Annotated in this window: 45 protein-coding genes and 1 pseudogene (1 of these 46 running past the window's edge); 22 read left to right on the top strand and 24 right to left on the bottom strand. The window is 48.8% G+C overall.

The window, feature by feature from the left end:
• Positions 1-85: 85 nt before the first annotated feature.
• From DS739_RS07075 to DS739_RS07045, 7 genes are all read left to right on the top strand, one after another.
• Positions 86-400, top strand: coding sequence for a TonB-dependent receptor domain-containing protein (locus tag DS739_RS07075; protein ID WP_006115526.1), 315 nt, complete (start codon positions 86-88; stop codon positions 398-400).
• 401 nt (positions 401-801) lie between these two features.
• A complete protein-coding gene (locus DS739_RS07070; RefSeq protein WP_035353243.1) occupies positions 802-2,037 on the top strand; it encodes a PepSY domain-containing protein in 1,236 nt (411 codons plus the stop codon).
• The gene (locus tag DS739_RS07065; protein ID WP_035353246.1) at positions 2,037-2,288 is read left to right on the top strand and encodes a hypothetical protein; all 252 of its coding nucleotides are present in this window, start codon (positions 2,037-2,039) and stop codon (positions 2,286-2,288) included. The genes DS739_RS07070 and DS739_RS07065 overlap by 1 nt, the downstream gene beginning before the upstream one ends.
• On the top strand, positions 2,285-3,034 hold the full coding sequence (gene exbB / locus DS739_RS07060; RefSeq protein ID WP_006115524.1) for a tonB-system energizer ExbB: 750 nt from the start codon (positions 2,285-2,287) through the stop codon (positions 3,032-3,034). Before DS739_RS07065 ends, exbB begins: the two co-directional genes overlap by 4 nt.
• Before the next feature lie 5 nt (positions 3,035-3,039).
• A complete protein-coding gene (gene exbD / locus DS739_RS07055) occupies positions 3,040-3,522 on the top strand; it encodes a TonB system transport protein ExbD (RefSeq protein WP_006115523.1) in 483 nt (160 codons plus the stop codon).
• Positions 3,519-4,376 carry an energy transducer TonB gene (locus DS739_RS07050; RefSeq protein ID WP_006115522.1) on the top strand — a complete coding sequence of 286 codons (858 nt, stop codon included), beginning with the start codon at positions 3,519-3,521 and terminating at the stop codon, positions 4,374-4,376. Before exbD ends, DS739_RS07050 begins: the two co-directional genes overlap by 4 nt.
• Positions 4,377-4,420: 44 nt before the next feature.
• Positions 4,421-4,936 (top strand): Fur family transcriptional regulator, encoded by a 516-nt coding sequence (locus DS739_RS07045; protein WP_006115521.1) that lies wholly within the window; start codon positions 4,421-4,423, stop codon positions 4,934-4,936.
• A gap of 148 nt (positions 4,937-5,084) precedes the next feature.
• Here the strand turns inward: DS739_RS07045 and DS739_RS07040 are convergent, their stop codons facing one another.
• Entirely contained in the window at positions 5,085-6,458 is a 1,374-nt protein-coding gene (locus DS739_RS07040) for an Nramp family divalent metal transporter (protein WP_006115520.1), read from the bottom strand.
• A 190-nt stretch (positions 6,459-6,648) separates the two neighbouring features.
• Here DS739_RS07040 and mntR point away from each other — a divergent pair, with 190 nt between their 5' ends.
• From mntR to DS739_RS07010, 5 genes are all read left to right on the top strand, one after another.
• Entirely contained in the window at positions 6,649-7,125 is a 477-nt protein-coding gene (mntR, locus tag DS739_RS07035; protein ID WP_035353249.1) for a manganese-binding transcriptional regulator MntR, read from the top strand.
• A 679-nt stretch (positions 7,126-7,804) separates the two neighbouring features.
• Positions 7,805-8,710 (top strand): hemin ABC transporter substrate-binding protein, encoded by a 906-nt coding sequence (locus DS739_RS07025; protein ID WP_035353276.1) that lies wholly within the window; start codon positions 7,805-7,807, stop codon positions 8,708-8,710.
• Positions 8,707-9,756, top strand: coding sequence for an iron ABC transporter permease (locus DS739_RS07020; protein ID WP_006115517.1), 1,050 nt, complete (start codon positions 8,707-8,709; stop codon positions 9,754-9,756). Before DS739_RS07025 ends, DS739_RS07020 begins: the two co-directional genes overlap by 4 nt.
• Positions 9,753-10,562 (top strand): heme ABC transporter ATP-binding protein, encoded by an 810-nt coding sequence (locus DS739_RS07015; protein WP_006115516.1) that lies wholly within the window; start codon positions 9,753-9,755, stop codon positions 10,560-10,562. Before DS739_RS07020 ends, DS739_RS07015 begins: the two co-directional genes overlap by 4 nt.
• A 23-nt stretch (positions 10,563-10,585) precedes the next feature.
• Complete coding sequence (locus DS739_RS07010) at positions 10,586-10,906, top strand: antibiotic biosynthesis monooxygenase (RefSeq protein ID WP_006115515.1); 321 nt, start codon at positions 10,586-10,588, stop codon at positions 10,904-10,906.
• Between the two features lie 81 nt (positions 10,907-10,987).
• Here DS739_RS07010 and DS739_RS07005 read toward each other — a convergent pair whose 3' ends face one another.
• Positions 10,988-11,575, bottom strand: a complete 588-nt coding sequence (locus DS739_RS07005) for a biliverdin-producing heme oxygenase (protein ID WP_006115514.1) — start codon at positions 11,573-11,575, stop codon at positions 10,988-10,990.
• Positions 11,576-11,733: 158 nt separating this feature from the next.
• On the opposite strand from DS739_RS07005, the gene DS739_RS07000 reads away from it, so the two are divergent.
• Positions 11,734-14,055, top strand: coding sequence for a TonB-dependent hemoglobin/transferrin/lactoferrin family receptor (locus tag DS739_RS07000; protein ID WP_006115513.1), 2,322 nt, complete (start codon positions 11,734-11,736; stop codon positions 14,053-14,055).
• Between the two features lie 132 nt (positions 14,056-14,187).
• Here DS739_RS07000 and DS739_RS06995 read toward each other — a convergent pair whose 3' ends face one another.
• Together DS739_RS06995 and DS739_RS06990 are read right to left on the bottom strand one after the other, a co-directional pair.
• Positions 14,188-14,808, bottom strand: coding sequence for a nitroreductase family protein (locus tag DS739_RS06995; protein WP_035353252.1), 621 nt, complete (start codon positions 14,806-14,808; stop codon positions 14,188-14,190).
• Positions 14,809-14,840: 32 nt separating this feature from the next.
• On the bottom strand, positions 14,841-15,992 hold the full coding sequence (locus DS739_RS06990) for an acyl-CoA dehydrogenase family protein (RefSeq protein ID WP_006115511.1): 1,152 nt from the start codon (positions 15,990-15,992) through the stop codon (positions 14,841-14,843).
• A gap of 430 nt (positions 15,993-16,422) precedes the next feature.
• On the opposite strand from DS739_RS06990, the gene DS739_RS06985 reads away from it, so the two are divergent.
• Together DS739_RS06985 and ssuD are read left to right on the top strand one after the other, a co-directional pair.
• Positions 16,423-16,632 (top strand): hypothetical protein, encoded by a 210-nt coding sequence (locus DS739_RS06985; protein ID WP_035353256.1) that lies wholly within the window; start codon positions 16,423-16,425, stop codon positions 16,630-16,632.
• Between the two features lie 2 nt (positions 16,633-16,634).
• Positions 16,635-17,798, top strand: coding sequence for an FMNH2-dependent alkanesulfonate monooxygenase (gene ssuD / locus DS739_RS06980; protein ID WP_006115510.1), 1,164 nt, complete (start codon positions 16,635-16,637; stop codon positions 17,796-17,798).
• A gap of 31 nt (positions 17,799-17,829) precedes the next feature.
• Here ssuD and DS739_RS06975 read toward each other — a convergent pair whose 3' ends face one another.
• The 13 genes and pseudogenes from DS739_RS06975 to DS739_RS06915 form a co-directional block, all read right to left on the bottom strand.
• Positions 17,830-23,856 (bottom strand): DUF4011 domain-containing protein, encoded by a 6,027-nt coding sequence (locus tag DS739_RS06975; RefSeq protein WP_035353258.1) that lies wholly within the window; start codon positions 23,854-23,856, stop codon positions 17,830-17,832.
• Between the two features lie 167 nt (positions 23,857-24,023).
• Complete coding sequence (locus DS739_RS06970; protein WP_006115508.1) at positions 24,024-24,968, bottom strand: alpha/beta hydrolase; 945 nt, start codon at positions 24,966-24,968, stop codon at positions 24,024-24,026.
• A 177-nt stretch (positions 24,969-25,145) separates the two neighbouring features.
• Positions 25,146-26,948: an allophanate hydrolase gene (gene atzF / locus DS739_RS06965; protein WP_035353260.1), complete on the bottom strand. Its 1,803-nt coding sequence runs from the start codon at positions 26,946-26,948 to the stop codon at positions 25,146-25,148.
• A gap of 40 nt (positions 26,949-26,988) precedes the next feature.
• A complete protein-coding gene (locus DS739_RS06960; protein ID WP_006115506.1) occupies positions 26,989-30,528 on the bottom strand; it encodes a 5-oxoprolinase/urea amidolyase family protein in 3,540 nt (1,179 codons plus the stop codon).
• An 18-nt stretch (positions 30,529-30,546) separates the two neighbouring features.
• Positions 30,547-31,191 (bottom strand): urea amidolyase associated protein UAAP2, encoded by a 645-nt coding sequence (locus tag DS739_RS06955; RefSeq protein WP_003624240.1) that lies wholly within the window; start codon positions 31,189-31,191, stop codon positions 30,547-30,549.
• Between the two features lie 16 nt (positions 31,192-31,207).
• The gene (locus DS739_RS06950; RefSeq protein ID WP_035353262.1) at positions 31,208-32,011 is read right to left on the bottom strand and encodes an urea amidolyase associated protein UAAP1; all 804 of its coding nucleotides are present in this window, start codon (positions 32,009-32,011) and stop codon (positions 31,208-31,210) included.
• 46 nt (positions 32,012-32,057) lie between these two features.
• Complete coding sequence (locus DS739_RS06945) at positions 32,058-32,537, bottom strand: CopG family ribbon-helix-helix protein (protein ID WP_006115504.1); 480 nt, start codon at positions 32,535-32,537, stop codon at positions 32,058-32,060.
• An 11-nt stretch (positions 32,538-32,548) separates the two neighbouring features.
• The gene (locus tag DS739_RS06940; RefSeq protein ID WP_035353265.1) at positions 32,549-33,463 is read right to left on the bottom strand and encodes an ABC transporter ATP-binding protein; all 915 of its coding nucleotides are present in this window, start codon (positions 33,461-33,463) and stop codon (positions 32,549-32,551) included.
• On the bottom strand, positions 33,463-34,425 hold the full coding sequence (locus DS739_RS06935) for an ABC transporter permease (RefSeq protein WP_006115502.1): 963 nt from the start codon (positions 34,423-34,425) through the stop codon (positions 33,463-33,465). The genes DS739_RS06940 and DS739_RS06935 overlap by 1 nt, the downstream gene beginning before the upstream one ends.
• A gap of 20 nt (positions 34,426-34,445) precedes the next feature.
• A complete protein-coding gene (locus tag DS739_RS06930) occupies positions 34,446-35,435 on the bottom strand; it encodes an ABC transporter substrate-binding protein (RefSeq protein ID WP_006115501.1) in 990 nt (329 codons plus the stop codon).
• A 223-nt stretch (positions 35,436-35,658) separates the two neighbouring features.
• Entirely contained in the window at positions 35,659-37,548 is a 1,890-nt protein-coding gene (locus DS739_RS06925) for an amidohydrolase family protein (RefSeq protein ID WP_035353267.1), read from the bottom strand.
• Positions 37,549-37,712: 164 nt separating this feature from the next.
• The gene (locus tag DS739_RS06920) at positions 37,713-38,897 is read right to left on the bottom strand and encodes an MFS transporter (RefSeq protein WP_035353270.1); all 1,185 of its coding nucleotides are present in this window, start codon (positions 38,895-38,897) and stop codon (positions 37,713-37,715) included.
• Positions 38,898-39,141: 244 nt separating this feature from the next.
• Positions 39,142-39,351, bottom strand: a pseudogene (locus DS739_RS06915) (helix-turn-helix domain-containing protein); the annotation flags it as partial.
• On the opposite strand from DS739_RS06915, the gene DS739_RS06910 reads away from it, so the two are divergent.
• Positions 39,305-39,610: a nuclear transport factor 2 family protein gene (locus DS739_RS06910; RefSeq protein WP_081461407.1), complete on the top strand. Its 306-nt coding sequence runs from the start codon at positions 39,305-39,307 to the stop codon at positions 39,608-39,610. The pseudogene DS739_RS06915 and the gene DS739_RS06910 sit on opposite strands and share 47 nt — an antisense overlap.
• A gap of 271 nt (positions 39,611-39,881) precedes the next feature.
• On the opposite strand, the gene DS739_RS06905 is transcribed toward DS739_RS06910, so the two are convergent.
• The gene (locus tag DS739_RS06905) at positions 39,882-42,029 is read right to left on the bottom strand and encodes an AsmA family protein (protein ID WP_035353273.1); all 2,148 of its coding nucleotides are present in this window, start codon (positions 42,027-42,029) and stop codon (positions 39,882-39,884) included.
• A gap of 303 nt (positions 42,030-42,332) precedes the next feature.
• Here DS739_RS06905 and DS739_RS06900 point away from each other — a divergent pair, with 303 nt between their 5' ends.
• From DS739_RS06900 to DS739_RS06875, 6 genes are all read left to right on the top strand, one after another.
• The gene (locus DS739_RS06900; RefSeq protein WP_006115496.1) at positions 42,333-43,775 is read left to right on the top strand and encodes a DUF2252 domain-containing protein; all 1,443 of its coding nucleotides are present in this window, start codon (positions 42,333-42,335) and stop codon (positions 43,773-43,775) included.
• A gap of 175 nt (positions 43,776-43,950) precedes the next feature.
• Positions 43,951-44,532, top strand: a complete 582-nt coding sequence (locus tag DS739_RS06895) for a TetR/AcrR family transcriptional regulator (protein ID WP_035353741.1) — start codon at positions 43,951-43,953, stop codon at positions 44,530-44,532.
• A complete protein-coding gene (locus tag DS739_RS06890; RefSeq protein WP_006115494.1) occupies positions 44,529-44,858 on the top strand; it encodes a multidrug efflux SMR transporter in 330 nt (109 codons plus the stop codon). The genes DS739_RS06895 and DS739_RS06890 overlap by 4 nt, the downstream gene beginning before the upstream one ends.
• Before the next feature lie 47 nt (positions 44,859-44,905).
• The gene (locus DS739_RS06885; RefSeq protein ID WP_006115493.1) at positions 44,906-46,000 is read left to right on the top strand and encodes an efflux RND transporter periplasmic adaptor subunit; all 1,095 of its coding nucleotides are present in this window, start codon (positions 44,906-44,908) and stop codon (positions 45,998-46,000) included.
• The gene (locus DS739_RS06880; protein ID WP_006115492.1) at positions 45,997-49,041 is read left to right on the top strand and encodes an efflux RND transporter permease subunit; all 3,045 of its coding nucleotides are present in this window, start codon (positions 45,997-45,999) and stop codon (positions 49,039-49,041) included. The genes DS739_RS06885 and DS739_RS06880 overlap by 4 nt, the downstream gene beginning before the upstream one ends.
• The gene (locus tag DS739_RS06875) at positions 49,038-50,489 is read left to right on the top strand and encodes an efflux transporter outer membrane subunit (RefSeq protein ID WP_006115491.1); all 1,452 of its coding nucleotides are present in this window, start codon (positions 49,038-49,040) and stop codon (positions 50,487-50,489) included. The genes DS739_RS06880 and DS739_RS06875 overlap by 4 nt, the downstream gene beginning before the upstream one ends.
• A 19-nt stretch (positions 50,490-50,508) precedes the next feature.
• On the opposite strand, the gene DS739_RS06870 is transcribed toward DS739_RS06875, so the two are convergent.
• The 6 genes in view from DS739_RS06870 to DS739_RS06845 are tightly spaced (at most 57 nt apart) and all read right to left on the bottom strand, a layout consistent with a single transcriptional unit that may run on beyond the window.
• Entirely contained in the window at positions 50,509-51,825 is a 1,317-nt protein-coding gene (locus DS739_RS06870) for an Hsp70 family protein (RefSeq protein WP_035353744.1), read from the bottom strand.
• A 56-nt stretch (positions 51,826-51,881) separates the two neighbouring features.
• Positions 51,882-52,529, bottom strand: coding sequence for an SOS response-associated peptidase (locus DS739_RS06865; protein ID WP_035353765.1), 648 nt, complete (start codon positions 52,527-52,529; stop codon positions 51,882-51,884).
• A gap of 20 nt (positions 52,530-52,549) precedes the next feature.
• A complete protein-coding gene (locus tag DS739_RS06860; protein ID WP_006115489.1) occupies positions 52,550-53,296 on the bottom strand; it encodes a DUF72 domain-containing protein in 747 nt (248 codons plus the stop codon).
• A 26-nt stretch (positions 53,297-53,322) separates the two neighbouring features.
• Complete coding sequence (locus tag DS739_RS06855; protein WP_006115488.1) at positions 53,323-55,083, bottom strand: ABC transporter ATP-binding protein/permease; 1,761 nt, start codon at positions 55,081-55,083, stop codon at positions 53,323-53,325.
• Positions 55,013-57,340, bottom strand: coding sequence for a TonB-dependent siderophore receptor (locus DS739_RS06850; protein WP_006115487.1), 2,328 nt, complete (start codon positions 57,338-57,340; stop codon positions 55,013-55,015). The genes DS739_RS06855 and DS739_RS06850 overlap by 71 nt, the downstream gene beginning before the upstream one ends.
• A 57-nt stretch (positions 57,341-57,397) precedes the next feature.
• Positions 57,398-57,671: the 3' portion of a DUF2946 domain-containing protein gene (locus DS739_RS06845; protein ID WP_035353767.1), read on the bottom strand. Its footprint extends 164 nt past the window's final position; the window shows 274 of its 438 coding nt (coding positions 165-438); its start codon lies off the right edge, out of view; the stop codon is at positions 57,398-57,400.

The following is a 57,671-nucleotide window of genomic DNA, read 5'->3' as shown; positions in this document are numbered from 1 at the left end:
GCACGTCGAGCCTAAGACGGTATTTTTTGGGTTCCAAATTATCTGGCTGGCAGTTCCAAATTATGCGGCCCGCTACACCCGTAACATGTTCTCATTTTTTCTAAATTACAGCCTGCCCCAAAATATTGCTCCGGGCTTGGCTGTAAATGGTGGCATGCGCTATGTGGGGTTCACTTATGATGATGCGGTAAATACCTTTAAGGTTCCTGCGTATTATTTGTTCGATATTGGCATGCATTACGATTTTGGACAAAAAATTCCGATGCTTAAGGGGCTACAGGCACAGCTTGCTGTTTCTAACCTGACAAACAAATATTATGTAACGTCCTGCGGCGGCAATTATGCCTGTTACATTGGCCAAGGCCGCCGAGTATATGGCAACCTGTCGTATAGTTGGTAATTGTTGAACAAACCCACCGTGGTTCTCTTGCAAAATATCAGGTAAAGCATATGCGCCCTAGGCAGAAACCCGGATGGACGGCGCAATGACTGTTCTGTTTGGGGGCGTAATCTTGCTGAAGCGAACATATAAAAGGTGGTTGCGAGCATAAAAACAGCCCTAACGGCAAAAATTTTAACGCCTGATATAAAAAATTTTCAGCAATGCCCGAAAAAAACGGGCTTTCGATCGTCTTTGTAGATGAGGGGATTGTTCTGTGCCGCTGATTATCAGGCAGCAAAAGGCAGTTTCCTCTTTTTTCCGACGCATCCGAGGGCGCGTAACACGATGGACACGGTAGAATTTTACGCAGAATACAGTTGCGAATCACTCTTACACGCATTTGTGAGTGCGCTGTTTTCATGACCAACCGTGCCCTTCGCCGCTGGTTTGTGGTTCATAAATGGACCAGTCTGGTTTGTACGCTGTTTCTACTCATTATCTGCGTAACGGGCCTGCCGCTGCTTTTTTCCGAACAAATCTGGGATACGTTCGTAGGGGACGATGATCCACCTTACGAGGTGCTGCCGCCGAATACGCCAAACGCCAGTCTGGATGTTATTGTAGAAAAGGCGAGGGCGCTTTACCCAGAACAAATCATTACGAATGTTAATCCAGATGATGATGAGCCAGCCGTACTCGTCTCCATGGCTCCAAGCTGGCAAGCGTTGGAAGAAGATAAAAACTACCCAGATCGGAATTCCAGTCACTGGATCAAGTTTGATGCGCGCACAGCAAAGGTGCTGAAGCAATCACGCCCTGCTGATGCGCCCCAAAAGCCACGCACCTGGACCGGCATTATTATGGGTATTTGCAACCAGCTCCATACCAGCCTGTTTGCCGGGTTGACTGGCCGCCTGTTTCTCGGGGCAATGGGGGGTATCTTTGTTGCCTCTTTAGTTTCCGGCACAGTGCTGTATGGGCGTTTTATGAAGCGCCTGCCATTCGGTTCTGTGCGGAAGGATCGTGCCGCGCGCCTAACATGGCTAGACCTGCATAACCTATTGGGCGTGGCCACGCTGATGTGGGCAATGGTGGTTGGTTTTACAGGCTTGGTCAACGAGCTCCAAACCCCGCTATTTGGCCTGTGGCGCGTAACAGATGTAAGGCAGACTCTCAAACCCTATGCCAATCTCCCGGTGCCCTCGCAGGATCATCTATCCTCTGTGCAAGCTGCGTTTAATACGGCAGCCAAAGCGGCACCCGGCAATGAGGTTACGGGCCTGTCCTATCCCGGATCTTCCTTTGGTAGCCCAGTGCATTACGTGCTGTGGACGCGTGGGAGCACACCACTACGTGCACGTTTGTTTACGCCAGTTTTGGTAGATGCGCGCACGGGTGCATTAACCGGGGCGTATCCAATGCCGTGGTATCTCCGCTTTCTGGAAATCTCTCGTCCTCTGCATTTTGGTGATTACGGTGGCATGCCGTTGCGTATCCTATGGGCGCTACTGGATGTGGTGGTGATTGGCGTGTTGGTCAGTGGTCTGGTGCTGTGGGCCAATAAGCGGAAGATAGCTACCGATGCCCGCCTGCGTAAGCTTGGTTACGAACTGGACGAAACCGACGGAATGCCTGCCCTTGTGGGAGATGTGTGATGAACGCCTTTTCTCATCAGGCACCCATCATTTCTTCTCACGGCACAGCACCACGCCCATCTGTGTTTGTTTGGCCGTGGCCAATTGCGCTGGGGCTGCTTACCACATTTGGGTTGCTGTCAGCGCTTTTGGGCCAGCACGGTATCTGGCTTGGCCTGTCTTGGGCAGCTCTTTCCATTCCCCTTATTGTTACGGTCGTTTGCCTGATCCGGGCTTGGAATAGACCGTCTTCCAAAGGAGGTCTTTCATGACCGATCTTGCACCAATTTCCTTCTCTCCGTGGGAGATGTTCCTTAATGCTGGCCTCGTAGTGCGCTGCGTGATGGTTTTGCTGGCTGTAGCAGCTCTACTGACATGGACCATCTTTATTGCCAAGTCAGTTGAACTGCTACGTGTGCGGGTCAAACTAGCCAAAGCCGAACACACTTTGGAACAAGCAGGTACGCTGGATTTGGGCGAGGAAGGCACGCGTAAAAACGGTATTGCCCATACGCTTGTCATGGCAGCCGAGACCGAACGCACACGTTCGCAGGATATTCCCGATGATAGCGAGGGCCTGAAAGAACGGATTGTGTTGCACCTTGAGCGGTTGGAAGCCGCCGAGGGGCGTAGGCTCATGCGCGGCACTGGCTTACTGGCCACCATTGGCGCAACATCTCCCTTTATTGGCCTGTTTGGCACGGTGTGGGGGATCATGACCTCGTTCACCGGCATTGCTGCCAGCAAGGCTACCAGCCTCGCTGTCGTAGCACCCGGCATTGCAGAGGCGTTACTGGCAACAGCCCTTGGTCTGGTGGCGGCTATTCCTGCAGTGGTGATTTACAATCACCTTGCCCGCCAGACAGCATCCTGCCGCGCACAGGTGGCTGACCTGACATCTCTTGTTATGCGTCTGGTCTCGCGTGATCTGGGGCGCAGCCAGATGCAGATGGAACGGGGCAATATAGTGCGTTTAGGGCAACAAAACCGCGATGCCCGTACGGTGGCCGGGGAGTAAGCGGCATGATCCGTATCCGCCACACCGATGAAAGCCCGCATGAGGCCAGCGAGATCAATGTTACGCCCTTTATTGACGTGATGCTGGTACTACTGGTGATTTTTATGGTTACAGCACCGCTTACCACAGTGAATGTGCCAGTAGATCTACCATCCTCAACAGAAAAACCAACGCCACGCCCAGATGACCCGGTGTTTCTAACCGTAAAGGCCGATCATGGTCTGGCATTGGGTGAAGACGACATTGCTGCCGATGCCTTGCCAGGAGCGCTGGAAACAGCAACCAAGGGTAACAAAGACCAGCGCATTTTTCTGCGTGCAGATAAAACTGTTGATTACGGTACGCTCATGGGCGTGATGGATAAGCTGCGTTCGGCTGGTTATCTCAAAGTAGCGCTCGTCAACCTTCAGGGGCAGGAAGAAGGGAGCGAAGCAGGAAGCGCGGCTGTTTCTACTGGCAGTGTAAACGCAGCGGGAGCCGCGCCATGAGTGGGACTGCGGATATAACGCAGGCACCAGAAGGAGCTATTTCCTTTGCTGACTGGCAGCGCAGCCAGTTGCGCCAGACACAGCGAGATGATGCGCTGCGTTGGGGTTTTTCGTTGCTTGCCGTGCTTGCCGTAAGTGGCGGTGCTGTCTGGTGGATCATGCGCCTGCCACCACCGGCTGTAGCGGTGCCTGAGCCTCCTCCAGCGGCCATTGCGATAGATATGGCGCCTGAACCGGTTTCAACACCCACACCGCCAACAGATGCCCCCATCGGCCCGCAGCAGACCCAGTCCATTCCTGATCCGGCTCCGGTAGAGCCACCAAAGGTTACGGCTCCGCCATCGCCCGCGCCTAATCCACCGGTGCCAGTACCCAAACCGGAAAAGCCGCGTAAAATCGTTAAAAAACACAAGCCGGTGCCGCATCTCAAAAAACCGATCCCGGATAAAACACCACCAGCCGAGACAACAACTGCGCCGCCATCATCAGAAGCGCCTCCAGCGCCGGCACAGGCTGCGCCAGCACCCGGTGCGTCTTCTTCCAAGGCATCACATGATCCGGTGACATGGCAGGGCGCATTATTGGCGCAATTGGAGAAGTTTAAGCGCTATCCGTCAGATGCCATGGCCGATCATCAGGAGGGTGTCCCCACCGTAACGTTCTCCATGGATCGTAAGGGGCATGTGCTTTCAGTTACGCTGGCCAGTAGTTCTGGCCATGCGCTGCTTGATCAGGAGGCCGTGGCGTTGCCCAAGCGGGCTCAGCCATTGCCTATCCCACCAGATAGCGTGGCGGGAGACCCCATTACACTTACCGTACCCGTCGAATTTTATATCCATAGTGGCGAAAACTAAGGTTTTCCATCATTCCTTTTTCAGATCGTGACAGGATCAAAACCATGCTTGCATTTTCCGCATATCGCCGTTCTCCACCCGCCTTGAAGCAGATCCGCCCCGGTATGGGGGCCAGCCGCAGCGCGGTGCGGCGTTTGGAAGAACGTTGCGAAGATGTTGGCATTAGGATGACTGATCTGCGCCGAGTGCTTCTACATGGTGTGCTAGAGGTTGAGCCACATGCTACAGTGGTAGAAATATGGAAAGCGCTTAGCGTAATGACAAACGGTCACGCGCCTTCTCAGGGTTCTATCCAGCGTAATCTGAATTTGTTGGTAGCGCGTGATATCCTGCGTCGGGATGTTACGCCCGATCGACTGTGGCGCTACAGCGTGGCCCCGGAACCGAAGGTTCTGCCATCTGTTCTTTTTATTGAAGTCGGAACAGGGCGGAAAATTCCGTGTAATGCGCCAGAAGTTGTTATTTTACTGCGTCGGGTAGCGGCTGAACACGGGTTGGCAGTGCAGGGGGCTTCTATCACCGTAACACCTTCTGTCGGGCATGACATAGAAGCCCGATAGTAATGTATTTAAGAGATTTTATCATATCTACAATAGTCAATACTGGCCGCGCGAGGTAAAGGCGTTGGCCAGTTTTTTCATTGGTTGATTCCATTTGCAGGCTTATAGTATATATTTAGCGTTGTAATATTTAAAGTCTGTAGCGTTATTACAAAACAGTATCATACAAAAGTTTAAAGTTGAGAACCAGAATAATAGCAGCCACAACCCAAGCCAAGATGGTTGTTTTGCGAGAGATGACAAGCTCTCCCATTTTCTGGCGGTCAGATACGAATAGAATTAAAGGAATAACGGCAAAAGGAAGCTGCATGGACAGGATAACCTGGCTTAGCATCAGCAGTTCCCCCACACCCTTATTCCCGTAAAGGGCTGTCACTACTATGACAGGCATAATGGCAAGGCCGCGAGTGAGGAGCCGTTGCATCCAATGCGGTATTTTTAACCGTAAAAAGCCTTCCATAATAATTTGTCCAGCTAATGTGCCGGTTACAGTTGAATTGGTGCCGGCAGCTAAAAGAGCAACCGCAAACAGGGTTGATGCAATACCCAAGCCAAGAACGGGAGAGAGCAGGCGGTAGGCATCCTCTATTTCCGCAACATTCTGGTGCCCAGTTGTGTGGAAGGCCGCTGCGGCAACGATGAGAATGGCAGCGTTAATAAACAGGGCCAACACAAGGGCAATTGTACTATCCCACGTGGCCCACCGAATAGCTTCTCTGCGGCCAGATAATGTGTGCTCGAATGCGCGTGTCTGCACGATAGATGAATGCAGATACAAGTTATGCGGCATAACCGTAGCGCCAATAATGCCGATTGCAATGTAAAGCATCTGGCTATTGGTTATAATTTTGGGAGAGGGAATAAAGCCTTTAAGCACGTCAGCAACAGGCGGAGCTGCGGCCATAATCTGCACACCAAAACAGATGGCAATAATGCTGAGCAATGCAATAACAAACGCTTCTAGATACCGGAATCCTCGGTTCATTAAAAAGAGTACGAGAAAGGCATCAAGAACCGAAATAATTGCCCCGCCTAAAAGCGGAATACCAAATAAAAGCTGAAGCGCTACGGCTGTGCCAATTACCTCAGCCAGATCACATGCAATAATGGCAAGTTCGCAAGCCAGCCAAAGAGCAATATTGATGGCAGGCGGAAAATGATCTCGACACGCCTGAGCCAGATCGCGGCCAGTTGCAATGCCTAGTCTGGCAGACAGAGCTTGAAGAAGAATAGCCATCAGGTTTGAAAGCATGATGACGGCCAGAAGCCTATAACCAAACTGGGCGCCACCTTGTAAATCAGTCGCCCAGTTTCCGGGGTCCATATACCCTACGGAAACCATGTAACCCGGCCCCACAAAAGCCAGAAAACGCTTGAACCACGATTTACCAGCCGCAGGTAATTTAATGCTGGCAAAAGATTCCGGCAAACTTTTGCTGCCTGCTTCTGTCGTTTTAGCAAAACGCCATGCAGATTTTTGGGCAGACAACGGTGGAGCAGGGGCTTGCGAGTCTTGGGACATAAATCCAGACTAAACTGTACCTGATTAAATATGCAATATGCTATATTACAAAGCATGAGGAAACTTTTGGTTGCTGTGCATTTGCATGATATCTAATGTAAGATATTCCTGTTGGAATACTTTATACTTAACAGAATAATCTTAGCGGTATGGAGCCAACACAGCCCTACGGATTGGTTGGAAAGTGGGAATGCAGCAAACTTTTGATACAGCAGATACTCTCCCTGATGCACAAACACATTCAGAAGGGTTCCGTATCAGCCGTGTAGCGCGGCAGCATGCGCTTATTGAAGATTATGTAGAACTTATTGCAGATCTTCTGGATGAAGGGCAGGAGGCCCGGCAGGTTGATCTGGCAACTCGGCTGGGGGTTTCTCAGCCAACAGTCGCCAAAATGTTGATACGCCTTGGTGATGAAGGGCTGGTTGCTCGCAAACCTTATCGCGGTATTTTTCTAACACCCGAGGGGCGCGAAATGGCAGAAAAAGTCCGCGCACGACATCGTATTGTTGAAGCGTTTCTTCTGGCTCTTGGTGTAAGCCCGTGCAATGCACGCATTGATGCAGAAGGGTTGGAACATTATGTGGGAGCTGAAACACTAAAAGCGTTTCAGCTCGCCATGGATGCTGGTTTGGGTGATTTTATGCAAAATGCCAGAAAAGAATAAGGCAATAAAAATCTGGTGAAATGTTTTTCCTATATAAGTTCCGAAAAGTAGATATCATACCGGAGCCCGATCAATTATTGCAGCACATGCCATCTAGGAGCACGCCAAGCGTAGCCTGAACGGGATCTGCCCCAACCTTTGCTTCAAGAAGTTGGCTACTCATCGCCGGAACTGAACATCAGATGGTAAAGAGCGGGGTTGCAGAGTGTAAACTCTATACAAGCCCGCGCTCCGGCCACGAATTGTTTGCGTGCAGAAGATTGGTTTCAGGATATGGCACCCACTATGGTTTCTCCAAGCCGGATGAAACCGATCCGGGCCAGTTCCCGTAGGAGCATATCACGGGAAGGACGGCTTTATCACTATGCAGCCTCATGGTTTTGTCTGGAAAATGATATTGATTCTCATTCTCTATTGTGAAAGGGTGGGTACGATTTGATGCGCACGACCGCGCCGCGTTTGTGAAAAATGTTGGATTTGAAGACATTTTGTAGTGTGGAGGGGCAATGTTTATCATCATGAACCGTTTTAAAGCCCGCAGGCTTGAGCGGAAGGCTGTGTTGAGCGCCGTGCATCAAAATATGGAGCAGGCAGCCTGATGAAAAACCATTGGTTAGCAAATAAGCATCGTGATCAGATTGCAGCCACATCATTGCTGTCTCGCCGTTCTTTGGGCGCCATGCTGGCTTTTGGAATGGCCTCAACCTGCATGCCGCAGGCCGGGTTGGCACAAGATGTAACGCATGAGGTTACACCTCGTATTGTTACAGATTGCCGAGGTCGACGCATTACACTCCATGGTGTAACAAGAATAGCCAGCATTGGTGGCACTATAACCGAAACACTGTACGCATTAGGCCGCTCAAATGCGATTTTGGCGGTGGATCAAACTTCCACATGGCCAGAAGTAGCGCGAAAAGAGAAAAAAGATCTGGGTTACATGCGTGCCATCTCGTCTGAAGGGGTTTTGTCCCTACGGCCGGATCTTGTGCTGACCATGAACGATGCAGGGCCGCCCGCAGCTATGGATCAGCTTGTGGCATCAGGTGTTCCTGTCGTGTTTGTAGATGCCACCCCATCTTCTGAAGCAATTGAACAGCGCACCCGTTTTTTAGCTGATATTGTTGGGGCTCAACCGGCAGGTGAGCAGTTGTGCAGCACTATTGCCGAGCAGTTCCGGCAGTTGAATGCATGGCGCACCGTGCATACAGAAAAGCCGCGTGTATTATTTGTCATGCGCATGACAAATAACCGCCCTATGGCAGCAGGTAAAGGAACGGCAGCAGATGCCATGATCCGCCTTGCCGGAGGTGTTAACGCCGGTGCTGATATGCAAGGTTACAAGATTGTGGATCAGGAAAATCTTGTAGCCCTTCGGCCAGACATTATTCTGCTTATGGATCAAACAGCAACCACTCTCCGTTCAGCTTTGCAGGCAGATCCCGGCTTCAAGCTTACTCCAGCAGGGCGTAACAATGCTTTTGTGAGCATGGAAGGAGAGCGCCTGCTAGGCTTTGGCCCCCGTACGCCTCAGGCTGCTTTAGACCTTGCCAGAATGATGGCGGCGGTGAGTCACCCTGCATGATGATGCGGCGACATGTTGTTCTGTTGCTGTGTGCCTTGTTGCCATTATTAATGCTGGTTATGGCAGTTTCCCTCAACGTTGGGGCAACAGGCGTACACCTTACGGCATTGTGGCATGGTGGTACACAGGCAGATAGTTTTGCAGACCGGGTTGTTCTGACCCAGATCCGCGGCCCTCGTGTTGTTATGGCCGGGCTTACAGGGGCGGCTTTGGCCGTGGCCGGTGCTGTTATGCAAGGGCTTTTTAGAAATCCGTTGGCGGACCCCGGGTTGATTGGCGTGTCCTCAGGGGCGGCTTTGGCTACGGCCTGCATGATTGTATTGGGCGGAGCATGGCTGGATTTAGGGGGTGGGGGCGTGCATGCGGTAATCATGAGCACGGCATGGGCCGTTCCCGCCGCGGGTATGTTGGGTAGTTTTGTTGCCGCATGTTTGCTTTATATGTTTGCAACGCGTGGCGGTGCTACATCTGTGAGCATGATCCTGCTAGCAGGAGTGGCGTTCAGCGCGTTTTCTGGTGCGTTAACCGGCATACTTATCTTCCGCGCGAATGACACGGCATTACGTGATCTAACTTTTTGGACGATGGGCAGTTTTGCGGGGGCAACATGGCCACGCATAGGCTTGTTATGTCCTTTCCTGTTGGTGGCTGCGTGGGTAACAGCGCGTCTGGCTATGCCTCTGAACGCCCTATTACTGGGAGAGAGTGATGCAAGGCTGATGGGGTATCCTGTGGAGCGTATCAAACGGTGCGCTATGTTCTCGGTTGCCTGCGCTGTTGGCCCTACGGTTTCTTTTGTTGGGGCCATTGGGTTTGTAGGCGTTGTGGTTCCCCATTTGGTGCGGTTGATGACAGGGCCAGATCATCGGCTGGTACTGCCGGGAAGCGCCTTGTTAGGGGCAATTCTGTTGATAGCGGCAGATACGTTGGCGCGCGTTATTGCCATGCCCGCAGATGTGCCTGTGGGAATTGTAACCGCGGTTTTAGGTACACCAGTTTTTGTCTGGCTGCTAACACGCACTCATGACAGGGAAGAACTGGCATGAAGCTTTCCTTGCATAATGCGGGCTGGCGTGTTCGTGGCAAAGATATTGTGCATGGAGCCTCTCTAGACTTCGCGCCTGGTCAGCTAACGGCCATTATCGGGCCAAATGGCGCTGGTAAAAGCACATTGCTGCGCCTTGTTAGCGGTTTATTGCCCGCAACCAGTGGTGATGTGCAGCTTGATGATGTTCCTATAACCACATTTTCGTCTGCTCGGCTGGCGGCCAGCCGGGCTATGTTAATGCAGGACTCTCCGTTGCGGGCTCAGTTCACGCTGCGTGAGTTGGTGGCAATGGGCGGGCAAATTTCTGCTCCATTCATGAGCGCTCCAGTCCGTTTTGAGCTTGCCGGAAAGTTGCTTGAACGGGTTGGATTGGCTGCTTTTGCTGAGCGCGATGTTATGGATCTGTCCGGAGGGGAGCAGCAGCGTGTTCATCTGGCGCGGGTTCTGATGCAACTGGAGGCTGCCGTGCATGGCACGGACTGCCCCCCAGGTTTTTTGCTGCTGGATGAGCCAATCTCGGCTCAGGATTTGTCTCGGCAGCATCTGGTTCTTAATCTTGCGCGCGCCCATGCCACAAGTGGCGGTGGTGTGGTGTTGGTTATTCATGATCTGAATTGGGCCGCTGCCTGCGCAGACCGCATTGTGGTGATGCACGAGGGAAGCATTTTTGCGCAGGGGACACCGGAGCAGGTTTTAACCAACGCGTTGGCCAGCCATGTGTTTGGGCTGGAAGAAGGGCGGGTGCGCATGCACGTAGGTAGCGGCAAGCCCTACGTTTTGCCACATGATATGATTTACCAATAATAGTTACAGGAAAGGATCAGGATATGTCTCAATATATCGCCATGAACCGTTTTTTGGTGGCACCGGAAAATGAAGATGCCTTCCAGAAGCGTTGGCTGGAACGTGAGGTTTTATTAAAGACTGTTCCAGGATTTGTTAGTTTCCAGTTTTTAAAAGGTCCAGAAAAGGATGGAGGTAGGCTTTACGCTTCTCACACGGTATGGGATTCATACGATGCATTTGTGGACTGGACACAGTCTGAGCAGTTTCGGCAGGCACATGCAGGTGCGGGGCAGGGCCGTGCGCTAACTGCCGGGCCTCCTGTGTTTGAAGGATTCAGCGTATTGCAGGATGTGACAGTCTGATATCCTTTATCTGCCATCTTATAGTAACTTTATGACCTGAAATTCCTTTGGATTTCAGGTCATTTTTATTTCTTCAGAAAATCAGTTTGATGTGCTGATAAGCGTGTCAGACGTTATCATATAGTTTTTCACGCGCATAAAACCAGACTTAGCCCCGGCTGTAGCTAGAACTGGGTCAAACCCTGCAAGGTCAATAGCGCTTTTAAATGCATTCCAGGATGGGCCTCGGCCGCCAGGGTCTGCGGCAAGGTGGCGTCCACCAAAGTTTTCGGTAAAGCCCAGTTTTTCAACCAGTTTTGTTAAAAAATTTGCACCAAGTTTCGAACCTTCTGCCACGTATAGCCAGCCTACGGCGGTTGAAACATCTTGGATACATATAGAAGAGCCTGCTTCAGGAAAGGGTAGGTTAAGATCTCGCATATCCTGACAAACTTGTGCAAAGCGGTTTCTGGTGGCCAGATCAGGAATGATCTCTAGCAGTTGGTCATGCTTGTACAGATCATTGATATCCCGATGGAATAAATACTGAAGTTGCACAAAACTTTTGTATTTCTCGGTGCTGGAGAACAGACCATGCGCCATGATGCTTTTGTCCAGATCTTCATGGAGCGTGTGGGTTGCGTCTTTAAGGCGGAGAGAAAGTGAAAGGGGATCGGACATGTTGGTCATGTTATTGGCCTTTACGACATAAACGCATGCAGAGAGATGCGCATGTGTGACTTATTTAACGCAAATGATAATCATATGCAATAAGAGCTTGATGGGAGACCGCTCCCTGTGCATCATAAAATAATAATGATTCTCATTATTAACAATGTGGATGTACAATGATAACGCAACCTTTTTTCTACCGGGTTATGCGTTACCAGATGCTGGCAACAACAGCTCTGGCATATGCTTGTGTAACACCGGCTTTTGCCGCCACAACAGAATCTGCTTCCCCCAAGGCAGAAACTGCCGCGCAGGAGCATGCTAGTAAAAATACCAACAAACCTGGTGCAGTTTCTCCCCAGACAGTTATTCTGGGTCCGGTAAAGGTAAGTGGAACAACAGACATTCTGGATTCCATGAAGTTTAATCCAGATAAAGATCACAGCGCAGTAGGTAAAGCCGGTGTGCTAACAACCACAACAACCCTCAAAACATTGCGTGACCGTCAGATAGATAGCTTGGAAGACTATGCACGCCGAATAGATGCCTCGGTTAACTATAGTAATGGTAATTCCAGTATCAACATTCGTGGTCTGGACCAAAACCGAATTCTCACCACCATAGATGGCGTGCGTATGCCATGGGCAAACGATGGGGCCTATGCTGGTTCTTTCAATTCTGCGCAAGGGGGTGTTAACAATTTCGATTTCAATTCCCTCGGTGCAATAGACGTTGTTAAAAGCGCAGATTCCAGCTTTTTTGGTACGGGCGCGCTGGGTGGTGTTATTGCATTGCGCACGCTGGACCCAGAGGATTTGCTTAAACCCGGCAAAACCTTTGGGGGGCTCACCAAACTTACCTATAATGGAGCAAGTGAAGCCGCATTGCTTAATCAGGCGTTTGCTGCACGCTATAAAAACACAGTATTTTTGCTTCAGGGTGGCTATCAGGACGGAAGCGAAACTGGAAACCGAGGCGATACTTACGGGTATGGGCGAACGCGTACTGCAAAAGACCCAGCATCGTATGAGCAAGGTAGTTTTCTTGGTAAAGTCAGGCACTATTTTGCTGGTGGCCATAGAATAGGCCTAACTGGCGAATGGTTTGACCGAAATTATAATGAACGCACCAGAACATCAGAAACAACGGCAACAAATGTCTATCGCACACGCAGCGAGAACCAACGCTCGCGCGTATCTGCCAATTATGATTATCAGGCGAGCAGCCCAACAGACCTGTTTAGCGAAGCGCATTTTCTGGCGTATTGGCAAAGTATTCAGACTGATACGGATATTACAAACAATGATCCAACCCGACCGACAGCCTATGTGCACCAGCATCTCACATTGCCTGTGGAATCCTACGGCGTAACGGGTTCAGCCACAAACAACATCTTCACCGGTCCGTTGCATCATGCCCTTACTTACGGAGGAGAGGTCTTTCTAACAGATACCTACCAGACCCAAACTGGCCAGCGTGCTCTGTCAAATGCTTATACTCATGATAATTTTTCGGATATGCCTAAAGTACACGGCACGGATATGGGGGCGATTGTACAAGACCGCATTGGCATTGGCCGTGGTGAGTGGCTGCATATTACGCCGGGTTTCCGGTTTGATTATTTCCAGCGAGACACACACAATACGGATTCCTATATGGCCAATGCTGGTTATGCGGGGCTACCGCACGGTGCGCATGGGTCTCATTTTTCGCCAAAAATTCTAGTAGAAGCGCGCATTGCCAAAGATGTTATTCTATATGGACAGTATGCCGAGGCATACCGCGCACCCTCTGCAACCGAGGAATATTTAAACTACAGCACTCCACCAGTGTATCAGGTTGTTGGCAACCCAGATCTTAAGCCTGAAAGTAGCCGAGGGTGGGAAGTTGGCATGAAATATGGAAATTCAGAACGAGGTGCCAAGCTTTCTTTCTACGATAACCACTACCATAACTTTATAGATATGATGGGTATAAGCGGCTGTACTGGCTATATGCTCTGCTATGGCTATACCAATTTGGCACATGTACGTATTTATGGGGTGGAAGCCAGCGGAAACTGGGCATTTGATGATCACTGGCACGTATGGGGGTCACTGGCTTATGCAGATGGCCGTGACCAGAATATGAACTTCCACCTAAGCTCGGTTTCGCCTTTCCGTGGAATTATCGGTTTTGGGTATAAAACACAACGCTGGGGCGCAGATCTGTCGGGCACGTTTGCTTCGGGGCGTGACAATGCCAAGTATCTGACTTCAACCGGCGCATTAACCAACCAGTGGAAAACACCCGGATATGTTATTTTTGATCTGAATGGTTGGTATAGCCCATCATTTTACAAACCTTTGCGTATTCAGGCTGGAATGTACAATATTTTTGATAAAGCATATTATAATGCGGCGTCACTTCCTTATGGTCAGTCATCCAGCTCCCTTTCCGAGCGCTACTACACTCAGCCTGGGCGATCCTTCAAAGTAACGGCCCGAATTGAATTCTAAAATTTTGTTATTATAAAAATCAAAACCATTCTACTTAGGAAGATGAGGTTAAAAATTGGCGAGCATACTTCATCCATAACATGGAAGGTTCTCAAAACCTCTTGGTTTTTCTAACCTTCCAGCTCATGGCATTTACTCATCCATATTGGTTTCTTTTGAAGGGTTCCATCTTCCTTCAAAAGAAACTGTGCTGAGAGAATTCCGGCCAGAGGGAACCTCACGTTTTTGCAGGTCTTGCGGTAGAGTTTCTAATTTCCCCTGTCGACCAAGAATAATGGCTGCATGCAGTTCATATTCTTCTGGTAATTCCAAACCAGCATGGGCCAAAGCGTGGTCAAAGCCACTTATGGGGTGCGTTGCCCAGCCGTTATGCGCTGCTTGAACTTGTATCAGAACAGCGGCGGCACCTGTATCAAATGCATGGGTTGGCAGCGGAGAGGGCTCTCCTGTGCGGTTTGAGAGTGTTATGGTTTGAGATGCCACATAAATGATGGCCGATGCATTTTCTGCCCATGACTGATTAAATGGTATGAGCCATGATAAAAAGCGCTCCCATTCTGCCGTGCCACGTCGTGCGTAAATAAAGCGCCAAGGCTGTATGTTATAGGCAGAAGGGGCCCATCGTCCAGCATCTATAAGCGAAAGCAACTCTTCTTGACTAATAGCTTCTGGTTGGAATGCTCGTGGAGACCAACGGTTAAGAATGGCGGGGAGCACAGAAGAATTAGGAGCACGATCGGGCGCTGTTGTCATGATTTTTCCAGTAGCAAGAAATGTTTCTGAATTTATGAAAGAGCCTTCTGGCCCGCAATTCGCCTGAGTAATTCTGCATGTGGTGCATGAATACGCCCACATAGCGCATCGCGATGAGCACGCTCTAACGGGTTATGGGCCGATAACCCAGCATTACCTGCCAAGCCAAGTAAAGCGGATGTAAAGTCAGCCGCAGCATCAACAACACGCGTCTTTATAACCGCGGCATGGGCCTTCAGTTCGTGGGGTGGGCGCATAGTTTCTACATCTGTGGCGTAAAGCCGTAACAGCATGGCATTCATGTGCAATGTAATGATAAATCCACCTACTGCATCGCGCATTGAAGGTAATGTTGCCAGCGGCGCTCCTAGATTGGATGGAACACGGTTTTTCAGGAACTCACAAAACCATGCCAGAGCAGATGTTGCGATGCCATTATACAAAGCACCCAAGAGGCCAGTATTCCATATAACGAGGGTATTGCGCTCTGCGGGGGGTGTATCAGGCGCATAAAGTTCCAGAGCAGCATCAGGAGGCAGGGTAACATCTGTAAACGTGATTTCATGGCTATTGCTGGCACGCATACCGATGTGATCCCAGTTTTCAAGAACATGGATACCGTCTGCCTTGGCGGGCACAATAAATGTGCCAACCTGCGCAGGATCATCACTCGTGCGGGCGCGTACCAAAAGCCAAGATAAACCGGGAATGCCTGTTACATATGCCTTGCGCCCGGTTAAAATCCACCCGGTTGCTGTACGAGTGGCAACTGTGCTGGGCAGTCCACCCTGAGATGTAGACCCAAGATCTGGTTCCGCTAGCAGGATGTTCAGTAATTGATCATGTTGTTCATCTTCTATCCAGCAGGCCGTGTTGCCAGATCCAAATTCATGATGAGCAATGGCGGCACGCACCATGTAATGATTGACCATAACCAACGCCGTAGAAGCATCACCCTGAGCAATCTGTCCAACAATATCCTGCACAACGCCTAGAGTGAATGGAGTAGGGCGCTGTGGTGTAGATATACGTAAAGACAGCAGCCCTGCCTGACGTAGATCATTAATATTTTCCTGAGCAAAAACTCCAGTGCGATCATGATGAGCTGCCCGTGCGGCAAACTGCTGTTTGAGATGCGTGGCTGCATCAATGGCATCGTGCTCGGTCTGTAGATCAATCGGCATGGAATATATATTTCACCATTTTTATAAGGTGGTAATAAGATACAACATTTATGACGTGAATATATATGTCAATGAGAGAATTTTGGCTCGGAAATGTTATAAACCGATCAGATCAACTTCGATTCACAGAAAGAGGGCATGTTAAAACCTATATAGGCGCTTATTTGCGTATGTTATCAAAAAGTGTTCCTTCCATAATACACTATAAAAATTTGTTGTTTATATAAGAATATATTTTTTAAAAACAACATAATAACAAAAATTAGAAAGCAATTTCTGGTAGAAAATTCATTGTTTCAAACCTAAAAATGCATATAAAACTATATATAATAGTGATAATTTTATTGACTCATTTTTTGTGGTCGTTAGCGTGTTGGCGTGCGGAATACGCATTTGGAGTAGTTATTATATAATAAGCAACGAGGTCGTAATGACATATCAAGTACGTTCCTCTCAGGGTTTTTCTCTACGGATTGATGACATCAACCTGCGCCACTACCACACGTTTGAAACAGCGCGTGACGTTATTGGCCTGATAACGACGACTGTGCAGCAGCGTAGCCGTTATCGCGCACCTTACGCACTCAAGGTTCCGGCTGAACCGCTTTTCCCCCAAGAAACATTTTTCAAGGTATCCTAATCATGTCCTACGCAGTTCCTGATAAGATCAATGTGCTCTGGTTCCTGCCTACTCATGGGGACAGTCGCTATTTGGGTACACAAAAAGGCGGCAGACCAGTTGATTTGCCCTACTTACAGCAAATTGCAAAAGCGGCTGATACACTAGGGTATTATGGTGTTTTAATCCCAACCGGGCAGAGTTGCGAAGATAGTTGGGTTGTGGCCTCAGCTTTGGCGCCCATTACAGAACAACTGCGTTACCTGATAGCCGTAAGACCCGGCTTGTTATCTCCCACTTTGGCTGCACGCATGACCGCAACGCTGGACCGTTTTTCTAACGGACGGTTGCTGATCAATATTGTAACAGGTGGTAATCCGGCTGAAAATGCGGGGGATGGGCTATTTGCCGATCATGCCACACGATATGAAATCACAGATGAATTTCTTGATATTTTCCGTGCCCTGTTACGTGGTGAGAGTGTTAATTTTGGAGGAAAACACTTTACAATAAAAGATGGTCGTCTGCTGTTTCCTGCATATCAGCATAATGGTCCATCTTTGTATTTTGGCGGGTCATCAGAAGCAGCCACGCATGTTGCTGCCAAATCAATCGACAAATATTTGACATGGGGTGAGCCTCCAGCACAGGTGGCCGAAAAAATCAGCCATGTGCGCAAATTAGCGCATGCACAGGGGCGAGAGGTCTCCTTTGGTATTCGCTTGCATGTTATCGTGCGCGAAACGGCAGAAGAAGCATGGCACGAGGCTGACCGCCTGATCAGTCATTTGGATGATGCAACAATTGCAAAAGCTCAGAAAGTTTTTGCTCGGATGGATTCCGTAGGTCAGGCGCGTATGAGCGCACTGCACGGGGGGCGTCGTGACAAACTGGAAATCAGCCCCAACTTATGGGCGGGTGTGGGGCTTGTGCGTGGTGGGGCAGGAACTGCCTTGGTAGGAGACCCGGATACTGTAGCCGAGCGTATTGATGAATACCGTAGGCTCGGTATCGATACATTCATTTTCTCTGGCTACCCGCATCTGGAGGAAGTTTATCGGTTTGGTGAACTCGTGTTGCCCAATCTGCCAACCGCACACTCTGTGCATGGCAAGGCGAGCCTGAACAACATGGGGCCTTTTGGTGAAACCGTTGCGGGTGATCACCGCCCAACCCGTGCAGCCTGATTGCCGGGCGGCTATCATGAGTAATGCTGTTTCAGAATGATGGCTCGTCTTGATTGATATTTATCTGGCGTGCTGCTTGCAAAGCTTCAGCAAAGCGCGTGCGTGTTGCTTGCCCCATTCGGCTCATGCCGCAGGCATCGCGCATACGCGTAATGGCTTCATCATCCGGGCAATCAATCGCAATGGCGCGACAGGCAAGATCCACAAGAGCGGGCAGGGGTACCTTGGCAGGATCTACATTTTTTTCTGAAGCGCATGAAGCCAAAGGCAGGCGTGCAGAAACAGGCAGGCGCTCTGACCACAGGAATACGCCAACATTTTCTTCTGTGCGGCCAAGTGATGAAGGAACAGCGCGCTGAATACGCTCTCGGATATCTCTGTTCACCCGTGCAAAGCCATGATCGCGCGAGAGTGTCTGGATCAGCACATCTTCACGTATAACGCCTGCTTCATCCACACTCTGATGAATCAGTTGTGTTAAGGTTGGAAGATAATCTTCCTGATTAAAGCGTGAGGGATCAATAACTGGTTTCTCAGTTGTTGGTGCAACACTCTCAGTCGGAGCCTTGGCGTAAAGGGGTTCCGTTGGTGGTGCAGATATTGCCAACACTTCGGGGGCTGAGGTTTGTGGGGGTGGCTCTATTTGTTGTGTACCCAACGGAGGAGCCGAAATTTCCTCTATTTCGGGGACAATTTCATTCAGGCTTGCAGCAGCCATTGCGGCATCGTGTTCTGCCTGTTCAGCGCGTTTTTTACGGGTTTCTTCCAAAAAGCCGTTCAAGGCACGATCAATCCGTTCTACTTCACGCGGCGCATTGGTCCACCAGTCTGTAGACCAAATGCGCAGGATATTCCAACCAAGGTTTTCCAGCACGGCCTGCCGCAATCTATCCCGATCACGCGCAGTGGCGCTTCGGTGGTAGGTGGCACCATCACATTCAATACCAGCCAGAAATGCGGTGGGAAGATCAGGATCAATCACACCCAGATCAATACGGAAGCCGGATACACCCACTTGCGTTGTAACATTCCAGCCTTTGGTGCGCAGCATGGTTGCAACTTCAACTTCAAATACGCTGTCATAACCGCCTACGGAACCTTCATGTGCACCTGCCAATGCTGTTGCACCGCGTTCAGCAAATAGCAGAAAACGGCGCAGATCACGCACACCTGCGGCACGCGTCCGCTCAATTGCAATCTGATCGCCACGGAGTGACCCGAACACAATCAACTGCTCTCTGGCGCGGGTGATGGCAACATTCAGGCGCCGTTCACCACCATCTCGGTTAAGCGGCCCAAAATTCATGGAGATCTTGCCTGTAACATCCGGCCCATACGTTAGAGAGAACAGCATAACATCGCGCTCTTCACCTTGAATATTTTCCAGATTTTTTACAAGCAGAGGCTCTGGTGCCGCATCACCTGTAAATCTTTCAAGGCTGGGATCTTTGCGAACTTCTGCTTCCAGAAGATCCACAATAAGTTTTTGCTGTTCACCATTAAAGGTTACAATACCAACCGAACGTTCACGCCCATCACGCATGATCTTTACTGCTTCCGCAACGACCATACGTGCTTCTACGGGGTTGGTGTGGGACCCATTGCGCCCGGGTTCGTAAACACCTTTGGGCACAAAACGGAACGACACAGCCTGATCGGATGTAACAGGTGAGGGAAAGGTAACAAGGTTGCCGCTATAATATGTCTGGTTGGAAAAAGCGATCAGGCTTTCATGGCGGCTCCGATAATGCCATTCCAGACTAATGGCAGGAATACCAGCCCCAAGACATTCGTCCAGGATGGAATCAAGGTCTGTCATTTCATCGGATGTCGCAACATCGTCAGCAGCTCTGCCTGCCACAAAAAAGTCTGTTGGTGGAAGCTGCTTGGGGTCTCCCACAACAATAACCTGTTTCCCCCGGCCAATAGCGCCAATGGCATCCCATGTTGCAATCTGGGATGCTTCATCAAAAATCACCAGATCGAAAGGCTCTGCATCTGCTGGTAGATATTGGGCAACTGAAAGCGGGCTCATCATCAGACATGGGGTTAATGTTCGCAGGGCGCTGGGCATTTTCTCTGCCAATTGGCGCACTGGAAGATGACGTGTCTTTTTTGCAATTTCGCGGGTTAATACTTTGTATTCGGGATCGTGCTGCCGCGCAGCTTCCCCCGGAATTTTTCCTGCCAAGCGTGCGCGTATCAACCGTATGGCAAGGTTTTTCAGTTTTTCATCAAGTTCACGAAAACGCAGGATACGGCCTTCATGAGTTGCCGCCACAAAACCGCTTAACAATGCGGAATTACTTACGGCATGCATGGTCCACCAGCGGGCGTAATTGGCCTCAAAAACAGAAAGAACATCTTCTGGCGTCACCAGACCGTGCTCAATTGCTGTCACCAGCGGTGTTAAGCCCAGTTGTGCTGCATGGTGGCAGGCACGTTGCCATGCGCACCAATCTCGTAATTCACGCGCAGAGTTTTTCCAGTTTTGTAGTTTTTCTTGGATTTCGCTGAGCCAGTCAGCAGCTTTAGGGTTTACCAAGGTGCTGATATTACTGGCACTGCACTCGGCGAGTGTTTTTAGGGTTGCTTCTAGTGATGAAAAGGCAGCCCGATACTGCGTTATTACAGTATGAACACTGCCGCCCAGTGCCAGCAGGTCTTGCCCTTCTGTCAATAAGGTTTTGAGATGAGCACGCGCTGAAAGAAGGGCGGCAGTATCTGTCATACACCCGGCAAGCTGGCTTCTGGCGCGTTGGCCCCATTCAAAAACAAGATTTATCTGATCGAAATCTGTATCAAGACCGCGCCATAGAGCACCAATATGTGCCTTGTGCGGTGCTTCCTCCAGCTTGGTGGCTATAGTCTTGCGTTCCACCAGCTTTTCCAGATCGCTTTCGCAATCTTCCGGCATCGCTATGGCATGATCATTCAACCGTTTGCGGATGGATTTTTGCCCCATGGAACGGGCCAATATCCATTTATCCTTTGTTGTCTGCCATTCAGCAAGAATGTCAGACACAGGCAGTGTGCCAACGCTTTCTTTCCAACGTGTATTCAGGTCTTCAGTCAAGGCGCGGTGTTGGGCAACATGTTCTTTTTCAGCAAGCACCTGATCGCAAATGTCCTGAGCGGTATCTCCAAACGCCCAACCTGCTGCATGTGGCTGTAATAAATGTGCACATAGCGCATCAATCTGGCCAAGGCGCACAAACGATAAATTATCTGCCCCTAACGCAAGCGCCTTGACTACATCATGTGCCGCGTTGCGGAGCTTTCCCAAGGCTACCAGTGTTCCATTGATGGCATCCAGCAACCGAGCCTCCCATAGCGGAGACCATTCTGTTTGCTCAAGCCCGGCTAATTGGGGCGATACAACAATATCACCAATACGGGCATACAGTGTGGCAAGGTCTTCAGCGGCCTGCACGAGGTTGTCGTAATCTGTTTTTGAATGCGTATCAGCATTAAGCCACTCAAGAGGAACGCGTACGATTTTTTCTTCCTGCGCACGCAATGTCATGCCAATACCGCGGTAAGGCGTCCAGCCATTTCGGTATGGGGTGTGGAGCGCATGAACATAAGCATTCAGTTCAAGGCGCAATGCATCAAGCGCTTGTTTGGTGTGTGCGTATTCTTCTTGCTGAAAATCCTCCAACGCGGCTTGAGCAGATTGAAATTGCTGGAGCACACCCATTTTATTGGCTTTGGGCGAAAACAGATCTAGACAGAATTCAGCAATGCCCAGCTTTTCCAGCCGATTACGCACAACTTCCAGTGCAGTGCGTTTTTCGGCCACAAACAGCACGGTGCGGCCTTGTGCAAGGGTGTTGGCAATAATGTTGCCAATGGTCTGGCTTTTACCTGTTCCGGGCGGCCCAATCAGCACAAAATTTTCGCCCGCAGCCGCACGCGCAACAGCCTTGAGTTGTGATGAATCCGCTTCCATCGGGCAAACCAGGTCGGCTTCAGCCAATGCTGTATCAAGATCCTGAGAAGCATCAAATCCGACGGGTGGTGTTGCACCCTCCTGTTCTGTTTCTTTGACACCATTTAACAGGCGGCTTGCAACATCATTGGTAGCGAGCTTGTCGCGCCGTTCAAGAAGGTCTTTCCACATTAAGAACTTTGAAAAACTTAATGTTGTCAGGCTAACGTGTTCACGAATTTCCCAGCCCGGAATATGGCGTAGATGAAGCCGGAACGCTTCGATAATTTTTGGCACATCCAGCCCCGAAGCATCTTCGGGAAGATTTTCATGCTCCAGTAGGGGGATGCGGATATCATAATCCGCTCGCAGCATTTCCAGCAGTGTTGTGTTTATGCGGGTTTCATCGCTATGGGCACGCAGCGTAAAGGGAGATTTGATGCTTGCCCGTTCCAGAATAACCGGAACAAGAATGAGCGGCGCCAGATAAGGTTTGCTCTTGTCCTGTGGTGTCCAAGCCAAGGCTCCTATGGTTAGAAAGAGCACGTTTGTGCCACCTTCCTGTTCGGCGGCTCTGGCTTGACGATAAATCTCGATAAGGGCGTTCTGGAGGTTCTCTTTCTTGCGCGGAACAACAATCTCACGCCGCGTAAGGGCCTCTATAGCATAGGCGCGTGCGGTATCCTCATGATGGCGCCCTTGATGAAGCGCCTTGTTGCGGGGGTCTGCTTCATCCATCAGGTCTAGTGCGGAAATAAAGCGCAAAGGTTTGGCGTTACCGCCAGCACGCATGTCTGCCAGCATGTCTTCCAGCGCTGCTGGCTCTGGGCAATCAATTTCAATCTGCTGACGGTCAGACTTTGGTAGATTAAGCAGGCGGTTGCGTGCCGACATATCAAGAAGGCGATTGCACCAGCGCTGAACACGATCAGCCGGGCGATCTGGTAGCTGTTCTTCCTCCCGTTCTTCCCGCAGGGTAGGAGCAGCTTCAAAAAGCGGCTGTTCGGAAGCATCTTCCGAGGCTTCATCAAGATTTGTATCTGTATGAGAACCCGGCGTAGAAAGTGGGCGAATGCGGCGAAGACGTGCGCGGTGCACATCGATAATTTCGCGGAATGCGTCCTCATCATCATCGCCGATATCACGCAGGTTGGCTTCTCCGCGCTCACAAGCCGTTGCAAAGCCGGGTTTGCGGGCCGCCGTTACCAGCGTTGTTTCGAAAACGCGCAGGTCATCAAGTTTCAGCCGGTTACGTATGCCCGGAAGATCTTGAACAATAGATGCCCCCGCATCCTGCTGAGAAAGCCAGAACCCCGCAAAGGCATGCCCTTTGGTAAGGACAATCAAGGGGCGCAGGCCTATGGCCTCAAGGCAGGCGGCAAATAGAACAGTGGTATCCAGACAGGTGGCAAGCCGTTCTTCATACACCTGAGAGGGGAGGCGAATGCGTTGCCCATGTTCTACAAACGATGCAGGAGGGTTGATATAGGTGATGTTTAACCCACAAATGGCACACCAAAGCGCCTGTGCCTGCGCCCATACTCTGGTTTTATCGCCCTGATACCCTTCCAGAGAAGGAGATTGCCCTGCCTGCCGTAAAATATCGGAAGCAGTGCGCAAAATACGGGCTATCGCAGGGTCATTCGGTAAAACAAATGCGGCAAGAATATCGGGAATACCACATAGGCCGCCCCACTCATTCCGTGCCAATACACGAACATCACGGGTGATTCTGGTTAATTCCTGCTCTCCGGCATGTGCGGTAACAGTTACTACGGCTTTGGATGCTTCAGTTTGGGCAGAGAGCAATGCCCCATCAAGCGTGATATCACGGTCATTCAGCACACGCAGTTCTTGGGGCCGAACCTGCTGCAACATCCATGAACGCGGCGTAAGAAACGGGGGTTCACTGCTGATGCTAACTTCAACAGTAGGATATTCGATATCGGTTTTGTTGTCGAAGGCAAGCTCTTCAAGAATGGGAACACTGTTTTCCCAAAGGCTTGCATTTACGGCTTCTTGCAGTGCGATTTGCAGTACAGGTGTTTCGATGGGCTGGGGTTGATCGGTGTCTTCAGAAATCTGTTTATGCTCTGTATCCACCGAAAATTCCCCTTTATCTGCCATGTTCATGCGCTCAATAACACAACTCTCTATCGTATTATGACAAAGTTATGCGTGTTTCATGAGAAAGAGGAGTGTCCGTAATTGGTAACAGATTTGCAAGTGATGGAAGAATGTTCCTTCTACTAATTATCCCTAATTCTAAAACCAAAATAACAGATATGTGCGCATTAGAGCAGGCGACGCACAGCCTCTAACACATCATGGCGCACACGTTCGCCAAGGGAAGAAGGTAGCAGATCAAAGGCATGCACTGCGTTTGCATAAACGATAAGTTCTGTTGGCACGCCCGCTTTCCATAGGCGATGCGCAAAAGTTATATCTTCATCACGAAACAGATCCAGTGCGCCCGTAATAATGAATGTTGCTGGCAATCCAGAAAGATCGTGCATGAAGGCGGGTGATAAATAGCCAAACCGCGGATCATCAGCCGCCAGCTTTCCACGCACGGCAGACCATGCGTGTTGGTTTTGGGCGCGTGTCCAGACAAATTCTCCAGTTGTAGGATCATCAGAAGGTGCATTTGCACCACCTGTGCGCAAATCGAGCATTGGGTAAATTAAAACTTGGGCGTGTAATTTCACCGTGCCACGATCACGCGCCAGAAGGGCTGTGGCGGCAGCTAGGCAACCTCCACCACTATCGCCCATAACCATGATACGGTCGGGATCAATCCCCATTTCTTCCGCACAGTCATGCAGCCATATAAGGGCAGCATAAACGTCTTCCAGGCCACCAGGGAAAGGCGCTTCGGGTGCAAGCCGATAATCAACCGAGACAATCATGGTGCCTGTTTCAGATGCCAGTCGGCCCAGCGTGCCAGCCTGCATGTCGGGCGTACCTGCAATCATCCCGCCACCATGAACATAGAGAATAGCAGACGTTGTTCTTTTGGATTTAGGTGGGTGAAACAAGATGATACGAACATCAGGAGCGTCGTCAGGGCCGGGAACCAACCGCTCCTCATATTGAACCGATCTGGAATTTAAAAGAACTGTTGTTCCTTCCACCAAGTCGCGGCGGAATGCCATCAAATCATCCTGTTCAGAATCGAAGTCCGGAAATGAAGCCACCATGTTGCGCTGTTCGGCATCGACTAAACCGAGGGTAGTCATTGGGTGAACTCTCCATTTCTCTCAAGAACAACAATCATCATAAAGGGCAGTTACTCAAGATCACAATGGCCCTACAATAATGTGAATTATCGAGACTTTTGGATAACGGAAGCCCTCCACTAAAGCAGGCAGCACCTCATAATGTACTTGCCTTGAAGATGAGACTTTAGGTGTTGTTTACTGCGTCTGCATGTAATACCGCCAGCCACCTGTTTCCGTAATATCGACACCACTACGGGCTACAGCTTCACTACAGAGAAAGCCGCAAACCTCTTTCCCATTCTCTAACGTAATCCGACCGATGGACATGGGTTGTGGAACAGAAGCTACAAAGCGCCCAAAGCCTGCGGCATCAAGCTCGTAAACCTCCACTTCCAGCCCATTACCCTTAAAGCCCCGTTCGCGCACAAGGCCGGGCTTGGGGGGCGTGGCATCGGGTAAGGCAAACAGGCGATAATCTGGGGCCGTGCGTGTGGTACTCCGTAAAACAGCATGTTCCTGCGCAAGCTGCCAGTGCAGGGGAAAGCCTTCGAGATGCGCTCCAACCACAGCCAGAAGCACACGATCATGGGCTAGAGTATCATCGGCTTCTTTTGATACGGGTTTATCTGTGCATGTTGCCCCAATAGCTTTATTTAAAGCATCATGAAAACGCCCGGCCAATTTGGCCAAATCCTGATCGGTGAAGGCCGGGGCAATAAATGTTACCCCAAAAGGAAGGCCATCTGGCGCAAAACCGGCCGGTACAGCACAGGCTGCCATATCAAGCAGATTTACAAAATTGGTATAGGTTCCCAGAAAACTATTGGCTGCAATGGGTTGCTCAATAACCTCCTGCTTTGTAACAATACGCGGCGCCGTTGGCAGCAGCATGATGTCAAAGTCAGCCCACATGCGTTGTGCTATTTGCTGGAGGCTGTGTTGGCGATAAATGCCCTCAAACACATCTGTGGCTGTATATTTTTGGGCACCATCAATGATAGCGCCAACTGTTGGGTCCATATCCTGACGATGCGTGCTGTAAAAATCCTTTATCGCGGCTAATCTTTCCACCACAAAGGGGCCGCTATAAAGTAGGGCTGCGGTTTCCTTTAGGGGGGCAAAATCCAATTCAACGGGCGTACCGCCCATCTGTTCGAGCAGATCAATGGCATGGGCATAGAGCGCAGCATTTGCCGCGTTACCATCAAAAAACCGATCTTCTTGTTTCAGCACCCCGAACCGAAAGGTTGTAAGGGGCAATGGTCGGGTATCTTGTACACGCGAGTAGGGTGCGCGTGCATCTGGTGCAGCGGCAATCTGCTCAACATCCCACGCATCAGCCGTTGAACCTGCAAAAACTGAGATACAATCTAGAGATTCACAGGCAGAAACAAGGCCATATGTGCTGAGTACACCTCGTGATGGTTTAAGCCCAACAATATTGTTAAATGCAGCCGGCACGCGGCCCGAACCCGCTGTATCTGTGCCAAGTGCGAACGATACCAACCCAGCGGAAACAGCAACAGCAGACCCAGAACTTGAACCGCCAGAAACATAGTCAGGGTTAAACACACAATGTGGTTGGCCATAAGGTGAGCGCATTCCAACAAGGCCAGTTGCAAACTGGTCAAGGTTAGTTTTGCCGATAACAAGAGCGCCCGCAGCTTCCAAACGTTGTACAACCTCAGCGCTTTCTTGGGGCGTGTAGGCAAAGGCCGGGCATGCAGCGGTTGTGGGCAAACCTGCAACGTCAATATTATCTTTTACAGCAAACGGAATACCGTAAAGCGGAAGATCAGCGGCAGTTTGTCTTTCCAATTCAGCAGCGCGGGCCAAGAGCTTTTCTGTTGGAACCCGGCTGATCCACACAGCCGGATCTTGGGTGGTATAGGCATCAATACGTGCAATAACTTCATGCACCATGTTGGTAGGCGTAAGCGTTCCGGCGCGATAGGCGGAAAGCAGCGGGGTGATCTGCAACATATTGGGCAGGGTCATGTTTTTTCCTGTTCTATCAGCGTTGGAGGAGCATAAAAAATTAGCTTGTGCGGACAACCATAATGCGTTCACCACCTCGCACTTCGCGCCCTTTGCGACAGAGAATTTCAGTCACAACACCAGTGGCTGGGGAGGAAATCTTCATTTCCGTTTTCATGGATTCAATAATGGCGACTGTATCGCCTACCTTAACGTGGTCCCCCACGTTTACAGGCAGTTGCCATACGTTGCCGGGTACGGGGCTATCCACCCCCATATGGCCTTCGGGTAGGATAGATTCATCAGCCTGATTATCATTCGTTTCTTCCTCGAATGTATCAAGGCCCTTCGCAATCCAGTCTTGCCGTTCAGCTTCAAAGGCGGCTTGTTGCCGAGCTTGGGCAGCGGCAATTTCTTTCTTATTGCTTTCAAGAAAAGCGCGATATTCCTTCAGGCTGAACTGTGTTTCCTCAATCTTGACGGAAAAACGGCCATACGGAAAACCAGCACGCGCTTCCATTAGCTCATCATGCGAGACAGGATAGAAACGGATCTGATCAAAAAATCTTAAAAGCCACGGCGTACCTTCATGAAACACATCTGTTGTGCGCCATGTATTCCAAACCTGCGTGGTACGGCCAAATAGCTGATAACCACCAGGGCCTTCCATGCCATAGATACACATATAGCTTCCGCCAATACCCACCACGTTATCTGGTGTCCATGTACGGGCGGGGTTGTATTTGGTGGTTACAAGCCGATGGCGCGGATCAATAGGGGTGGCGACAGGGGCACCCAGATAAACATCGCCTAACCCCATAACAAGGTAAGAGGCGCTGAAGATGATGTTCTTTACAGACTCAATGGAAGGAAGGCCGTTAATACGCCGTATGAACTCAATGTTAGAAGGGCACCATGGCGCATTTGGCCGTACAAGCTCCTGATAACGCTGCATGGCCAAGCGTGCCTGCTCATCATCCCATGATACGGGCAGATGCACGATACGGCTTGGCACCACAATGTCATCATCGCCTGAAGGCAGAGCTTGCTCAATGCCATGCAGGGTTTCCAGCAGAGTGGAAAGAGGAATGACATCAGGATTGTAATGCACCTGTAGGGAGCGAATACCGGGCGTAAGGTCTATAATACCCTTTATGGCCTCGGCTTTCAGACGTTCCAGCACGAGTTGTGCACGCAGCCGCAATGTAACGTCCAGTTCTGGCGGGCCGAATTCGAGCAGCAGATAGTTTTCACCCGCACGGCGGTACACAACTGGGATTTCGCCTTCCGAACGAAAGAGAATAGGGCTGTCACCCATAATGGGAGCTGGCAGAAAATCCACGTTCAGCGGTTGAGGCTGCACGCGGCGGAAACGCACTTTGTCCCCGGGATGCAACTGCCCCATTTTCCACAATTCATCACGCACAAGCACGGCAGGGCACACAAAGCCGCCCAAACTAGGGCCATCCGGCCCCAGCAGGATGGGCATGTCCCCTGTAAAATCGATTGCGCCAATGGCATAGGCATTGTCATGAATGTTGGAGGGGTGCAGCCCAGCTTCACCGCCATCTGTGCGTGCCCAGCGTGGTTTAGGCCCAATCAGCCGAACACCAGTGCGTGCGCTGTTGAAGTGCACTTCATATTCGCTGGAAAATAGCTCTGCAATATCTTCATCTCGGAAGAAATCTGGCGCGCCATGTGGGCCGTATAGCACGCCCAGTTCCCACATGCGGGTTAGCTCGGGGCGATCTTCCTGCGCAATGGTGGTTGTGGGGCGCGCATCTGCCTGTGGGGCCGCAAGGCGTAAAACATCACCCGTACGCAATTGGCCTGTAGCATGGCCGCCAAACTGCCCAAGCATGAATGTGGCGCAAGACCCCAGATAAAGCGGTGCATCAATACCCCCCCGAATGGCAAGGTAAGTGCGATGGCCAGCCCCCTTAATCTGCCCCAAAGCTAAAATCTGACCGGCCTTGATCGCAACAGGTTCCCAGTAAGGCACCTCTTTGCCATCCAGTGTGGCAGGCATAAATGCCCCAGAAAGACCAATGGTGGCAGGAGCGTTAAAGCGAAGAACCGGGCCAGAAACGGTGAACTCCAAAGCCGCTACACCATCCGCATTGCCAACAATGCGATTAGCCAGCCGAAAGTTGCGATCATCCATAGGGCCGCTGGGGGGCACACCTACATCCCAGTATCCAACGCGCCCGGGCCAGTCCTGCACGGTAGATTGCAAACCCGGAGAGATAACTTCAATAGTCGTTGGCATATAGGCAAAGTTATTGAGAAGACCTGTAAATACACGTCCCTCAAGTACGGCAGGAGCCGATGTAATGGCACGTAGGTAATCTAGGTTGCTTTCCAGCCCCCCTATGCGGGAGCGAGAAAGAGCCTCATGAAGTTTATGGAAGGCATCCTCTCGCGTAGCCCCGTGCGCAATAACTTTTGCCAGCATTGGATCGTAGTAAGGGGTTACTTCGGTGCCGGTTTCTATCCATCCATCTACCCGCACGTTTGGTGCAAAACTTACCTCGGTAAGGCGACCAGTTGAGGGACGGAAATTTTCGGCAGGATTTTCAGCATAAACACGCGCTTCTACTGCCACGCCTTGCGGAATAAGGCTGTCCTGCGGTGGTAAGATCAGACTGCCATCTGCTTGGCGTACCATCCATTCCACAAGGTCTATGCCAAATACCTCTTCGGTAACGCAGTGCTCAACCTGTAGCCGGGTGTTTACTTCAAGAAAATAGAACTCGCTACTTTCGGTGTCGTAGATAAACTCCACCGTGCCAGCGGATTCATATGCAACGGCAGAACCTAATGCACGGGCTGCTTCACGCAGGCCTTGGCGGGTTGTATCTGAAAGGCCGGGGGCCGGGGTTTCTTCAATAACCTTCTGGTTGCGGCGCTGCAGGGAACAATCGCGCTCACCTAGCGTGAGAATATTGCCTTTTCCATCCCCAAAAATTTGCACTTCAACGTGGCGGGCGCAGGCAATAAATTTTTCAAGAAAAACGCGTGCATCGCCAAAATTATTGCCGCCCATACGAGAGACCGCAGCAAAGCAATCTCGCAATTCTGTTTCGTTATGGCACACTTGCATGCCAATGCCGCCACCACCTGCCGTACTTTTAAGCATGACGGGGTAACCAATACGCGCGGCTTCAATTGCGGCTTCATCGGCTGAATTCAGGATATCAGAACCGGGCAGGAGCGGCACGTTGTTCTGTTTGGCTAGCTCACGCGCTGTATGCTTAAGGCCGAACATACGCATATGTTCAGGGCGTGGCCCCATGAAGCGAATACCGCGTTCGGCCAGTTTTTCAGCAAATTCCGCACGTTCGCTAAGGAACCCATAACCGGGATGAACAGCCTGTGCGCCCGTATTGGAACAAGCATCCAGAATAGCATCCATGTTCAGATAACTATCTGTTACTGCAGCCGGACCAAGCAGCACGGCTTCATCTGCTTCCAGAACAGGGGGCGTAAAGCGATCTGCTTCCGAGCATACGGCTACAGAAGCGATGTTCATGCGCTGGAGTGTGCGACTGACACGCCGGACAATTTCTCCACGATTGGCAATGAGAACCTTAGTGAACATAGCTAATCTTTCGGTGTGTCAAATAGAAGCGGGGTCACCAATAACCACGCGGATAGGCGTGGGTGTGAAACCGTTGCAGGGATTGTTGACCTGTGGGCAGTTTGACAGCACAACAAGCGTATCCATTTCGGCACGCAAATCAACAAAACCACCGGGGACGGAAAGACCATCGTCAATAACCAGTTCACCATTTTGCATAATGGGAACATTCATGAAGAAATTAACATTATTGACGATATCACGCTTGCCCATGCCGTATTTTTCTACTTCCAGAAGGAAGTTTTCACGGCATGCATGCATATATTTTGTTTCGTGCCCAAAGCGTACAGTATTGGATTCACAGCTACAGGCACCGGCCAGCGTATCATGGCGCCCGCAAGTATCTTCCACAACTGTCATGAGCACATTGCCTTCGTTAGAAAACAGGCGTCCACCTTTACCAATATAGGCAGATCCCTGATTCAGAAGAGTATCTTGCGCGCTGTAACGTTCGTAATAAGCGTGTGCATTATAGAACAGGGCATCCACCGCCTGCTGGCTTTCAAGGTCAATAATGCGCAAAACCTGCCCCTTGCGCACAACGCCAGACCACGGCACGCGGGCAGGCACAACCTGATCTAGAGTGATGGCAGAGAAAACTTTGCTGATATCATATTCTGGCATGGGTCTGGTTCCTGGATCAGGCAAAGAGGGGATCTGTGTTTTCGAAGCCACGGCGGGCTTCTTCACAAAATGTCCGGCAAAGATCATCTGGCTTAAAAGCAGGGGCTTGCCAGCGCACGGCATCAATTGGGGCAGGGGCAAAGGTTTTATCTGGTGCCAACGGGTGCGGACAGTTGGAGACAGCAACAAGCAGATTCATTTCTGCACGCAGATCTACATAGTCCCCCGGCTGCACATCGCCTTCAATCCAGCGGAAGCTGCCATCTGCTTGCGTGCTGATATGAGAGAAAAAACTGATGCAGGATGTAACATCATGCTGGGCCATATCATGCTTGCCAGCAATCAGGCGCAGATTTTTCCGGGTATTACGCAAGCCTGCATTACCAAAATTGCGCGCATTGCTTTGCGGCGTGCTGCCACCCATGAGTGTATCACTAAAGCCGCAGGAATCATTGATAATGGAAGCAAGTACACGCCCCATATCAGAGAACAGAACACGCCCTGTTGTCAGGCATGTGGTCCATTGCAGTTTGATGGTGTCACCCGCGTTGTAACGTTCACTATGATCATCTGCGTTCCAAATGCCTACGGAAACACCATTATTGCCATGGGTATTGATCAGCCGCAGCGCCTGCCCACGTGGTAAAAGTGTGCTCCAGTACCAACCTCCCGGTATGGTTTCACGGTGCAGAACGCTGCCTTCTGCCATTTCAATAGGCGCAGCAGCCGGGCGTGCACTATTTTCCTTGAGCAATGCTTGATCGCGAAGCTGGTTGTAGCGGGCGCGATACCATTCGGGGGTCTGTTGATCTATCTGCATGGAACGCTCCTGTATTGTGGAGTGGAGTGAATTGAAAAAATGATATTCAGCACGGCACAGTGTCGAGCTGTGGGGGACGGCCTTTTTCATGAACAGGCGGAATAAGAGACGCAATAAGATGGAGTTTTCCCGAAATAACCCCAGATTGCGTCATAAACTGATCTGCAATTTCCTGAAGCTTTTTGACCTGCCCTTGCACCAGAAGCACCTCAAGTGTCTGACGGCGTACGAGGTTGACATGCAAGGAGCTGATAACTTCAGCCAGATTTTCGTATTGCAGTTCAGCCAGTTTTTGGGAAAGACCCGTTGCGGCGTTGTTGTAAAAGAGAATGATGACACCAGCCATCAACTCTTCAGCACAGTCTTTCCGTGATGCCATAAGCTCCTGATGCAGGATGTTTTGTATGGCTTGTGAACGACTGGCATAGCCTTTTTCGGCCACCATGGCATCCAGTTCGTGCAAGATCCCCGGTGGCAGAGAAACGCTGATACGGCTGACCTGTTCTTTTGTTTCCCGGCTGCTCATGAGTGTTCGTCCTATTCCGCCTTATCTGTTACGAGGGTGAGGAGGGGGATGTTGAAATCTTCCGCTCCTTCATCCGTTTCCTCGGTGTTATCACCAAAGGAGCGAATGAGTGCCTCCAGATGGGCTTTTGTCGCGAGGAATTCGTCTGAGGTCATCTGTGTAGCCCGGCGGGGGCGGGAAAGCGGTACTTCGATAACTTCCTCTACCCGGCCCGGACGTGGCTTAAGCACAAGTATCCGGTCTGCCAGATAAATGGCTTCATCCAGATCATGGGTGATAAAAACAATGGTAATGTCTATTTTGCGCCAGATCTCCATCAGATAATTCTGCATTTTCAGGCGTGTCTGGGCATCCAGCGCGCTGAAGGATTCATCCATCAGCAGCACGCGTGGGCGTGCAGCTAATGCGCGCACAATGGCAACGCGTTGTTGCATGCCGCCTGAAAGCTGATGCGGGAAAGAAGATGCAAATTGTTCCAGCCCCACAATCTGGAGCCATTGCATGGCTTCTCGGCGCGCTTCCACCTTGGAAGTTCCGCCCATTTCAATGCCAAACATTACATTGCGGCACACATCCATCCATGGAAAGAGCGTGTATTTCTGAAACACCATGCCGCGATCAGGGCCGGGGCCATTTACTGGTTTTCCATCCACAAGGATACGCCCTGTGGTCGTGTCTTCCAGCCCGGCAAGAATGCGGATAAGTGTAGATTTACCGCAACCGGATGGGCCAACAACACATACAAATTCACGCCGATGGATGTCTAAATTGATGTCTTCCAGCGCTATGGTCTGGTTACGCTTTTGGGTGAATACTTTTCCAACATGGTCAATTTTCAATACACATTCACGCTGTTTGATGTGCGCCATGCGTTCAGCCACATCTGGCGGTAAAATGCGATAGTCAGGGAGAGAATTTTGGGTCATCAGGCGTTCTCCCTTTTCCATGTAAAGAACTTACGTGCCAGCAGGCCCAGAACCATATCCGTACCCAGCCCGACAATTCCGATAAGAGCCATAGCCGCGTACACATTATCAAAATGCTGGTAGCGGGCTTGTTGTGTAATAAACCACGTAATACCCGATGATGTGCCAATCAGCTCCGCTACGATCAAATACGTCCAAGCCCAACCCAGCAGGATGCGTTGATCACGGTACAGATCAGGCAGAATCCCCGGTATCACCACACGAAAAAGCAGTCTTAATCCGCGTGCACCAAGTGTGCGTGCCGCCTCAATAAGGGCAAAATCCAGTTTGCGGGTTGTGTTGGCAATAACAAGTATTTGCTGGAACAGCGTGCCAATAACAATAATAGCAATCTTGGGCGCATCATAAATACCAAGAATAGCAACAGCGAGTGCGCCAAAGGCAGGGGCAGGCAGGTAGCGAAAAAAATCTACCGATGGCTCAATAAGGCGCGCCATGGCTGGCAAAGCGCCACACAACACACCCAACGGCACCCCGATGAGTGACGAGATAACAAAACCCCAGAAAATAATCCGAATACTGTGCCCGAAAGCCTGCGTGATGGAATGCTCTGCACCAGTTGGCGCCGCAGAGGTAAACGCATGCACGAAGGCTGACAGCACCTCTCCAGGGGATGGGAAATAAACAGGGTTTGTTGCAATTCCTTGTGGAGCGGGCAGTTGTTTTGCTCGCATCTCATCCACAGCGCGGTTGAAGTCTGCGCGCTTCATCCTCATGCCGGATTCAAGATAATCTTCTCCACCGGGATCAGTGATGAGCACCTGCGGATGCCATATAAAAGGCAGGTAGCTTACAGCACTCCATGTTAGTAAAGGTAGGAGAACCGCCAGAATACCGAACACTCCACGTGCCGTTCGGTCTGTCCGGCCATACAATCTCCATGAGGCGGCAAGGCCTTGCATCGCGGTCTCCTACCTCAGCCTTATTTCACGGCGTTTACAAAGGATGGATCAATGTAGCTGCCCACATTTTGCGGCGTTTTATACACGCCGTAACGTACATTGAAGGCATCAGAGATGGCAGAAGAACCGTAGATAGAGTCCAAACCATCCTTTTTTGTAAAAATAGTTCTATCATCTGAAAGTGTCAGAAGATGCGTGCCTTTTAGGAAGCGTTTGTAAGTGTTTGGAGAAACCCCTGTGCGGGTTGCCATAATGCGTAGGGCATCAGGCTGCGTTTTGGGATCCTGAATGTAAGTAACAACACGATCCCACACACCAATCAACCGCTGCCATTGATCGCGGTTATCATGCAAGGACTGTGGATCAACAACGATAGTATCATAAATCAATCCGGGCACTTCATGCGATGTAAACACCGGGCGCGCTCCGGGCACCATATGTAAGGCTTGGCCTGCATTAGGCTGCCAAGCAGCCACGGCTGCAACTTCGCCAGAAGCCAGAACCTGAGGGGTTTCATTGGTTTTGGTATTAACTAGCTTGACATCTTTCTCGCTCATACCGGCTTTTTCCAAACCTTTGAGCAAAAGGAGATGATCTACCAATCCTTCTTCAACCGCAACAGATTTGCCCTTAAGGCCCTGCATATCGGTAATTCCCGGCTGGGCCACCACCATATCATTGCCATCGGAATAGTCTGTTACAAGGATCATCTCTCCCTTGTGGCCATTTGCGCCTGTTACCAGTGCATCACCATTTGTTGCCATAACAGCATCAAGCTTGTGTGCAGAAAAGGCATCCAGAGAGGCACTGTAATCAAACCACTGGAAGTCGGCATCTACGCCAGCTTCCTTCAGCCAGCCTTTATCAATGGCAACTTGCCATGCAACCCAACCGGGCCAGTCGCTATAACCAACTTTTAGTGTTGCAGCAGATGCGGAGGCCGAGACAAAAGTTGCCGCAGCACAAACACCAGCCAAGAGAGCTTTCCGGAGAGGCGAGAGCAGATGCATGTTAGAACTCCAGTAATACGAATATGTAAAATCGTATTACTCATTCTCTAGCGTATCTGCTTTGGTTGCAACATAAAAATGTTCCTAATCCGGAACTATTTTTTTATATGCACTAACGTATTGATTTTATTTTATTTATTTTTTCTTAGCCACACGCTCAGAACTGCTGTCAGTATCAGATCTGGAAAGAAAATTCCTGAATAAATACTACATAATCAAATAGTTACCTAGATCCTCCTTCCTGCGCATGGTCTTTTGCCCTGATTACCCGTCCGTATGCAGTTTTCCCGAATTCTTCTGAATACGTGCCGTTATCCCATGCTACTTTCCCGCCGATAATAACGCTCCGTACAACGGCATCTGGACGATTAACAATTTGCCTGCATCCGAATTCAGGGCGGTACATGAAGTGGTAGGTTTTTTCTGGGTTCCATTGTGCAAGAGCGACAGGGTCAATAATACAAAGATCAGCTTGTGCACCGAGGCACACCAATCCTGCATTGATTCCGAAAAATTTTGCAGGAAGTTCTGTCAGGCGATGAACCATGCAAGAAACCTGCTGCAATCCTTCTTGCTGTGCAATTTTTAATGCACGCAGGTTTCCGTCATAAAAACCAATATTGGCAAGGTGTGCGCCACTGTCATTAAAACCCGGTAGGGTTTGATTGTGAAACAGGAGCTTTCTGAGTGTTTTGGCATTACGGTTTGCAAAAGTTGTTTCCCAACGCAAATCTGTATCCCATGCCCGCAGCAAATGGAGGAAAAATGCTGCATCATCTTTGATTGGGTTTGGAAAGCTTGCGAAAAATTCCGTTTCTTCATCATGCTGAAAAACATCATGACCATTTGAAGCTTGATACTTGAGAAGCCTGCGATAAGGGGCTTCCAGCGCTTCTCCAACCCAATCGGTCAGTGGGCATTCTGCTACAATCATGTCATTGAGTTGCCGAGTTAGCACAACATCTTCCAAACAGAGCCTCCGCAACATTCTGGCAAGAGACCAACCGTTTTTTCCCTTAAGCCACATTTTTCGGAATGCTTTGACCCATGCGGGGGCATTGAGAATGTGGCCACGTCCTTGACGGTCATCAAGTTCCAGTTCGTTGAGAACCCGAAACTCTGGCACTTCATCCGCTATCGGATTGATGGCACCATCACTCCAGATACGAAATGATGATGATAAAACCTGAAAACGTAAATTTCCTTTCAGCATTGGGGAATTCAGAATGAAAGATAGTAGAAGGCAAAGGTACATGGCGGAACGATTGGTCTGTAGGTCAATCGCTGCCAATACTGTTGTTTTAAGCGGTTGTTTGTAAAGGCGTCCGCTGGTCAGCATAAAACTGCGTACTGCGGCAAAAATATCGTCTTTGGGAGGAGTGGTCTGCCAAACGCGATTATAACGTCTTACAATATTTGTAAGCCGGGATAATTCTGGAAAGCGCGCATACTGGGTCGGGATTTTTTTCTTTTTGTTTGGTATGTTGGCAAGGAAATGAAAAGGCAGCGCATCGGTTGAGAAACCAGCATAACCTTGAAACATACCGGCTTCCAGAAGTTGCGCCATTTGGGCAAGCTCCTGCTTTGTTGGTTCTCTGCTGATAGATGCGGTTAACCCCATAACTTCAATCCTGAGCATGGAATGAGGTATGAGCGGCACCACATTAGGCCCCAGTGGCAGGCTTTCCAGATGGTGAAGATAACCTTGTGAATCTGACCATGAGCAGGCATCCGCAACCCGGCTTAGAACAGACTTTGGCATATTCTCAACCCTTGCGAAGCAATCAACAATAGGGGCTTCACCATTGCGGCGCTGATGACCATACGTCACGCCAATGGAGCAATTGCTTATAACAACAGTTGTGGTTCCGTGGCGTACTACTTCTGGCAATTCAGGGGCAAGTTCGATTTCCAGATCAAGATGTGTATGAATATCCAGTAATCCTGGCATTAACCACAAACCCTGACATTCTATCTCGATAGCACCGTGTATGGCTTCAAGATAGGTACCGATTGCAGTAATTTTGCCATCGGTTATGGCAACGTCTGCAATGACGGGAGATTTTCCACGGCCATCGAACAAAATGCTGTTTCGGCAAATAATATCAACCATATATATCTCCGAAAGCGGCGCAGGGCGACATGAAGAACAGAGCTCTGCGTATAATGGTCGTTTTGCCAGCCACCATTTATCTAATAACAACAGGTTTGAAGAAAATTAGTTTCTGAATAAATAAATTTATATATGAGTAAATAATCGTGAATTTTACATATTAATCAATTAACCATTTCTTGCCATGCTGCGCGTGCGAGTGCAGCACTGGCAAGGGCAACCAGACAAATCAGGGCTGCGCAACCAAGCCATCCATAACGCGCGTAAAAAGGAGCGGGAACAACAGCCCCAACACTGCCACCTAGATAATAGCAGGTAAGATAGAGGCCAGTTGCCGCAGACCGGCCCGTTTTGGCATGACGCGCCGTGTAACCAGTAGCACAGGATTGTCCGGCAAAAACGGCCATGCAGGAAAGAGCCAGCCCAATCACGATAGAAGGGAGATAGAGGGGAAGTGTGAGAACAATTCCTACAATTCCGGCTATTTGTGAGAGCAGAAAAGCCTGTGTGCGTCCAATCCTGCCAATAAGGCGCCCAAAGAAAGGTGTAACTAAGACTGGCAATAGAAAGACCACAAATAGGGCGCCAACCTCTAGAGAGGTCAGGCTGAACGGTGGCGCTCCCAAACGTAGGCTCAGATAGGTAAAGGAGGTGACCTGCTGAAACAGCAAGCTGGCACCGATAAAACAGGTGGCTAGTAGCCGCCAGTCCTGCGCGCCTTTTATGACACTTTTTAAACTTTCAGAAAGGGAAGGGCTGGGTTTGAAATGGCGCTCCGTAGGTAAACAAAACACGGCAAGAGCAAGCACGAAAGAAAGCAAAACAGCAAAGACAAGAAATGTAGAAAGCCATCCCGTTAATGCAGCGGCTGCACCTGCAAGAAATCGGCCACAGAACCCACCGAACGCCGTACCCGCAACATACACACCGTTTATGGTGGTTGCGGCACGCCCCGACCATTCCTCGGCAATATAAGCAAGGGCGGCGGTAAAGATAAACGGAACCAGTAACCCTTGTGCAAACCGTAGGGAAAAAAGAGCTGCAAAACTCCATGCCAGAGCGCAGCTAGCGGTTGTGACAATCAGCCCGATAAGCGCCATTACCATAATGTGTTTGCGCCCGAAGCGATCCGAGATAGCACCCGCCAGCGGGGCAGCAACTGCAACGCCTAGCGTGGAGGCACTGATTGTCCAGGTGCTGGCCCCCAGGCTCACGCCAAATTGCCGTGCAATATCGGGCAGGATAGGCTGAGTGGCATAAATATTCAGAAGCGCACAACTACCTAAAGCAAAAAGAGCTATTATTTTACGAAGAGGAATCTGTGTGGTTGCGCCCGTTTCATTCCTCATTACATGCCCCCGGAACAGTTCATGATCGACCTCGTAAAAATATCCATACAGACAGGGCCTTGGGCGCACGTTCTAAGACGTGTCATTGCTATTATTCAGTACAACAGATTTATGAATTAAAGAGTAAACGCAAGAGCCGGTTTCCCTTGCGCGATATTGTGATGAACGCACGCAAACTGTTTTGTAAACATGATGATGGGGCTATAATGAGATCCAGACGTGCTTCATCTCATGCAGCTTCTATTCACATTGGGGGAGTAGCTTTAGCACGGCAGCGTTGTGCATAGGCACTGGGGCTATATCCTGTGTTCTTTTTAAAGGCTGCGGCAAATGCCCCCAGGCTTTCGTAACCCACAGCAGCGGCAACATGGGTAACATGATCACCTCGTGCCAGTTTTTCCTGAGCATTGAGAATACGTAAGCGCTGGCGCCATGCTGAAAACTGCATTCCCGTAAGCGCCTTTCAAACTCACACACGCGCTTTGCGTGCCAACCTTAGTCGGCTGGAAATCGATATCCAGCACATAGTGTGTGAGGGTAATAAAGCGGCCACAGTGCACGTAGCACGTATTACACACCCCTCTGGTGAGGAAAGTCTGATCAAAGTTGTTGCCTTTTATCAGTTCAGAGCAGGCCGCATCTGTCTTGTTGATGAACTAACCCATCTTTTGAAAGGCAACGAGAAAGACCAAAACCTTGGAGCATTACAATGAAAAACAAGCTCTATTCGTACAGCCTTCATCGCCGACAGAGCTTAAGGCATTACGGGCAAACGGGCAGGGGTTTACTTATGGTTCGGCATTACTGATTGTATTTTGCTTACCAGAAACAAAAGGTAAAATTTTGCAAAATTTTTGAACGCAAGACAGATTGTGCTGCCGATGGCTACGGGCAAGCTGCTTGCTTGGATCCGTAGCCACTAATAAAAATCAATAAGGCTTGCTCTTACAGGAAGAAGAGCCCTGCATAAACAGCGGTTTCCTATTACTTGTTCTTAAGTTTTGCCTCCCATGCGGCCCGCACTTCGGCAGGTGTCATTTGCTTTTGTTGTCCCTTTTTTGGCCTTTCAGCAGGCGCAGGTTTCTTGCCGTTTGTTGTGCGGGCTTGCGTGGAGGAAGGCTTTTGTTTTCCTACTAAACCGCGTGCATGAGAGAGTGCTCCAGGTGCAATCCCGGCGGCAGGATTGCTATTCACTTCCTGAACAGCGCGGCTGCACAGAGATTTGTCACCTACACCGAACTGAATGGTTGGAAGCAAGGCAAGCGGCGGAAAAACAAATCCAAGCCCGGTAGCTGCGGCTGCGCGGCCAATAATTTCGGCACCGGGAAGAACCATGGGCGATTTGATAGGCCCGGTAATATGGAATGCACCTGGTAGCGAAGCAATTGTGGGATGTTGTGAACGCGTGGTGAGTTCATAATCCAGCTTGTTTGTGCGAAAATTGATAGTGCCTTTACCCAAGGTGCGGGCTTCGCCCGTTTCAAGCAGCAAGGTATTGGTTGAGACAATACCATTCTTGAGCGGCATATCCGCAATAAAGCAGCGAATATCTGTATGGGATGGGAGACCAATCGCACTGAGAACAGCATTAGCCAGTTGCAGACCCAATACACTCGGCAAGATGGCTGTAATATCCCCCCCTTGATCCAGAACCAGCGTAAGCCCCCCATTACCTGCGGCCATCAGAGAGGCAATGGAATTACCTTTCGCCTTGAGTGTCATATGCCCGCCAATAATACCTTGGGCTTTTGAATTTGCGGTAGCCTGCATAATGCGTGAAAGGTCAATGCGGGCAAAATCGATACGCGCGGTCGTATCAAACAACTTTCCATCTGGCTTGAGGGTAGCGGAGCTGGCCAGAGTGCCATTCCCCACTGCAAAATTCAGGCGTTTCAGATCAATGGCGCCATCGGTCACAAAAAATTCGGCGTCAATATTATCAAGCGGTACTTTCTGATTTTCGATGTGCGCACCATGATACGTAACATGTGCATTTACAGCATTCAGTTTGGGAATGTTGATAGGGGTATCTGGCAGCACCGTGTTGCTTTTGGCTTCCGCTTTTTCTTCTGCTTTTGTCTTGTCAGGTTTTGCGCCAATAAAACCTCCCAGATCAACAAGGTTTACTTGTTTGGAATGGAGGTCTGCCTGTACGAATATGGGCTTTTCATGTGGGTTGATTTCAATGGTGCCACCAATATCACTAGTGCCCATCTTGCCTTCAAAATCTTTAAAAACAACATGTTCGCGCGTATAGTTTAGGGCTCCCGTAATGCTGTACGCAGGTGTGCGTGGAATGGGTACACCGGTAAGCGGATACAGCAAAGACATATCAGGCCCGGCAAAGTGCAGTTTGAGATGCGCCCCACTGAGTGTGAGCGGATGCACAACATCCCCTTTCAGCGTGGCTGTGGTAGGGCCATTTTGCACGAACAAATCAACCGGATAAGGCTCCTTATCATCAACAAAGGAGAGAACAGTGCCCCCTACAAAGCGGGCTGTAATAGGTTGCTGCGCATAACGTCCTTTAGCTGTAAGACGCAAAGATCCGCGATTGTTGCCTTGCGGAGGCGTGGTTTCCACTCCCATCTGCATATCAGCCTGTAGCGGATCATGCCGGACATGCAGTGCACCATTGGTAATACGCAGTTCTCCAATATCAGGAAGGCTGCTGGCCTGCTCCGTCTTGTTCTTATTTGCTGGGGCGGGTTTTCCGTCTTCCGTAAAGGTGTAATTATTTTCACCATTCTTGCGGGCAAGAATGTCTGCTTTGGGCTCAGTAAGCGCTATCAGCGGGATATGAAGCGCGCGATGCCATAGGTAGGACCAGACATCAACTGAAACGGTTAGCTCCTTAGATTGAGCAAACAGATCTTTTTCCTGATCAAAGGTCTTGGGCTGTTCTATCCTAAGGTTTTCCACCCGAATAGTTGTCACACGCCCAAGCGCAACGTGCAGATGCTCAATAGTGGTCTTGCGGTGGAGTATTGCCGTGGCACGGGAATTGACCAAAGGTACAAACCAATCCCATGACCAGAATACAATCAGCAGGATAATGGCCAGCAGAAAACAACCTAACCCTATCAGCACCGGGTGCGATTTTGCGGGTGTCTGAGGGGGTGTTTCAGTCATAAAGCGTGCTCCTTGAAGGCATAAGGCCACAAACAGATAAAAACTTAAAATATATCAGGGATAGAAAGGGTTATCCCGGTATTGCATTTATATAACAAGGCAAACGTTATGTTTGGTTGCGAAGTTCCTGCCCGTTACCAGTCTGGCACAATGTGCCTGTCAGAGAACGGCAGAAAGAGAAGGTATGTTCCTAAAAAAGACACTGGCTCTAAATATGGCCAGAGATACGAGAATACTGCATACCTGCAACGCTTTTCGTTTGAGTTGTTGGTTTACTCTAAGAGCTATGCCTAAAAATGTTCTATGACCTCAGCTCTTCCAGCACAGACCGCCAGCCTTATTCCTCGCGCCCTTCGCCATGCCAATGGCATAAAACTGCGCAAGATTGCGCCACGTACCCAACAGGCAGAATGGCATCCCCCAAAAACAAGGATAGATCCGGTGTCTATCCTTGTTACGCAAGGGGAGCATCGAATCAGCGCATTATTACCAGTGCGTTATGCACGCATGGCCGTTTCTCCCTTTGCCTTTTTACGCGGCGCGGCTGCTGTTATGGCAGCAGATTTGGCCGGAACACTTTCCGCTGGTCTAAAAGTGCAAAGCTGTGGAGATTGCCACCTGGCCAACTTTGGCAGTTATGCCTCTGCGGAAGGAACCGCAGTTTTTGATATCAATGATTTTGATGAAACGCTTTCCGCTCCATTTGAATGGGACATCAAACGTTTAGGCACCTCTTTGGTGCTGGCGGGGCGAGAATCTGGGCTTTCCGAGGCATCTGCACGTAATCTGGCACGTAGCATGGCGCAATGCTATGCGCAGGAAATGGTGCGCCTAGCCCCTATGAGCCCTTTGGAAATCTGGGCAGAACGCATTGATCTTTCGGCCGCCATTGCGGGTTTTCAGGACAAACAAGCCCGCAAAAAAGTCCAGAACCTGCTAGATGCACGCCTGGAAAGTGCGCGTACACATTTTGGCCTTGTGGCAGAAGATTGCGGTACACCACGCCTAACAGAAAAACCGCCCTTGGTGGTGCGTCTGCCAGAACAGGACGAGGCAATACGCGCAGCCTTTACCCGATATATTGCAACACAACCGCCTGAACGTGCCATTCTGCTTTCTCGCTACACGTTGCAGGATGTTATTTTTAAGGTTGTAGGCGTAGGCAGTGTGGGCACGTTTTGCGCCATAGGCCTATTTTCGACACCAGATAATGAAGTTTTACTGCTTCAAATCAAGGAAGCGCAGGTTTCTGTTCTAGCTCCATATCTTCCACCCTCGACATTCCACAATCAGGGTGAACGCGTTGTGGTAGGGCAACGTATTATGCAAACAGCATCTGACGCGTTTTTAGGCTGGACGCATAGTAGCGGCACAGATGAAGTAGATGGCGAAACGGGAAGCCTTCCTGTTGGGCAGCGCCAGTTTTATGTGCGCCGGCTGAAAGATCAGCGTTTGGCTGCGATTGGGGCAGAATTTGCACAGATTGGTCTGCCAGATTATGCGCTTTTATGTGGTCGCACGCTTGCACGCGCTCATGCGCGTTCTGGTGATGTTGCCACTTTGGCAGGCTATCTGGGTGGAGGGCGTGCTTTTGCAGACGCCATTGCGGGTTTTTCTGTTGCTTATGCAGATCAGACAAAAGCTGATTGGAAAACCTTCTGTGCAGCCATTAAAGCAGGGCGCATTTCTACTCTCCCTTCTGCCTTATCATCCAAAGAAAACGTATCTCCAAAAAAGAAATCTTAATTTCACAATGTTTTCTGGTGAGAGGTGTAGGGCTTATGTGCGTCTCTTACCAAGAAGAGCACATTAAATTAGGAGTGCCTGTTACCCAAAACATCATAAGTCTGGCTTTTTAGCCATTTTTTAGGGCTATAGGTTTGGGCTTTACAAGAAACCGTCCAGACGGTATGTTTTGCTCATGACAAGCCATAAGACACGTACAAACAATCCGGAATCTGTAAAAAGCAATCTTTTAGATGCTGCTGCTGAAATACTGATTCATGAAAGCGCACAAAAACTGACACTAAATTTGGTTGCGCAAAAGGCGGGTGTTAGCAAAGGCGGCTTGCTCCATCATTTTCCCTCTAAGGAGAAACTTCTTGATGGGTTGTTCCATCGAGAACTCAATCTTTTTCGGGATGAAATACAGGCTGCTATGGAAAAAGATCCTGTTGAAACAGGGCGGGCAGCGCGTGCCTATATTGGCTTGGGTAATGCATCTAACCCGCAGGATAAAAGCTATATTATTCTGCGCCAGTTGCTATCTATCATGCTGTCAGACAATACATTGTCTCAAGAATGGACGCGCATTTATTGGCAAACAATAAAATCTACCGGGCTTTTTGAAGAAAGTTCGCCGTTAATGATTTTATGCTGCTTAGCGGCAGATGGATTGTCATTATGGGAAATATTAGGTGCTGACAAACTGAATAGCATTAATTGCGAAGATATTCAGAGAATTATTGAAAAAATTACATATTCTAAACGGATAGACCAATGAAGGGATTTTTGTACATTTTCTTTACGGTGGTTTCCGAAGTAATCGGCACGGCAGCACTTAAAGAAGCACAGAATTTCACAAAACCTCTCCCAATTTGCGTAATGAGTGTTGGGTATGTGCTATCGTTTCTCTTTCTATCCCTTGCCTTAAAAGTTACGCCTATGAGTGTTGTTTATAGTGTATCCTCTGGGTTGGGTATTATTTTTTCGTGCCTTATTAGCCGGTTTTATTTCAATCAAAGTTTGGATTACTCACAAATATTAGGTATTATTCTTATATTTTTTGGTGTCTTGTTGTCAAACGGCACCAATGTTCACAATACGTAAAATCTCTGAAACTCTCAAAATAGTGCAAGTGCATAGTTGTAAGTATTATGTGGTATCAGATCAAAAAAACAAAAGTTCTCTATAAGACTTTCTTAATTACCACTCTTATATCTATGAGTGCTTGTAAAGAGAAATACAGTAACCCTGTGGCGCCACAACCAAAACCAGTTGAGGCCGTTCAGGTTGTCCCTGCTGATAATAATTTATCACAATATGTAGGTTTTTATACTGCTCAGCATATAATATCTGTCTCTACGCTACGAGAAGGAAAAATTAAAAGTATTTCTGTCAGCGAAGGAGAATTTGTACATAAAAATGATATTTTAGCTATTATGCACAATACAGATTCAAAACTTCTTCTGGCACAAGCGCAGAGTGAGTTTGAAGCAGCGCATGCCAATACGCTTCAGCTTTCTGATCTTGTAAAACGTAGTAACGGTTTGGATACTATTGGCGCTTTATCTACAAGCACAATAAAAGACCGACAATCAGCTCTTTCTATGGCCCGTGCAAAGGAAAAAATTGCAAAAGAAGCCGAAAAACTGGCTGAAAGCCAAGAACAACAAAGCATGGTGCGGGCTCCAGAGGATGGAATTATCATAAAAGTTTCTGCCCAGCCCGGTGCATTAGCCGGGGTTGGGAGCGAGATTATTGCAATGGCAGCAGGTAACCCCGAAATTGACGTAGAGTTATATGATTCAAAGTTCGTAAACATTGGTGAGCAAGCCAAAATTACGATTATAGGAGATACACACCCCATTGTTGTGAAAGGGGAGGTTGTGCGTATCAGCCCATATTTTGATCCTGATACAAAAGTAAGACATGCACGGCTAGCATTAAAAAATCCGTTACCAATACCATTGAATACTTCTGTTTTTGTTACACTCTTATCAGAACAAGTAAAAAATTTTGTTCGTGTGCCTCTTACTGCAATTTTTTACACAAAAAATACGCCCCTTGTTTGGGTGGTGAGTAAAAATAAACAGCATATTGAGGAGCAAAACATCACAATTGTAAGCTTGAAAGGGCAAGATGCTATTGTAACAGGCCTTTTACCCGAACAACTTGTGGTTTCAAGTGGCCCAGACCTTCTTCAGCATGAAGACCTCGTAAAAATTGTGCAGATGGATGAGCATTCATGATGTCTCAAAAATTCAATCCATCTCGTTGGGCTGTGGAACATCCTCAACTTATTGGTTTTCTGATGATTATCTCCGTCATTGCCGGGGGATGGCAGTTTATCAATCTGGGGCGTGCTGAAGATCCTAATTTTACATTAAAAAGTATGACAATTTCGGCCCAATGGGCTGGGGCAAGCCCCGATGCATTGCAGGCACAAATAATAAATCCATTGGAACAAGAATTACGTGGTATAGATTTTTTAGATACTCTTTCCACATACTGTAATCAGTCTTTTTGTGTTACGCAGGTTTCTTTAAATGATAATGCGCCCAAAGAGCAGGTTCCACAAATCTGGCAAAAAGTTCGTAACAAAGTAGCTGACGTTTCTCCTACTTTACCAGAAGGAGGAACATTATCTGTAAATGATGATTTTGCAGATGTTTATGGTTATACCTTTGCGCTAACAGGGCCAGAAGTCTCCAGTCTTTCTCCGATCGCCAAGAAAATAAAAACTGGTTTTCAGAGAATTCCCGATGTTGCAAAGGTGCAAATTATTGGGGAAATTCCAGCAACATTTAATATAGATATAGATCCTGTTCGGCTAAAAAATGTAGGTATGGGCCTGGCGCAGTTTTCTGAGACCATACAGCAACATAGCCTTATTGCATCAGGCGGTATGCTGGATTTTGGCATTGACATGCCCATTGATGTTTCTAGTGCCGTTTATAATCAGGAATCCATAGAACAGATCACGTTGCCTTCAAAATCTGGCAACTTGCACGTCAAAGACATTGCAACTGTTAGCCGGGGCTATATTGATCCGCCATCCAGTATTGTGCGGTATCATGGCAAACCAGCACTCATTATCGCCGTGGCAATGGCAAAAGATGGTGATGGCCTTACCTTAGGTAAAAAACTAAATACCGAGCTAGGTAAAATAAATAGTGAACTGCCAACAGGTTTGAAATTTGTTCAAGTTGAAGACCAAAGTAAGGTTATTAAGGAAGCCGTAAATACATTCCTGTTAAAATTCTTTTTTGCGCTTCTGGTTGTACTGGTTGTAGCATTTGGAACACTCGGTTTTCGAAGCGGAATGGTTGTGGCATTTTCAGTGCCGCTTACCTTATCTTTTGTCGCACTATACATGAAAATATCTGGCATTGGTTTAGAGCGCATTTCTCTGGGTGCTTTAATACTATCCCTCGGCCTATTGGTTGATGATGCTATTATTAGTATAGAAGCCATGATTGTGCAGTTATCCAACGGTGCCAGCAGAGAGGATGCTGCATCCTACGCGTGGGAACACACGGCTTTTCCTATGCTTACAGGCACTTTAATAACAATTATAAGCTTTTTACCTGTTGGAATAGCCAAATCTACAACAGGTGAATATGCTGGTGAGATTTTCTGGGTAAGTGCTGCTGCATTGCTTTGTAGCTGGGTTGTAGCCGTAATTTTTATACCTTTGCTTGGAGTATGGTTTTTACCACAACCGCAAAATACATTAGAAAATACACCGTCTTTAGAAACAAAAAGCATTCTTGCTTTACGTAAAATTCTTGAATGGGTTGTTGTTAGAAAAAAAACCGTTTGTGCCGTAACTCTTACTCTTCTTGTTATGGCAATATTGGGCACATCTTTGGTTAATCAGCAGTTTTTTCCTCTATCTGATCGCCCAGAACTGATTGTTGATGTTGCATTGCCACCCGGAAGTTCACTTAGTAAAACCAATAAAATTGTAAGCGATATTGAAAGCAAGATATTATACTTGCCATCTTTGGCTCATATTGAAACACACATCGGAGATGGCGCCCCCAGATTTTACCTGCCTTATATACCAGCCAGCCCAAGTGCTTCACATGCAACATTGCTTTTAGTTGCTAAAGATTTAAATGCTCGGGAAGAGCTCTTCAAAAGTATAAAAAATTTCGCGAATGGTATTCCCGCAAGCCTTCATGTGCAAAGGCTCTCTTTGGGGCCAACTGCTGATTTTCCCGTGCAATATCGCATTATTGGTTCAAACATAGATAAAATTATAAATATATCGCATGAAATAAGAGATATCCTTAAAAATACATCCGGCACATCTGATGTACAAATTGATTGGGGCAATCGTACACTCTCTGAATCATTTCAACTGGATGCAGAAAAAGCAGCCCATTTTGGAAGTAACCGTATTGCTATTGCACAACAAATGCAGGCTTTTCTTTCTGGAGAAGAGGTAGGTAAAATTTTTAATGCGGATAATCATCGCAGCCTAGTTATTCGTGCAGAAGAAAAATTCCGTCATAATCCACAATTATGGGGGCTGCTTCCAATACAAACGCAAATGGGAAATGTATTTCTGGGCCAATTAGGGTCTTTGGAAATTAAACAGATTTTCCCTGTGATATGGAGAAGAAATGGAGAACCATGCATAACAGTTCAATCTGATGTTATGCCGGGTATTGAGCCCTTGGAAATTGTAGAGCAGATAAAACAGAAAATAGATAACATAAAAAAGCATCTTCCATATGGTTATAGGGTAGAAGTAGGGGGAGACGCCGAACTTTCTCAAACAGCAAATGATGCCATATTTGCTTTATTGCCCCCCACAATTGGTATCATGCTGCTTGTTTTAATGCTGCAATTGCAAAAATTCAGCCGTGTTTTACTAGTTTTATGCTCCAGCTTTTTGGGGCTGATAGGTGCCGTATTGGCTTTACTTATCTTTAAAGCACCATTTGGTTTTGTTGCCTTGTTAGGTTTAATTGCTTTGGCCGGAATGATTATGCGCAATACCATATTACTGGTAGATCAAATAGAATATAACAAACACAATGGTTTAACGCTAAACGCATCTGTTATTGATGCAACAATATTGCGTGCACGCCCTGTTATACTTACAGCTCTGGCCTCTGTTTTTGCCTTCATTCCGTTAGCATTTAATATTTTTTGGGGGCCTATGGCCATTGTCATGATTGGGGGATTGAGTGTTGCTACATTTCTTACTCTTCTTTCCTTGCCAGCTTTTTACTTGGTTATATTTAGTGACAAACAAAAAGATAAGGCTGCACAATGATTTTTATGTTTTCCAAATCCAAGAAAATTAAAATTGTATTGTTATTGCCAGTCGCATTTCTGGAGGCATGCTCCTTACAGCCTAAAACATCACTCCCAAAAGTAACATTACCACAAGCTTGGGAGAATACACCGGCCCAACAGTTTTATGGCAAAGCACAAAAAGACTGGTGGCAGAACTTTCATCAGCCAAAATTGAATAACCTTGTAAGTATTGGGTTGCAGGAAAATATTGATATCAATATTGCGTATGAAAAACTGCAAGCATCTCGTATTGAAACAAAAATAGCCTATGCAGCAAATATGCCCGAAATTAACGGCACAGCAGGGTATAGCAGAAATTATACATCTACAGCAGGCATAGGAGATGTATTGCGGCCTTTATTAGGGCTAGATCAAGGTGGTTCTTACCTAGAACCTAAAGGAGTTTCTTATAGTAATTTTAATACAGGTATGTTTGCATCATGGGAACTAGATTTATGGGGCCGCTATAAATTGATGCGAAAGGTGGCTGATGCCAACCGTCAGGCCTTTCAAGATGATATTGAGGCTGTGTCTCTTTCATTTGAGGCAGAAATCTGCCGTCTTTATTTTCTTTGGGTCAACCTTACCCAAATGGTAGAGGTTGAAAAAAAAGCATCGAATATTTTAAAAGAAATAGAGACCATAAATAACGCCTCGTACCAAAGGGGCTTGATATCACAAACAGTTCTTCTTGAACAAAGCAATCAATTTCATAAGGTTTTTATGAAGTATCAGGAACTGGATAATGCGCAACAGGCTGTACGTCGAGCGCTTTCCACTCTGGTATACAACCGTCCTGATGCTTTATCTGTGAATGATCAGAGTTTCTCACCTATTGATTATACTCAGATCACACCAGCACCTTTAAAAATTCCGTCCGTATTGGTGCAAAGTCGGCCAGATATTCGTGCGGCTGAGCAAAGATTGCACGCGGCTTCGGCTATGGTTGGTATTGCTAGGGCAGACTTTTACCCTCGCATTACGTTTTCCGGCGAATTGTCGATAGATGCGTTAACATTAACCGAGTTCGGGTGGGGGGCACGAAATACCCAATTTGGCCCAACGCTGACTTTACCTATTTTTGAAGGTGGCAAAATTGCGCGGCAAGTGGAATTGCGCCAATCCGAACTCAAAAACGCTGGGCTGGAATATAAACGAACAGTGCTAAATGCATGGAAAGAAACAGAAGATGCACTCGCCAATTATAATATGACACGCGCACAGTACGGCGATGCTGCGCAGATGGCTGAAAATGCAAAAATAAGTGAAAAAAGGGTAGGGGCTTCTTACCGTCGAGGAGATGAATCCAAAGTAGAATTTCTTGTCAGCCAGCTCGCAAGCCTAGATTGTAAGATCGAGCTTTTAAACATGCAGCAACGTTTGATGGAAAATTACATCCGCCTATATGTCGTTTCAGGCGGGTAACGTATAGCTCTATCAAGAGCTACACAGAAGCCAACGCCAACCCTTCAGCAACAGAAACAAACTCCCCACCCAATTCAACCCGATCTTCTCCAAATCGAGAGGTAAAGAGTTGCCTAACTGCTGGCACAAAAGATGTGCCCCCAGTTAGAAACACCCGGTCAATCTGCTCTGGGGCCAGAGAGGCTTGACGAAGCGCTTGGTCAATACCTTCACCCAGTTTGGCAATATCTGGGGCAATCCACCGGTCAAAATCTGCACGAGAGACGGTTGTTTTAATATCTAGACCGGGCTGCGAGAAAGAAAGCTCAGCACTTTCAGCAGAGGACAAAGTGCGTTTGGTAGCGGAAACTGCGTTGTAAAGTTCCTGCCCATGCTGTTCACGAATAAGCTCGATCAGGCTTTTTAACTTTTCCGGTTCAGAAGCTGTTCGGGCAACATCTGCAATCTCGTTAAGAATACGCGGTGTGCGCATAAGAGAGAGACGGTGCCAGCGTGCTAGAGAATGATACCACTCAATAGGCACCGGAAGAGGCTCGCCTCCCATGATGCGGAACGTGCAGTCACGTCCAAGGTAAGGGGCCACAACATTATCAATAATACGGAAATCAAACTGATCCCCAGCCAACCCCACACCAGTATGGCCAAGAGGTTGCGCCCGTTGGTTGCTGGCGGGGTCAAAACACATGATCGAAAAGTCACTCGTGCCGCCGCCAAAATCTCCCACAAGCACTGTTGCGGGCCGATCCAACCGCTGCATAAAGCGCCAGCCAGCCGCTTCTGGCTCCATCATAATGCTAACATCGGCAAAGCCTGCTTGCGCAAATGCCGCTCGCAACCGAGCTTCACCCAAAGCATTATCTGCATTTTCGCCCACAAAATGGACCGGCCGCCCAACCGTAACATGGCATTCTGCCGGGGTAATATCTGTAAGCGCCATCAATTCCCGCAGGAAAGTGGCAATCAGATTTTCCAACGAAAGGCGCTGGCTAAATACCTGTGTCTCACGGAAGCTGGATTGAGCCAGGTAGGACTTCATGGACATGATAAGGCGCGTTTCGGACGGATCATCAAGATGCGCCTCAACAGCATAAGCGCCTACGGCACGTTGGAGCAGCCGCCTGCCACCTTCCATTTCTTGCCACAAAGTAAGGAGTGTGGGGCAGGTTTCAGAGGAACCACCATCCGGTGTGGGGAATGAAATGGTCTGGATGGTACGATCAGGACGTGCGATAACGATGACGCTATTGGTCGTACCGAAATCAATGCCGATCTGGATGGGGCGGGCTGAAATAGTCATGGCTGGCGGAAAATAGTGCCCACTTGGCATACTGTCTATGCCTCTGATGCGCTACTGCGCCAGATATCTGCGTTTTCCTGATAAAGAACGGGATATTAGTTCAGGGCATGAGTTGGAACAATCACCTTCAACGCACCATCCGACAGGGGCCGTTGCAGTTGAAGGGCTTCTTCTGCTGGCGCATTCATCCATATATCCAATTCTTCCGGCTGCGTGAGAATAACTGGCATAGCCTTGGGATGGATTGCCCCAACTTCTTGGTTGGCTTCTGTGGTCAAAAACCCAAAGAGGTCATCCGTTGTTTCTCCGTCCGCCAATTTGCGCACGGATGTCCACTGGCACCAGATACCCGCAAAAAATGCCAAAGGCTCATCATCATTACGAGCAAACCATATGGGTTGTGATTTACCATCTGGCAGGCGCGTGGGTTCAGAAAAAGCTGTAAGTGGCACAAGACAGCGATGCGCTACATGCTCCCAACGTTTCCACCACAGAGAGGCTGGGTGACGAATGTTGGTCACACCCCGGTCTACCTTATGCCCCTTAAGATAATTTGGAGGCGTAGGCATACCCCAGCGTGCCATCATCAATTCTCGCCCTTGCGCAGTATTGCGCACAATTGGCGCCATTGTGTTGGGGTAAATATCTGGCAAAGGCTGAAGATTGCCCGTGAGATTTACCGCCACCTTTGCAACCTTGCGAATGACCTGTGGGTTGGATGTCATGGAATAGAGATTACACATCTGCTTGCTCCAAAGGCGCATTAATCCATAAGATGACCATGCGGCTGCTTTAACGCTTCTATCAGTTCAAGTGCATTCTGTGTGGCTGCACCAAAGGTGGTATTATCATAAATTGTCCACACATCTGCGCCATCTGCGTTCAACGTAGCAACGCTGTTTGCATGCGCCTGCACAGTTTCTACACTATACAGTGACTCATAAATGCGCGGAGAGCCGTGTAGCCGAAAATAGGCGATCCCATTCCAACCTCCGGGCAGTGCTGCAGAAGCAAATCTGGCTGGATCTGCCGCAACCCGTGAGACATGCTGCCTTTTTAGCATTTTATCAACTTCTGGCTGAAACCAGCTCACATGCCTTGGTTCCAGCACAACAGGGCCGTTGATTATGACTTTTAAATCATGAAGAAACTGTTCTGCAATCTCTCCAGGATAAGCAAAATTTGGAGGTAGCTGAACCAGAATGGGGCCGCGCTTATTGCCTAAACCGCTGGTTTCCTCAGCAAAACGTGTAACAAGATCCTGACATCCCACAAAACGCTGCTCATGCGTAATTGCCTTGGGAAGTTTGATGGAAAAGCGGAAATCTGGCGGTACGCTTGCTGCCCAGCGCACGTAAGTTTTTTGCTGATGAGGACGATAGAAACTGCTGTTAATTTCCACAGCAGAAAAACGCGTACCGTAGCGTTCAAGATGCGTGCCGGCTGAAGGAAATTCTGCGGCAAGTTTGCTTGGAACCGACCAGCCCGCAACACCGATGCGAATAGGCATAATAATCTGCCTTACATGTCCTAAGGTTAAAAGAAGGCCCTGCCATTTTGCAAAATAATTTGTTTCTGGTGATAATCTTGCAGTGCTTTGTGATGAGTTACGCTGATAATTGTACACTGCGGCAAGAGGGTTAGCAGCGCATCGTAAAGGCAGCGTTCATTGGCAGTATCCATGGCAGACGTGGCTTCATCCAGAAACAGAATGGAAGGACGAAATAGAAAGGCCCGTGCCAAGGCCAAACGCTGCTGTTCGCCACCAGACAAAATATTCTCCCATACTTGCTCTTCATCCAGACGAGACACGTATTCCCCCAGATTAACCGCATGAAGGGCGGCCTCATAGGCGTGCAGGTTATGTTGCTCTAGGGGTAAGGGGTAGGAAAGGGCTTGCCGTAAAGAGCCCGTTGGTACGTAGCTTTGCTGCGGAACAAACATAGCCTTTGCACTGTTAAGGCACACATCTCCACTGCCATAAGGCCATAATCCGGCTAAGCTGCGTAAAAACGTGCTTTTTCCGCTGCCTGATGCACCATAAATAGCCCATCGCTCACCCGCTTGAAATGTTAGGCTGCCAAAGTCCAGCAATGTCTGCCCGGAAGGCAGATTCAGAACCAGATTATGGGTTGAAACTGTATTTTCATTTGTGGGTTTGCACACAATGCCTTGGATAGGCTTCTGCTGTATTATGCGTTCAAATTCAGCAAGACGTTGCAATGTAGAACGTAAACCGGCCAGATCCGTGTAATTATCAATAAACCATTGCAAACTTCTTCGAACCTGCATGAATGCGGCATTAATACGCGCATAAGTGCCAAACGTAAGTGCATGCGCCATAATTTTGGGCACAAGCAAAACCCATAAAATAATGGAAGCTGTTTGATTATAAAACGTTCCTACAAAATTAGCGCGCCATGTGTAATGCACAACCTTGCGCCAATTTTTGGCGATGTGTGCAAGATGGGTAGAAAACCGCAGATGTTCAGCGTCTTCCCCTTTATAAAAAGCAACCTGCTCAGAATTACGCCGCAAATCAAGCAGGCTTGCACGCAAATCAGCATCATAATGTTGTTGCTGATAATCGGCATGAACTAAGGGGCCACCTACTTTTTCTATAAGCAAAGAAACCAATACGGTAACAATAACTGTTCCAAAAAACAGATAACCGGGAATATGATAAACATGCCCCCAAAGCGGCACAGATAACGCGCCGCCGATTTCCCATAAAACAATAGAGAATGACAGCAGCGTCATAACCGCCTGAATAGCATCCAACCCCAGTTTGAGGACAAGGGTTGTCATTTGCGCAAGGTCATCTGCAATACGCTGGTCTGGGTTATCTGCCTGCGTGGCATCATGCTCCAAACGGTAATAGGTAGCATTTTTTAGGTAGCGTTGAAGATAGACCTTTGTGTTCCATAAGCGCCAACGCATGGAAAGGATCTGTGTCAGGTAAGTTTGCAGCACGTAAATGCCAGCCGAAAGAGCGCAAGCCGCAATATAAATCGGCAACATGCCCAAGGCGTTGCGCACATGGAACGCAAAAAAGGCATCAAAAAATTTCTGATCCCAAATACCCAACCATACGGCCGTACGCACATAAAGCAGAGAAAGCCCAATAATCAGGCCCAGCAGGCCCCATGCTTTCCACTTTTCTGCGGATACCCAAAAAGGAAACAGGATTTTCCAGTCCGAAAGAGAGTGGGAAGGAGAAGGTTTATCAGTACGTAGCACGAAGCGTTGCCATAAAATTACGAGGGGCTGCGGGAAAGTTGAACTGCCATATACCACTGGCGCGTTCGTAATAATGGCGGTTTGTCAGGTTATACGCATTTAGCTGCAGGCGCAGGTTACGGTTGATTTTATAACCAATCATGCCGTCCATTGTCATGTATCCGCCCTGTACGGTTGTGGCGTAACTTCCGCGTAGATTGCTGTTGGCATCTATGCCAACCCCTATGTTCAGGTCTTTCAGTCGTCCATCTGGCACAGTGTAATGCACCCAAGATTTGAACATGTGATGTGGGGAATAAACACCGCCAAAATCGCTTACGCGGGAATTGGAAACTTTGGTGTCCAGGTACGTATAACCAATAGACACATCCAGATTAGGCAGGATTTGCCCATCAATCTGCATTTCCCACCCTTGGCGGCGAATAGGCCCGGTAGTGACGTAAAATTGTGAATGCAGCGGATCTTGCACCGGTTGGTTTACGCTCTCCATCCGGAACAGTGCAGAAGAAACATTCAACCGACCATGAAAATATTCTGCCTTAAACCCCGTTTCAATCTGGTTGCCACGCTGGGGCGTTAGCCCGCCACCGCGATAGGTTTCCTTCCCCACAGAAGGAGTGAAAATACTGGAGTAACTGGCATACCAAGAGATATGGGGCGTAATTTGGTAAACAGATCCTAGGTAAGGTGTCAGCTCTCCATGTATATTGGATGTTGTCTGCCATTGTGTTGCTGGTGCAGGAGCAATATCGCGGAGTTTCTCGTAATAGCGTGAGGCACGTCCGCCCAGAATAAGGGAGAGCTTTTTAGTCAGCTCAAACCGCAGTTGGCCATAAAATCCCCATTGATAGGCGTAATCATCCGTACCCCAGCCATTGGCGTTTGTGGCATAGTTAAAACAGCTTGCCGCAGGTTTTTTAACAACATCCGTGTTGTTTATGCTCACATCGTTATAGATGGCGTTACAGTTGTTGTTGGCATACTGCGTAACCTGTTCGTACGAATTATAATTGAAGCCAAAAAGCGCATGATGCATGCGGTTTAGAAAATGGAAACTGCCTTGGGCATAAATATCCGCAGAGCGTGATGCATTCGTACCCTTAAAAGCGGAAATACCTTGATCCCGATACTGTAGGGTTCCTGTGGTGGGGTCTATCTGGTTCCATGGTTCATTATAAAGCGTGTTATAGCTTTGATCATAAAACGTGCCGCGCGCGGTTGCAGACCAATCCCCCCAGAGTTTCTGGTTAAGTGAGGCAATGGTCTGCTGTGTCATGTAATTGGAATATCCCCAGCGCTGGCTGGGGTTTGCAGAGCGGCTGCCAGACCATAACGTATTGGCCGTTGTAAGCGGCAAACCGTAATAAGGGGCCTGATTATCCTGCTGTTGCGCAGCGTGAGAAACCATAAAGGTAGTGCGCGGGGTTATATCCCACTCCAACACCCCATAGGTTTGCCATTTGCGGGTATGGGCGTATTTGTAAAAGTAATTATTATCTTCAAACAGATCCGCCGTGCGGAAACGAAGGGTTTTGGATTTGTTGAGCGCTACCGTCATATCCACATCTGCACGGTAGTTGTTAAAACTTCCAACACTGGCAGCGCCGGTTAGCGCAAAATCCTGCCCCGGTTTTTTGGTAACTTCATTTACAACGCCACCCGCGCCACCAGCCCCCTGCAAAAGGCCCGAAGACCCACGCAACACTTCGATACGATCATACATGGAAAGATCAAAACTGGCGTTATTCAGCGTTCCGGAAGCATTTGGCGTGCCGTCCACAGAAGTTGTAAGCTGGTACCCGCGTGAGTAGAAATTTGAATTGGCCGTAGAAGCTGGCATAACGCGAATACCGTTAATCTGGCGCATGGCGTCTGTCATTGTCAGCATGTTGGAATCTTCCATACGCTGCTGTGTAATAACAGATACAGACTGCGGAATATCCTTCAGCGCAACTGGCGTTTTCCCCCATGCTTCTATTGTTGGCGCTGTGTAGGAATGCCGGGTGCCAGATCCATATACGGTAATATTCTGATGGATTGTTTCAGCAGACGCATGATTTACCGAAGATGAACACGCGCATGAAGACCCAGAAGCACTGCACTTTTTAGGCGCATTGGCTGAGGTTGGCTTGCAAACGGTGGGCAGGGAAGCAGCCGAGGCTGGCGCACAAATAAGCGAAAGACCGCCTACCATAACCCCAAAACATGGGAGTATTCGAAAAATACGAGACATACATATCTGTCCTGACAGCGTCATACATAAAGGCTGACAGGGCAGGTTGATGTATCCAGCACATAAGGCTGGCTCCCGCATTAAGGCGGGAATAACAGTTGCTATATTACAAATAGCAGCCGCAAAAACGTGTTCCTGTCAGTAAAGACATGACAGGAGCAGAGGCGGCCCACGTGTATGAGGAAGACCCGTAAAAACACCAGCAGGCGGGGCCCGTGGCGCACGATCATGATAGATCTGCCGCTTTGCCAACAGCATAATGCTTAAAGCAACAAAAACTCCAATAAAGACAATATCGGGCAGTTGCAATAAGGGGCAAAGAGGGCAGAACCCGTTATCATCATGCGAATGGTGTGCGGGATCATGCCCTTCATCATCCGCAGGCATTACCATGGCATCATCCATATCAGGA

Source organism: Acetobacter sp. JWB (genome assembly GCF_003323795.1).
Classification (GTDB): Bacteria; Pseudomonadota; Alphaproteobacteria; order Acetobacterales; family Acetobacteraceae; genus Acetobacter; species Acetobacter oryzifermentans.
This window is presented reverse-complemented; position numbering and strand designations above follow the sequence as displayed.

What these genes read in the sequence shown, in the direction of transcription:
- DS739_RS06890 (WP_006115494.1), top strand. Translation starts at nt 44,529, where the DNA reads ATGAAGGGATTTTTGTACATTTTCTTTACGGTGGTTTCCGAAGTAATC.
- DS739_RS07000 (WP_006115513.1), top strand. Translation starts at nt 11,734, where the DNA reads ATGATAACGCAACCTTTTTTCTACCGGGTTATGCGTTACCAGATGCTG.
- DS739_RS06940 (WP_035353265.1), bottom strand. Translation starts at nt 33,463, where the DNA reads ATGACCCAAAATTCTCTCCCTGACTATCGCATTTTACCGCCAGATGTG.
- DS739_RS06930 (WP_006115501.1), bottom strand. Translation starts at nt 35,435, where the DNA reads ATGCATCTGCTCTCGCCTCTCCGGAAAGCTCTCTTGGCTGGTGTTTGT.
- DS739_RS06990 (WP_006115511.1), bottom strand. Translation starts at nt 15,992, where the DNA reads ATGCCGATTGATCTACAGACCGAGCACGATGCCATTGATGCAGCCACG.
- DS739_RS07040 (WP_006115520.1), bottom strand. Translation starts at nt 6,458, where the DNA reads ATGTCCCAAGACTCGCAAGCCCCTGCTCCACCGTTGTCTGCCCAAAAA.
- DS739_RS06850 (WP_006115487.1), bottom strand. Translation starts at nt 57,340, where the DNA reads ATGCGGGAGCCAGCCTTATGTGCTGGATACATCAACCTGCCCTGTCAG.
- DS739_RS07045 (WP_006115521.1), top strand. Translation starts at nt 4,421, where the DNA reads ATGCTTGCATTTTCCGCATATCGCCGTTCTCCACCCGCCTTGAAGCAG.
- DS739_RS06885 (WP_006115493.1), top strand. Translation starts at nt 44,906, where the DNA reads ATGTGGTATCAGATCAAAAAAACAAAAGTTCTCTATAAGACTTTCTTA.
- DS739_RS06955 (WP_003624240.1), bottom strand. Translation starts at nt 31,191, where the DNA reads ATGCCAGAATATGATATCAGCAAAGTTTTCTCTGCCATCACTCTAGAT.
- DS739_RS06860 (WP_006115489.1), bottom strand. Translation starts at nt 53,296, where the DNA reads ATGCCTATTCGCATCGGTGTTGCGGGCTGGTCGGTTCCAAGCAAACTT.
- DS739_RS07005 (WP_006115514.1), bottom strand. Translation starts at nt 11,575, where the DNA reads ATGACCAACATGTCCGATCCCCTTTCACTTTCTCTCCGCCTTAAAGAC.
- DS739_RS06960 (WP_006115506.1), bottom strand. Translation starts at nt 30,528, where the DNA reads ATGTTCACTAAGGTTCTCATTGCCAATCGTGGAGAAATTGTCCGGCGT.
- DS739_RS06945 (WP_006115504.1), bottom strand. Translation starts at nt 32,537, where the DNA reads ATGAGCAGCCGGGAAACAAAAGAACAGGTCAGCCGTATCAGCGTTTCT.
- DS739_RS06950 (WP_035353262.1), bottom strand. Translation starts at nt 32,011, where the DNA reads ATGCAGATAGATCAACAGACCCCCGAATGGTATCGCGCCCGCTACAAC.
- exbB (WP_006115524.1), top strand. Translation starts at nt 2,285, where the DNA reads ATGACCGATCTTGCACCAATTTCCTTCTCTCCGTGGGAGATGTTCCTT.
- DS739_RS06880 (WP_006115492.1), top strand. Translation starts at nt 45,997, where the DNA reads ATGATGTCTCAAAAATTCAATCCATCTCGTTGGGCTGTGGAACATCCT.
- mntR (WP_035353249.1), top strand. Translation starts at nt 6,649, where the DNA reads ATGCAGCAAACTTTTGATACAGCAGATACTCTCCCTGATGCACAAACA.
- ssuD (WP_006115510.1), top strand. Translation starts at nt 16,635, where the DNA reads ATGTCCTACGCAGTTCCTGATAAGATCAATGTGCTCTGGTTCCTGCCT.
- DS739_RS06995 (WP_035353252.1), bottom strand. Translation starts at nt 14,808, where the DNA reads ATGACAACAGCGCCCGATCGTGCTCCTAATTCTTCTGTGCTCCCCGCC.
- DS739_RS07050 (WP_006115522.1), top strand. Translation starts at nt 3,519, where the DNA reads ATGAGTGGGACTGCGGATATAACGCAGGCACCAGAAGGAGCTATTTCC.
- DS739_RS06905 (WP_035353273.1), bottom strand. Translation starts at nt 42,029, where the DNA reads ATGACTGAAACACCCCCTCAGACACCCGCAAAATCGCACCCGGTGCTG.
- DS739_RS07070 (WP_035353243.1), top strand. Translation starts at nt 802, where the DNA reads ATGACCAACCGTGCCCTTCGCCGCTGGTTTGTGGTTCATAAATGGACC.
- DS739_RS06900 (WP_006115496.1), top strand. Translation starts at nt 42,333, where the DNA reads ATGACCTCAGCTCTTCCAGCACAGACCGCCAGCCTTATTCCTCGCGCC.
- DS739_RS07065 (WP_035353246.1), top strand. Translation starts at nt 2,037, where the DNA reads ATGAACGCCTTTTCTCATCAGGCACCCATCATTTCTTCTCACGGCACA.
- DS739_RS07010 (WP_006115515.1), top strand. Translation starts at nt 10,586, where the DNA reads ATGTCTCAATATATCGCCATGAACCGTTTTTTGGTGGCACCGGAAAAT.
- DS739_RS06895 (WP_035353741.1), top strand. Translation starts at nt 43,951, where the DNA reads ATGACAAGCCATAAGACACGTACAAACAATCCGGAATCTGTAAAAAGC.
- atzF (WP_035353260.1), bottom strand. Translation starts at nt 26,948, where the DNA reads ATGACCCTGCCCAATATGTTGCAGATCACCCCGCTGCTTTCCGCCTAT.
- DS739_RS06935 (WP_006115502.1), bottom strand. Translation starts at nt 34,425, where the DNA reads ATGCAAGGCCTTGCCGCCTCATGGAGATTGTATGGCCGGACAGACCGA.
- DS739_RS07015 (WP_006115516.1), top strand. Translation starts at nt 9,753, where the DNA reads ATGAAGCTTTCCTTGCATAATGCGGGCTGGCGTGTTCGTGGCAAAGAT.
- DS739_RS07025 (WP_035353276.1), top strand. Translation starts at nt 7,805, where the DNA reads ATGCTGGCTTTTGGAATGGCCTCAACCTGCATGCCGCAGGCCGGGTTG.
- DS739_RS06925 (WP_035353267.1), bottom strand. Translation starts at nt 37,548, where the DNA reads ATGGTTGATATTATTTGCCGAAACAGCATTTTGTTCGATGGCCGTGGA.
- DS739_RS06970 (WP_006115508.1), bottom strand. Translation starts at nt 24,968, where the DNA reads ATGACTACCCTCGGTTTAGTCGATGCCGAACAGCGCAACATGGTGGCT.
- DS739_RS06985 (WP_035353256.1), top strand. Translation starts at nt 16,423, where the DNA reads ATGACATATCAAGTACGTTCCTCTCAGGGTTTTTCTCTACGGATTGAT.
- exbD (WP_006115523.1), top strand. Translation starts at nt 3,040, where the DNA reads ATGATCCGTATCCGCCACACCGATGAAAGCCCGCATGAGGCCAGCGAG.
- DS739_RS06865 (WP_035353765.1), bottom strand. Translation starts at nt 52,529, where the DNA reads ATGTGTAATCTCTATTCCATGACATCCAACCCACAGGTCATTCGCAAG.
- DS739_RS06975 (WP_035353258.1), bottom strand. Translation starts at nt 23,856, where the DNA reads ATGGCAGATAAAGGGGAATTTTCGGTGGATACAGAGCATAAACAGATT.
- DS739_RS07075 (WP_006115526.1), top strand. Translation starts at nt 86, where the DNA reads ATGTTCTCATTTTTTCTAAATTACAGCCTGCCCCAAAATATTGCTCCG.
- DS739_RS06920 (WP_035353270.1), bottom strand. Translation starts at nt 38,897, where the DNA reads ATGAGGAATGAAACGGGCGCAACCACACAGATTCCTCTTCGTAAAATA.
- DS739_RS07020 (WP_006115517.1), top strand. Translation starts at nt 8,707, where the DNA reads ATGATGATGCGGCGACATGTTGTTCTGTTGCTGTGTGCCTTGTTGCCA.
- DS739_RS06875 (WP_006115491.1), top strand. Translation starts at nt 49,038, where the DNA reads ATGATTTTTATGTTTTCCAAATCCAAGAAAATTAAAATTGTATTGTTA.